Genomic DNA, 44,076 nt, shown 5'->3' with positions numbered 1-44,076 from the left:
TGTTTTATCTTGTTAAAGAGCAACTCAATATTCGTAAGAGAACTTGAGTACCACACTGAGCGCCGAACGCTTCCAGTTGGCTAGGGCTGCGTATTCTACGCATTTCCCGTTTCGCGTCAAGGAGTTTTTGCAAACTTTCTCAACACTCATCAATCAGTAAACTCATCGATGAACTGTCACATCAGGCTGCTTAACGCTGTCTGCCGTGTCAGTGGATGCGCATTATAGGCAGCAGAGGATTTTGTGCAAGGGCTTTTTTAACAATCTCCGCCAAGCGAATAAATAACCATCAAACTGCAGAAATATACTGCAACACTGAGCAATATCGCTGTTTGGGTTGATAAGTCTGGCAGAAAAAATCGCCTATTGCTGGGGTTTTAATAGATTGAATGGGCATAAACGGAAGTTGATAGCTATTTCTCGCTATATCTATCAGCAAACCTCTAAAAACGTTATGCCTAGTGTGATGCCTTACTCTTGTTTGCACCTAGCTAATGATAAGCAATGATCAAAAGCACGAGCCCTAAGGTTTATGCTCTTCTTGTTTCTCTTTCTCGAGATCTGTAACGACTTGAGTTTGTGCAGCAGCTTGGACTGAGGAGTTCGTCTCGACATTCGCTACCGTATCATCACCGACAATATGAGCGACTTTGAGTTTTCTCACGGTTCGAATCGTAATGATTGGGCCTGAAATCGCATATAAGTAGAAGCCGACACATAAGATCAATGCAGGTTGAACTGACACCACCACAAATACACCGACGACCAGTAAGATCACGATAAAGTTAACCTTGCCACGCCAGTCAATTTCTTTAAAGGAGTGATAGCGGAAATTGCTGACCATCAGTAAACCGGTTGCCGCAGTAACAAGGGCCGCAATCCAACTGATGTTTCTTCCATCGAGACTATATTGATTACCAAGCCAAATACTGCCGGCAATAACAGCTGCGGCTGCCGGGCTGGCGAGACCTTGAAAGTAACGCTTATCGGCGACGCCAACTTGCGTATTAAATCGAGCGAGCCTGAGTGCCGCACCTGCACAATAAATAAATGCCGCCAACCAACCAATTTTACCTAAGTCGGCTAATGCCCAATTGTAGGCGAGTAGTGCTGGTGCCATTCCGAAGGACACCATATCCGCCATACTGTCGTATTCGGCACCAAAATCACTTTGAGTATTAGTCAGTCTTGCCACTCGACCATCGAGACCATCACAGATCATGGCTATAAAAATGGCTATTGCAGCAGCTTCAAAGTTAGCATTCATGGAAGCAATCACAGCATAAAAGCCAGAAAACAATCCTGCTGTCGTAAAAAGATTAGGCAGTAAATAGATACCTTTATTCTTTACTGTTTGATTTGAAGAATTTTGCATACACTTATTACGCTAGTTCAGTGAAGAGAAGTTAGCTTTCAAGATAACATATTTTATTATCATGTCGATGAGAGACCAGTTAGGGATAATTTCGATGTTAAAAGTGAACATGTTCAGAACAATACTGTATCGATGGCTCTGGCTCAGCCTTTTCATTGGCCCCGTTTCTGCGGGCGTTATCTATACTTGGGTCGATGAAAATGGGGTGACACATTACAGCCAGCAAGCCCCACAACAAGAAAGCATCAAAACATCAAAACTCTACAGTGAAGATTTAGAGCAGGCGAAAGTCGGTTTTATCGCGCCGATAAAGAAAGTTGAGCCAACTTCTAAAGCCAATGAATTAGAAAAGTCAGCGGCACTGATTAAAGAAAAAGACGCCAAACAGGCTAACTCCATTTGTGAGAGTGCAAAACACAATTTAGAAATACTCACAACGCACACTAAGCTTATCCGCCAAACTTCCGATTCGGGTGAATCTGTCGCTATGACTGAGGAGGATCGCCAAGCCTCTATTGCCCAACAGCAGGAAAGAATCAAACTCTTCTGTGATAAGAAGTAGCCAAATTCACTATGCCACTACATTAATGAACAACGATTAAGCTGATGCAATAAAAAAGGAGCCGAGTTAAAAACTCGGCTCCTTTCGTTTTAGCGCGTGAAGCGGGAGCGATACTGACTAAGAAAGCGCTATCTCTTATTGCGAGATAGTTTATTTCAAGCTCGTTCATTCAAGAACGCTTATTGCAGTTCGCCTATTTCAACCTATCCAACTTCAAGCTTGCTGTTAACGTATCGCATTCAAAAAACACACTAAGTGACTAGCTACTGGTCACAGGTTATTGCTCGAACACTAACTCGCCACCCGCACAGCTGACCTTGATCGGTTTACCCGGTAACAAGTCGCCACGCAGTAATTTCTGCGCCAGCGGGTTTTCGACTTCTTGCTGCAATGCCCGTTTCAACGGTCTTGCACCATACACAGGATCGAAACCAATTTCCGCAATCAGTGATAATGCGTCGTCGGTGATCTCCAATGTATAGTCCTTTTCAGCCAAACGTTGGCGTAAGGAAGCAATTTGTATCGAAGCAATACGTTTGATATTGGCAGCATCCAATGGATGGAACACCACAGATTCATCGATACGGTTTAAGAACTCGGGTCTGAAACTGTGAGTGACGACATTCATTACCGCCGCTTTCATCTCTGCATAGGTCACTTGACCAAATCCTTCTTGGATAATGTCGGAGCCTAAGTTCGAGGTCATAATGATCACTGTATTTCTAAAATCGACAGTACGACCTTGACCATCGGTTAAGCGTCCATCATCAAGCACTTGCAGTAAAATGTTAAACACATCGGGATGCGCTTTCTCGACTTCGTCGAGCAATATCACCGAATAAGGTTTACGACGAACGGCTTCCGTTAAGTTACCGCCCTCTTCATAACCTACGTATCCTGGAGGCGCACCCACTAAACGCGATACTGAGTGTTTCTCCATAAACTCAGACATATCAATGCGCACTAAGGCCGATTCGGTATCAAATAAGAACCTCGCCAGTGATTTACAAAGCTCAGTTTTACCTACACCCGTTGGGCCTAAGAACAGGAACGAGCCAATCGGGCGATTTGGATCCGCCAGACCCGCGCGGCTACGACGAATCGCATTCGCGACCGCATCGACGGCTTCGTTTTGGCCGATCACTCGTTCATGCAGCGCCACTTCCATTTGCAGTAATTTTTCGCGCTCGCCTTCAAGCATTTTCGATACGGGTATTCCCGTCGCTTTCGACAATACTTCGGCGATTTCGAACTCAGTAACCTTGTTACGCAATAACGTCATGTCCTGCATTTCGGCTTGCGATGCCAAATCGAGCTGTTTTTCAAGCTCAGGAATACGACCGTATTGCAGCTCAGACATCCGAGTTAAATCACCCGCACGACGCGCTACTTCTAAGTCCATTCGAGCCTGTTCGAGATCGGCTTTTATGTGCTGAGTGCCCGCTAATGCGGCTTTTTCAGTACGCCAGATTTCGTTCAACTCTGAAGCTTTCGCTTCAACATCACGTAATTCCTCTTGCAGATGGTCAAGCCTGCGACGACTCGCCTCATCATTTTCTTTGGCTAACGCTTGCTCCTCCAGTTTGAGCTGGATAGCACGACGTTCGAGCCTGTCGAGTGACTCAGGTTTTGAGTCCATTTGCATACGGATACTCGATGCCGCTTCATCGATCAAATCGATCGCTTTATCGGGTAACTTACGGTCCGACACATAACGGTGCGACATGGTCGCTGCCGCCACAATCGCCGGATCGGTAATTTCCACATGGTGATGCAGCTCGTAACGTTCTTTCAGTCCACGCAAAATAGCAATGGTGTCTTCAACGCTTGGTTCATCCACCAACACTTTTTGGAAACGTCGTTCAAGCGCCGCATCTTTTTCAATATACTGACGATACTCATCGAGCGTTGTCGCACCCACACAGTGCAAGTCACCACGCGCTAACGCAGGTTTGAGCATGTTACCCGCATCCATTGCGCCTTCACCTTTACCGGCGCCGACCATAGTATGCAGCTCGTCGATGAAGAGGATCACTTGACCTTCTTCCTGTGATAACTCATTAAGTACCGCTTTTAAACGTTCTTCGAACTCACCGCGATATTTAGCGCCCGCAATCAATGAGCCCATATCGAGGGATAAAACGCGCTTATTTTTAATGCCCTCGGGGACTTCACCATTAACGATACGCTGGGCAAGTCCTTCAACAATCGCCGTTTTACCCACACCCGGTTCACCGATAAGGACGGGGTTATTTTTACTGCGACGTTGTAACACTTGGATCGTACGGCGAATTTCATCGTCACGGCCGATCACAGGATCTAACTTGCCTTGTTCGGCTCGCTCGGTGAGATCGATAGTAAACTTCTTCAACGCTTGGCGTTGATCTTCAGCGTTCGGATCATCCACTTTTTGGCCGCCGCGCATTTGTTCAATGGTTTGTTCCATCAACTCTTTGGTCGCGCCGGCTTTTTTCAACGCTTGTGCAAGAGCATCGGCACCTTCTAACGCAGCTAATACAAATAATTCGCTAGAGATATATTTATCTTTACGCTTTTGCGCCAATTTATCGCACAGATTTAATAAACGGATTAAACCTTGGGATAATTGTACATCGCCGCCAGTCCCTTCAACTTGAGGTAAGCGTTCCAGCTCTTGACTCAAGAGCGATCGCAGCGCACTCACTCGAATGCCAGCTTGGGTCAATAAGGGATGGATTGAACCTGAATCTTGGTTCAACAATGCCATCATCAAATGCAGCGGTTCAATAAACTGATGATCACGCCCAAGTGCGAGTGACTGGGCATCAGAGATGGCAAGCTGAAATTTATTGGTCATACGATCGAGTCGCATACAGCCTCCTAACACTCATATAGTAGAGATATGCCAATCCATAAGACATCTTGCCAATTTAGTGGCTTTAAAATCAGTACCGCTAATGGAGAGATCTAAATAGGATTGGTATTACATTTCGTTAGTTAAAAGATGGGGGCTATTTAGCCAAATTCAAGAGAATAACGCGCAAATAAATACAAACTGTAGGGGAATTGGCTTAAGACTTAAGCCAGATCAATGAAGCCATGCGTCCCGTCACCTTATCGCGACGATAAGAGAAGTAATCCGTGTCGCTGACTGTGCAGATATCTGCGCTATAAATATGGTTTATACCGAGTAAACTCAAGCGTAATTTAGCCAAGCCAATAATATCGGCAAGATACTTGTTACCACTTGGAATAAAACACGCTGCCGACTGCGGATGTAAAGTACAAAAGGCTTGCTGTACTTCAACACCGACTTCAAATTTTTGTGGACCAATAGCCGGACCGAGGTAGGCAATCAACTCATCCATAGGTGAACTAAACTGCGCCGCGGTGGCCTCAATCACGCCATCACATAAACCACGCCAACCGGCATGGGCTGCAGCCACTTCGGTTCCCGCTTGATTACACAACAACACAGGTAAACAATCGGCAGTCATTATAGCGCAAACTTGGCTAGCCGTTCGGCTGTAACTGGCATCGGCAATCTGTGTATCCACAGCAGGAGCTAAGCTCAGCGCATCTAAATTAAGCACATGAGTACCATGCACTTGCTCGAGCCAGACAGGCTCGGCGGTTAACGCTAATTGTTTGCAGAGTAATTCACGATTAGCCATCACCAGCTCAGGCGCATCACCGACGTGCAGTCCAAGATTCAAACTGTCATAGGGATGCACACTCACACCGCCATGACGATTTGTCATAGCGATGCCAACATTAGCGGGAACAGGCCAATCGTGATTAAACACTTACAAATACTCGATCGGATGCTCGACCGTGTCTTGACGCAGTGCTTTCGTCAAAATCACCATGTCTTCAGGAATTGGCGCGTGCCAGCTCATGATTTCACAACTCACAGGATGGGCTAATTCAAGACGCACAGCGTGCAGAGCTTGGCGCTTGAAGTTTTTCAGAATATCAAAAAACTCTGGGCTGGCCCATTTCGGCGGTTTTGGACGACCACCATACACAGGATCGCCCACTAATACGTGGCCTATGTATTCCATGTGCACACGAATTTGGTGAGTACGACCAGATTCAAGGCGCAATCTTAGACGAGTGTGATTACGGAATTTTTCCGCCACACGATAATGCGTCACAGCTGGTTTACCTGAGTGATGCACCGCCATATGAGTACGTTTCGTTGGATGACGACCAATCGGCTCATCCACAGTACCGCCACCTGTCATAGTCCCCATCACAATCGCTTCGTATTCACGAGTGATTTCACGGGCCTGCAAGGCGGCCACTAAATGGGTTTGCGCTTCAACGGTTTTGGCTACAACCATTAAACCTGTAGTATCCTTGTCCAGACGGTGCACAATACCAGCACGTGGTACATGCTCAATATCGGGACAATGGTGCAATAGTGCATTCATCAAAGTGCCATCGGCATTGCCAGCACCAGGGTGAACCACGAGTCCCGCTTGCTTATTGATCACAATAATGTCGTCATCTTCATAGACGATATCCAGATCAATGGCCTGTGCCGCTGCGTGAACTTCTTCTTCAAGAGTGGCATCTATGAGTATCTGTTGCAGCTCATAAACTTTCTCTCGGGGCTTATTAACGACAACGCCGTCAACATAAACTGCATCAGATAGGATCCATTCCTTGATGCGCGTGCGCGAGTAATCTGGGAACAACTCTGCTAGGGCCTGATCTAATCTCAGTCCAGTTTGTGTTGCCGAAATCTCGCTTTTTAGATTAATCTCTTGTGTCATAGGAACCGTATCCCCATTTAGGGGTCAAAAAATGTGTGCTATCTGTTACAATCGGATGTTTTCTATTTTATAGTGAAATGGAAAAATTCTTAACTACAACTTAAAAAGAATTGAATTCAAGTATGTATAAATTTTCCAAAGGCGTTACCTTAGTCCTATTTTCACTAGCGTTATCAGCCTGTAGCAGCAGCCCTGATGATAACGATATTGCCGCCAAAACGTCACCTGATGTACTTTATACTCAGGCAAGAACCTCTATGGAGCTTGGCAATTACTCTAAAGCTGTCCGTTCTTTGGAAGCGTTAGACTCACGCTTCCCCTTCGGACCTCACAAAACTCAAGTCCAGTTAGACCTGATATATGCTTACTATAAAATGGACGATGTCGCTTCTGGTATTGCGAACATAGACAGATTTATCCGTCTTAATCCAACTCATCCAGATGTAGACTATGTGTTCTATATGCGCGGTTTAGTGAACATGCAAGCCGACAATTACATGTTCCACGACATGCTTAATATCGACCGAACCGATCGTGACCCTAAAAATGCTCAAGATGCTTTCAAAGATTTTGATCGTCTTATCAAAACCTACCCTAACAGCAAATATGCCGCCGATGCGCAAAAACGCATGTTAGCGTTGAAGAATCGCTTAGCAAAATATTCAATTCAAGTTGCCGAGTATTATCTCAAGATGAATGCATGGAGCGCCGCAGCAATCCGAGCACAATCTGTAATGGAAACATACCCTGGCACCCCTTCAAATGAACGGGCATTAGAGATAATGATAGAAGCTTATGGCGAATTAGGTCAGAGCAAGCTGAAGCAAAACGTGCTCATGGTAATGCAAGCTAACTTCCCAAACAATGAAATCTTATCAAACTAACCGAGAATGCCCCTTTAATAGGGGCATTTTTTGCTTGGTGACCCTAGATAAGCCATAAATAGATAACGCTAAGTTCTCAGTGTGGATAGTGGTTTGGCTATTTTTACATCCTCAATACCAACACAAATGACACTTTCGTGTAAATCTTATCCAACTGAGTCACTTTTTCCGTTATTTAGTAAAAATCTATTGACTCAAAACCCGAAAAGCCTTTAAATTGCGCCCGTCGCCCGAATAGCTCAGTCGGTAGAGCAGAGGATTGAAAATCCTCGTGTCCCTGGTTCGATTCCGGGTTCGGGCACCATCTTTAAATGTGTTGCGATAGCGACTTATGTTAGAGAACTGCGATAGGTACAGTGCAGGTGTGGTGGAATTGGTAGACACGCCAGCTTCAGGTGCTGGTGCTCGCAAGGGCGTGGAGGTTCAAGTCCTCTCACCTGTACCAAATTGCAGTTCAAAAGTTAAGATTCACAGTGTTAAGATTGTCAATTCGATGAAATATCGAATAGCCATGCAGATGTGGTGGAATTGGTAGACACGCCAGCTTCAGGTGCTGGTGCTCGCAAGGGCGTGGAGGTTCAAGTCCTCTCATCTGTACCAACATTTAAACCTCGCCAAGCGAGGTTTTTTTGTATCTAAAGCAAAATAAATTTTCTGTAACTCTCCCCTCTTTCCTCAGATTTGCTATACCTATTGTTACAGACTCATCATAGGGATAGATAGAGTTCTGCCTAAAGGACTCTTTAGTTCACTGAGGCTATCCATATGAACGGTCTACAAATAAAACAAAAAATGTTTATCGGCATTCTGGTTCCCCTTGTAATGCTAATGACGATTGGCTTTCTCGCCATTAATATGATGGGTAAAATTGAATCGGGTGTTGAACGTATCTATGGCGATAGAGTTGTGCCACTAGACGATTTAAAAGTGATTGCTGATAAGTACGCGGTCGATGTTATCGATGCGGTCAATAAGGCGAACGCGGGTGGTTTCACCGCCTCTCAAGCAGCTGAAGCGCTAGACAGTGCCAAATCTACCATTACCCAGCATTGGCAAAAATACTTAGCCACTGAACTTACCTCAGAAGAATCCCGACTCGTAAAACAAGCCGAAGTACTGTTCTCACCCGCGAATCAACAGATTGACACTCTGGTCTCACGCTTAAGAGGATTAAATGGTGATGTATCAAGCCAATTATCGGCCAATATCTTGCCGCTTTACCAAGTAATAGACCCCATCAGTAACCAAATATCTGAACTGATTGCACTGCAAATTCGCGTGGCAGGCGAAGAAAAAGATCGTGTGAATGCCATTTACCAATCTTCAATCACTATTTTTGTAGCATTAGCCTGTGCCGCCATGATTATCAGTATTGTGATTGGGCTCTGGGTCAATCGCAGCGTGATGAATCCTATTAATGACATTTTCAGTAAACTGAAGCTGATCCATCAAGACTCAGATCTTACCGTCAAATTCACTACTTTTAATCACGATGAGCTAGGACAAATATCCACTAGCCTCACCCAAGTTATTGAACACTTGCGGGGCATTCTTCATTCGATTGCCGAAGCGGCAAATACCGTTAATAGTTCAGCAAATGAGTTAAGCAGCTTCACGCAGGCAACCAATAAACGTATGCAACAGCAGCAAGCTGAAACGGAGCAAACTGCAACGGCCATGAATGAGATGACGGCAACGGTCGCAGAAGTCGCCCAAAGCGCATCTGCAGCGGCAGATTCAGCCAAAGATGCCGATACCTATGCCGCCAATGGCAATAATATTGTGATGCAATCGATTAGCAGTATGTCGCAATTATCTGATCAAATTCAAAAAACGGCACAAGTCATTGGATTTCTGTCTAATGAAAGCCAAAATATCGGCCGTGTACTCGATGTGATAAAAAGCATTGCCGAGCAAACCAATCTATTGGCATTAAATGCCGCCATTGAAGCGGCCCGTGCGGGAGAACAAGGCCGCGGCTTTGCAGTCGTTGCGGATGAAGTACGGACCCTTGCGCAGCGCACCCAAAAGTCTACCCAAGAAATTGAGGCCATGATTGCCACACTACAACAAGGCGTTAAAGAAGCAGTTAACGCTATGGAAATTGGTATAAATCAAGTAGATGATGCTAATAATAAAGCCAATCAATCAGGCCAAGCATTGAAAGAAATCGTCTCCTCAGTAGACAGCATCACAGAACTTAATACTCATATTGCGACCGCTGCCGAAGAACAAAGTAGCGTTGCCGAAAGCATTAATCGCAGTATTATTGCCATCAGCGATATTGCCGAACATTCCACCGCATCGGCGGCTGAATTAAGTGAATCTGTGGTTAATTTAACTAAACTCGCCAACAGTATGCGCAATCAAGTGAGTGCATTTAAACTCTAAGTCAAAAAACCACACTATGACTGCAATAAGCTTTGCTGTTGCAGTTAACCTCCCCCATTACCTCTGTAATACATTGAAATAATATATTTATTTATCATTTCCCTATCTCATACCCGCTTTGATAAAGCACTTCAAATGACCTCAATCACGCTTATCGGTAGCACGAATTGCGATCATCACTATTGATCTAAATCAAATAGATCTTTAAACTTATTTAACATTCATAATATTTACATGTTAAGGATTTTCTATGTTGGACAGCCGTACAATCCAAGTTATCAAGAGCACTATCCCCTTACTCGAATCCGCAGGCCCTGCGCTGACGACCCATTTTTATGAACGTATGTTCAAACATAATCCTGAACTAAAAGATGTATTTAACTTGGCACACCAGCATTCTGGTGGCCAGCCTGTTGCCCTGTTCAACGCCGTCGCGGCTTATGCTAAAAATATTGAAAACTTAACGGTGCTAAGTTCGACTGTCGAGCGCATTGCCCAAAAACATACAGGCTTTCTGATCAAGCCTGAGCAATATGCGATCGTCGGCAGCCACTTATTGGCCACCCTTAAAGAGTTAGGCGGTGATGCAGTAACAGAAGAAGTATTAGAAGCTTGGGCCCAGGCCTATGGATTTTTAGCAGATATATTTATTCAACGAGAAGCTCAAATTTATCAGGAACATGCAGAACAAGATGGCGGTTGGGTGGGTGAGCGTCAGTTTATCATTAGCGCGAAAAAGACTGAGTCCACAGTCATTACCTCCTTCATATTGACGCCCGAAGATGGTAAGCCAGTTAAAGATTTCATTCCCGGCCAGTACTTAAGTTTGAAACTAAAACATCCCAATTTAGCATATGAAGAAATCCGCCAATATTCCCTATCCGATGCGCCGAATGGCAACAGTTACCGCATCAGTGTGAAACGTGAATTAGGTGGTCAAGTGTCTAATCTGCTACACGATACCATGCATATCGGTGACAAAATTGCAATTATGCCGCCGGCGGGAGATTTTATCTTAGAAGTCGAGGCGGACATCCCCGTAGTGCTCATTTCAGCAGGAGTGGGTCAAACACCGATGAAAAGCATGTTGAATCAATTGATCAAGTTGCAACATCCAAGTGCTATTACTTGGCTACATGCCTGTGAGCAAGGTGATGTACATGGTTTCAAACAGGCTATTCACACCAAGCGCCAGCAACATCATAATCTGAAGAGCCATGTTTGGTATCGCAAGCCGAGTTCAACCGATGTGGTAGGTACAGATTATGATTTTGAAGGACAAATGGAATTAAGCAAAGTCGCAGATCAACTGCTTCCCCATGCACGTTACTATTTCTGCGGGCCTATTGGATTCATGTCAGCCATCAAGCAACAATTACTCGTTCTGGGTGTATCAACTGAAAACATGCACTATGAAGTATTCGGCCCCCACGCCGATCTCTAATCCCATGTCACGGGCTTGGGACACTTGACTCTCAAGTCCATTTTTATATTTAGAATCCGCAGAATAATGGCTAATAAATTGAAGTGCTCTATGTCTCTAAGCTACCGGTTTACAGCGGATAGAAGCCACTTCTGCGGCAGTCAGCACACGACTTTTGCCCGACGCCAGAGCTTCATCCAACACAATATCACCTATTGATAATCTATGTAGACCAACAACTGGGTTTCGAAAGCGACCAAACATCCGCTTAATTTGATGGTACTTACCTTCCTTTAAAGTCACTTCAGCAACATGATCAGCAAGGATCACCAATTTAGCAGGCTGAGTTATTATATCTTCAAAGCTGAAATACATACCTTCGGCAAATGCGGCGATATATTCTTCAGTTAATGGATTAGCTAAGGTAACGCGATACACTTTATCGACCTTATGCGTTGGTGACATTAGTGCATCAGACCAGCGGCTGTCATTGGTCAGTAATAACAAACCCGAAGAATTTAAATCTAGTCTACCCGCGATATGTAACTCATCACGGGCTTCGCAATCGAGCAAATCAATCACGGTTTTATGCTGAGTATCTTTAGTCGCGCTCACCACGCCAATCGGCTTATGCAACATCAAATAAACTGGCGTGTTGGCCTGTAATATTTGCCCATCGAGTTGGATGTGAGAAAACTCATCCACTTGCCTATCCATGTCCTTCACTATCAATCCATCAACGCGTACTCGGCCCAAGAGTAACAGTTCACGTACCGCTTTACGGTGAGTGTGTAACTGGGTACAGAGATAACGATCGAGTCGGCCGCGCTTAGACTGCATAACACCACAAATGACGAAATATGAATGGGATAGCCATTCTAGCAGGATGCGAGTTCAGGTCATAGCGAGCCAATACTGTAAGCATCACAGAGCTTATTTAGAGCAAAATTAGATCAAACTAGGCAAAATTTGTTAAGCTAGGCGTTCAATTCATCTTATTGTGAGTGGTTACCGCATCAAAAACTTATCTGCAAGTCCCGTTATGATACGTTCGAACCTGCTATTTTTAGCCTTGTTTTTAGTGATACTCGCGAGCTCATTCTTCACTCAAGCGAGCGATGCAGAAAATCCCCCTGAAGCGCCTCAACCTTTCGCCATCCATGATAAACCGCTGATAGAGCGCTACGTCTTCGATGAACTCAAATCTCTCAGATACGATCAACAGGATCTTGAGCGGCGCCTCACCATAGATATCACAGATCGCGAACTGGCCGTTGCCGACAAGTCGATGAATTACGCCAATGTCACTGTCACTTACTTCTTTTATATGATCGCCGGCGTCGCCTCTTTAGTCGCCTTTATCGGCTGGCAATCCCTACGGGAAATCAAGACACATACCGCCAAACTGGCCGCGAATCAGCTACAGAGTATTGCCGAACAATACGAAGAAAAGTTCAAATTACTCGAGCAAGAACTCAAGCATAAGAGTCGTACTATCACAGACAATAATCGTGAAATAGAAGTGATTAATGAAATTCATAATCTGTGGCTACGCGCCCAAAGTGCCCAGACACCCGAACAAAAAATTGAAGTCTACGATGAAATCCTCACGATTCGACCTGGAGACTTGGAAGCGCTGACCTACAAGGCCGATGCCGCAATGGAAATGCGCGAATTTAATTGGGCACAAAGCCTATGTAATCGTGTTTTGGAAGTTGACCCAACTAACGCCCATGCTTTTTATCAAGGAGCCTGCGCCTTTGCGTGTTTAGGTGTTGAAGATAGGGCAATTTCTGATTTGGAACGTGCAATCCATAACAGCGCATCCTTCAAAGAGCTAGCGTTGGATGAAGCTGATTTCTCACAACTTAAAGGGCATCCTCGTTTCGAAACCTTATTGGCCTATCACGAACCTGATAAGCCCTAAGCTCCTAAGTTTAAGCCCAGAACGAATGCTTAATATGTAGCGTTAGCTTTCAGTGACGTTTTATCCCACAGATAAAACGCCTCAAGCAAACAACTTAAGTGCACTACTAGGCTATCGTCGCAACTTTAATTACCGCAATCTTATATGCACAGCGGCGAGCACCTTCGATGATATGCTCTTCGCGGCTCACCACGGCAATATCAGCGAATAACTGCTGGAAAAGTTGCAACTCAGAGCGGCAAAAGTTCAAACACTTAGTCGCTGCGGCGCAGATTGGACAATGATTTTCGAGTAAAAAATACACGCCATCGATGTGTTCCATGGTCGCCATATAACCTTCGTTCGAGCGTAATTTTGCAAGTATGGCCAGACGTGTCGGAATATCAGTAGCCCCTTCCATTGCCGCACGATATTGGACTAACGCACTTTGCTCCCTGTGACCGATAAGCTTATCCAAGCCTTGGTCGCCAAAGATCATTTTTACCGAGTCAATTAGCTGTACCGTCAATTCCTCATGGCGATCGGCAAAGTGAGTACGGCTTTGTTCGGTCAATCCCCAGTAACGTGTTGGGCGACCGCGGCCTTCAACTCGATCCTCAATATCCACATCACCCATATCTTCCAAAGCCTGAAGATGTTGACGCACTCCCATAGTCGTTAACGCCAATTCCTCCGCTAAGGTTTTAGCAGTAAGCGGGCCATGCAACTTGAGTAATTGAATAATCTTATCAGTAGTTTTCATTGAGTCTCCCCGATTTCAGCCGAAGCATTATCTCCCAATCTCCGTAGCTTTAACAGATTAAATAAACTTTTTTATTTACTTTATCCTTTACAAGATTAAGTAAAGCAATTACCTTACAAATAATTTATAAACAAATAGGTTTACTTAATGGAATTACTCATCATCAGCACCAGCCAAAGACCCGATTCACAAAGTGCTAAAGTCGGTCGTTATATCGCGGAAAGCAGTTTCTCATCTCCCCACAACATGGGTTACGACACGATACATCACTTAGAACTATGCCTGTTTAATCTGCCCTTTTGGGACGGAGAAGAAGACAACAAAGGTGAACACTGGCCCGAAATAGAGCACAGAGTCGATGAAGCCGATGCGCTAGTGCTGATCACCCCAGAATGGGGCGGCATGGCATCACCATTACTGAAGAACTTTTTGTTGATGTGTACTCGCGAAGAAACCGCCCATAAACCCGCCTTATTAGTCTCAATATCGGACGGTATTAGCGGTACCTATCCTATCGTTGAAGTGAAGATGAATGCCCTTAAAAACAATAAATTAGTGCCCATACCCGATCACTTAATCATCCGAAATGTCAGCCATGTACTCAATGCAATCCCTGAGAGTGCCCGCGATATCGCGCTTAGGGAAAGAGTGCAATACAGCTTATATATGCTGCATCAATACGCCCAAGCATTAGCCCCCATTCGTGAACAACATGCCAATCAAGCGTACCCAAAACAGCAGGAATACTGTTACGGTATGTAAGCGGCTTGAGATTTTAACCACCAGCAACAGACTAAAATCATTACAAGGAACGCATTATGATTCATTTAGAGCATATCAATTTAGTGGTAGACGACATCCCCGCAACACTGCGCTTTTATCAAGCGGCTTTCCCCCATTGGCGTGTTCGTGGTGGTGATAAAGGCACTTGGTACGGCAAACCCCGTAATTGGATTCATTTTGGTGATGATTATCAATACATTGCTTTTAGTGACAATGGTGAAGGTGAAAACCGCGATTTGGCAGGTCATCAAATTGGACTGGCACATTTTGCCTTTGTGACCGACAACTTAGATGCTGTGATAGCAAGACTGACCCAGGCAGGTTTCCCTATTGCAAAAGATGGTATGGAAGATCCCTATCGACGCAATATTTACTTCTTCGATGCCCATGGCTTTGAAGTGGAATTTGTGGAGTATTTAACTGATATTCCAACGGAACGAAATCGCTATTAGCTATTAGCTATTAGCTATTAGCTAGCGTAAATCGTTATTAAAAAGAAGTAGCCAAGAACCGCATGTAGTGAATAGGGTGTAGGAGCTAGGTACTAGACACTATTCGCTTCGCTCGGATTGTTGCTGCGCCACAATGGCCGAATCCTTATGGGCATAAAAGTGGAGTCTAAACTGAGTATCTTCGGTCAGTAGCTCCACTTTATGCCAATATTCAGGATGTGAAATGGCGGTTTCACCTGCGCGAATAATAATTTCTTTATCTAACTCGCCCCTGCTACCCGTATAGCCATAAAACTTTAAGCTGCCCGTTAACACTTGGATTTGCCCATATACGCCAGCCTTAGTATTGTGCATGTGCAGCAACATTTTAGGGACGTTGTCATGGTTGAAAACCGGCGTTGATTTGTAATTTACAAAATCTTTGGGGACTAAGGCCATGATGTTTTGCACTCCTTGTGTCAAATCACGAAAATCGAACAATGCTTACGGCAAGACTAATATAGCCGTTGCCGTATTTCTGTCCAACTCATATCTTGACCTGTATAAACGAGCGGGTTTGAACGTCGAATTTGAAAACACCAAAGTGCTCATTCATGCTTGCAATAGCAAGGTTAGTTACTTTCATCACTGTAATCGCTACACTAGCCCGCATTAAGTGCCACCTCAATTAGATGACATGATGCCAACGCCCTATTCATACTCCACAACGTATATTTTAGATAAAGCCCATTTCGATGAATGCTATACGCAATCAGTGGTACCAGATCCCACGCTCAAACCTTACTACAAAGCCATTGGATTAACACTGATAGGTATCGCGCTTATTTTCACCGATATTAGCCTTTATTTAGCTTACTTTTTTGTTGGGTTAGGTGTTATCGAAGCGCTCAATGTGAAGTATCACAAAGCATGGTGGTTGATGCGTCAGATGATGAGTAAAGCGGCCAGCAATGAGGTCACACTCACTATTGATGGGCAAGGGATTCATACTCAATCCATGTCTGTGACCAGCCAAATTTTATGGACCGACATTTACCGGATTAAAGAAACTGAAAAAGGCTTCTTGATCACCCACAAAGCAGGCACGAGTTATGTTTCTCTCCGTAGCTTAGATGAAGCAGCTGTGGCCTATATTAAAACTAAAATCTAGTACAGCTAACACCCATAAAAAGGCTGATCTTCATCAGCCTTTTTTACAACTCTGCATTGCTGAATCGTTACTTTTTCAATTCACCAACCGGTAAAATCGTACGGCCATACTCATTATTAAGCACCTGCGCCATCGCAAAATAAATCGCACTCGCACCGCAAAGTATCCCTTCAAAGCCCGCAATAGTGCCAATCAAGGCGCTACCCGTAAAATCACGCGCCGCCAGCAGGAAAAATAAAATAGTTAAAGAAGCAAACACAAACTGTTTGGCTCTTGGATAACGCAAAGAACCCACAAACATAAATGCCGTGAATATGCCCCAAAGCGTTAAATACCAGCCCATAAAATACGTTGGACTCGCCGCAATGCCAGCATTAGGCATTAAAATGAGGCCCACTAGCGTTAACCAAAACAAACCGTAAGAGGTAAATGCCGTCGTACCGAAAGTATCGCCGCGCATGAAACACATAATCCCCACAATCACTTGACCAATGCCGCCGTAAAAAATCCCCATGGCTAAGATCATAGAATCAATAGGGAAATATCCCGCATTATGAATGTTTAACAAAATTGTTGTCATACCAAAGCCCATTAAACCTAATGGCGCTGGATTAGCCAGTTTTGTAGACACAGAGTTCCCCTAGAGAAAAATCAATAATTCAATAAAAATCAATAGCATTTGCCATTAATCTTATGCACGCGCACCTGCGAGAGCGGCGCATTCTAGAGGATAGCTACAATCTTAGCAATGTAATCATCAAAAACAAACGAACACATAAAAATAAATAATAAAAACATAAAGTTAAAATAATAAACCGTAAAATAAAATTTAAACTATAAAACACATAAAAATTAATTCTTTTTAATTCAATATTCTAGAAAAAAACGGCCTACAACATGCGTCATATCTCATTTTATATAACTTCTTATAACTACCGCATAATTCAGTTAACAGCGGCGAGTAAACCTTCATTAAAAATCGACCATAAACAGTGATAATAATGCACTTTATCGCAAATAAGTCCTTAAAGTGATGTAAGCAGCACTTTTGAAAGAAATCTAAGTTCTACAGTACACACAATTAAGCGCATAAGTTAAGCACATAAGTTTATCTGCAGAGTTTCATCGATTAATTTCAAGCACAAGTTCAGAAGAGCCAACTTAGCACACATGAGTTCAGAGGGAGGGTTGTGAACCTATCTAAAGCAGCCAAAAGGCTGCTAAGAATGAATCAAACTAGAGCAAATAAAGTACACTCAGCCAGCCCATTTACTTGAAGCGAATCAAGGGAAAACAAGGTAAAAAACCTTAATCAAGAAAGGTGAAAATTATTTATATCTAAAACAGAATAGCAGTGATAAATTGCTGATGTTGGCACAGTGGTATTAAGAGAATGCTTCTTAATCTGTGGTTGGCAATACATAACTAAAGGAAATAAAATGAATAAGTTATCAGCTGTTTTTACTCTATTGGCATTAGTAAGTTTCACTTCCTTTGCTGACGACTCCTCTTTACCGCCTGCACCAGCAGCCGATCTCGCTCAGCTGAAAGAAGTGTGCCAGCAGATGGCCTCTGAAGATCAAGTCGAAAATGCTGAGCTAAAACAATATGTGCTTGATTGTGTAAACGATCAATTGACAGAAATGGGCTACAAGTCAGTTACTGAGGTCAATTAATCTTCATTCTAATCTCTGTGTTATTACCGCAAAGTAGGTTATTCGGCTTCAGTCTGTGCCATTCACACTTGCGAATGGCATTATTATTTCCAAGCAACACAGCTTTTACATCATAATTAACATCATTTCAGTTACACTCGAAACTTATAAAACACAAAATTTAACATCCACAATTAACCGTACGAAAGCTGCCAAGATAAGCTTTTAGCATGACTATCAACATATTGTGCAATCCATAAATTTATTATTTAATTGATAGCTGTATCATTTTGCATCTCCGTGAATGAAACCACTGTTGAATTGAGCATAAAATGCTAATCTGTTTTCCTGTATTGTTAACCTCAGCCCTTAATCGTTAAATCATGTATCGTATTCTTTTTGTCCTCATTACAAGTTTAAGTATTTTGCCTGCAATCGGAATGGCGAAAGAAGCCTGTGCACCAGAAAATCAATGTATTGAGATGAACAACTGGGATCTAGGCATCGCCATAGGCTGGGGACAAAAAAGCAATCCACTCAGGGATTTTGACGATATTCCATTGTTCTTTATTCCAACAGTGGCCTATTACGGCGAACACTGGTTCTTCGACAATGGTAATTTAGGTTATACCTTAGCCGAGCAAGAAAGCTTTACAATTAACTTAGTAACAAGTTATAGCTTAGATAGAGCCTACTTCTATCAATGGGACCCATCAAATATCTTTTTGAATCGTGGCACTCAAGTTGAAGCCAAAGCCATAAATAGTATGGCTTTGTCGACTGAGCCCGAGCCTGAGTTTAATTCCTTAGAGACTCGGAACTTCACCTTACTTGGCGGTGCCGAAGCATTCATCTATACGCGGCTCGGTATTATTAGATTGGCGTACACTCATGATATGTTTAATGTGCATCAAGGTTCAGAAGCACAAATAAAATGGACCTATGGCTGGGATTACGATCGTTTCATTTTTGAGTTTGCGCTGGTATTTGATTGGAAGAGCCAAGCCGTAGTGGATTATTATTACAGCGTTAGACCCAGTGAAAACGCCTATTGGAGCGAAAAATATCAAGCAAAATCAGGTTGGGATAAAGGTGCGGAAATGACGGCCCGTTACATATTAACTGACAATTGGGATCTACTGTTGGCAGTTCGTTACACTCTAATTGCCGATGAGATTGCCGCCAGTCCCTTGTTAGACCAAGACTATAGCAGCACCTACTTTATCGGCGCTGCCTATAGGTTCTAACGTTAGTGACACTGCCTCAGTTAAGCTTGCTTTGCTTTATAGGTCTAAGCCTCGGCTTGATGGGCCAAAGTTCAGCACAAGCCAAAACTCGCGACTCGGCACTCAAACTCACACCCGAAATTTGCATCACAAGTTCAGAAACTGAGGCCTGTGACGTCTATATAGAACTACAGTGGGAACTCGCTAAAGATGAGCTTATCTGTATCTTGTCCGACAACGCCGCCTATCCCAAATGGTGCAGTGATTCAGTTTCAACCCATACGTTAAGCATGAAAATCCACACTATGACGGATATTCAATTTGTCATGGTGAGTAAAGACAGTAACCAAACTTTGGCTGGTGCCAAACTTAAAATCACTTCTGCATCACAACCTCAGGTTCGCAGACGTTACCGCAACCCTTGGAGTTTATTTTAATGACAAGCCCACAATCGAACCACAGAGTATTATTGGTTGAAGACGACGTTCGCCTAGCAAACTTGATTGTAGATTACCTAAAATCCCATGGTATGCATGTTGAAGTTGAACGCCGTGGCGATACAGTGCTAACACGATTAATCAATTACAAGCCAGATATCATACTGTTAGACATTATGCTACCGGGCATGGATGGCCTCACTCTGTGTGAGAAACTGCCCGATTATTTCGCAGGTCCAATTCTATTGATGAGCGCACTTGGCTCAAGTGAAGATCAAATCAAAGGACTAGAACTCGGTGCCGATGATTACGTGGTCAAGCCCGTCGATCCTGCTCTGTTAGTTGCGCGGATCAACAACTTACTTCGCCGTCAGAATCAGCCACCACAGGCAGAATCACACTGTCTAACCTTCGGTAAATTGAGTATCGACCCGCATACCCATGCGATTCGTCTTAATGAAACTGAAATTGATCTCACCAGCCATGAATTCGAATTGCTGTGGTTACTGGCCTCGCAAGCAGGCCAAGTGCTCAGCCGTCAGTATATTTATCAGTTGTTACTCAATATTGATTTTGATGGTAAAGATCGAAAAATTGACGTGCGGATCTCTAGATTACGTAAAAAACTCAACGATAATATTGAGACACCTTTCAGAATTAAAACCGTTTGGGGACAAGGTTATCTCTTTGCTCCTGAAGCTTGGAATAACTAAGCACAAATACAGTGAAACGTCTCTTTATCAGTTTATATTTGCTACTCAGTCTCAGCGTGCTTGGGATTGGCTGGACACTCGACAGCCTGTGGCAGAAGAATGTTGATGACAATAATGCCCTCGATGCGCCGTTAGTGGCATTGGCGCAATTATTAGCGGAATTACCTCCCGATGCCCGCCAACGGTATCTGGAGGCGATCCCAGCGAACCCTGTGATGCCACTGCAATTACTCAATGCAGATCAAGTCGCGCTGGCAGATAATCAAGCGTTAAGCACAAGCAAGGTGTTCACCACCACGGCCAATGATGATAGCTTGCTGCAGTTTATTCGAGTAGACGATCAAGTCTTAATGGCGGGGCCGCTGGACATAGATCCCAGAGCCAACCTTCGCAGCCTGTTCACCCTGTTCTTTTATTTATCACTCGCCCTTGTTGCGCTAATTTGGGTCGGCCCGCTTTCACGGGATTTGAGCATACTGCGTAAGGCCACCAAAGAATTTGGCGAAGCCAAATGGGACACGCGGATTACCCTGTCAAATCGCTCCCAAGTTAAGCCCTTAGCCAATACGTTTAACGAAATGGCGCGACATATCAGCGCCTTGATTGAGAACCAGAAACACCTTTCTAATGCGGTATCCCATGAGATCCGCACGCCACTGGCGAGGCTCAAATTTGCTCTTGCACTTATGCCTATGTATTGTCAGCCAGATTCGGACGAACAGAAGCGACAAGACTTTCTCGATGAAATGCAGCTCGACATCAAAGAAATGGAAGACTTACTTCAAGAACTGCTAACCTACGCCAGCTTAGAGTCACAGCGAGAAGGTATCCAGTTGGATGAGTACGATTTAATTAATCTCATCAATCAAAGTATTAAGCGCCTAGAAACCTTAAGTCCAACGCCTATAACGCTCAAAGCCGAAGTCGAAAAACTGCCCTTATTCGGAGAACCCGCATTAATCGAAAGGGCGCTACAAAATCTACTGACCAATGCGCAACGCTTTGCCCGCACTGAAATCATCATTGAAGTTAAGCAGACCCAGCACAGGGTCAATTTAAGTGTGAGTAACGACGGCGAACCTATCCCAGCGGTGGATTTACCGAAAGTGTTCGAGCCATTTTATCGCAGCCAATCGGTACAGAATGGCAATAAAGGACATGGTTTAGGCCTTGCGATCATCAAACGGATTATGCAACGACATCAAGGGAATGTGAGCGTCGTCAGCGATACGCAACATACCCGCTTTAGTTTAATCTGGCCAAAGAAACGTAAGCAGTGATAAGCATTAGGATTAGATAAACAAAAGTCACTCATGCATCTCACTCGCAAATGTAAAAAGCAAGTTAAACAAGCTAATTCAACCTATTAGTCTAGCTCGATGTCCCCAAAATCCAGATCGGCTTCGGGCTCAGGCTCAAAATTCAACTGTGGATTTAACGCTGCCCTTTCTTGCTCTATTTGTGCTTGCCTTGCTTTCATCATCGCTAACTGGCGACGACGTTTACGTTGAGTACACAGGCGAATGACATCATACTTTTGCGCATCTGAAAACGTTAACCAATTGAATCTTTCGTCACGGCTTCGCAGGCAACCATTACAGTAACCACGCGCATCGGTAACACACACACCGATACAAGGACTCGGGATATCAAAAAAGGCTAACTGTTCCATAACCCGCCGCTATTCCTATCTAAAAATGAACCATACTCAAAACGACCCGCGCTAAAAAAGATACCGTTGGATTGCATTCAAAGCGATTCAAATACAACACACTTATCTAAAGTACTTGCAGAAACAACCTTAATCAAGGCACATTGAACAGAGTTTGTACAACTTGGAGCACTATCATGGGATACCGTCACTTTGCCAGTCTGCTCGTCGCTGTTGCCTTATTAAGCGCTTGCAGCAGTAAACCGAAAAACGATTATGATCTCAATTACGACTTCACCGCACTACGCAGCTTTACCCAGTTAACACCACAGCCGACGGATGACCCGTTAAGCGCCCAGCGTATTCAAGTAGAAATTAACAACCAATTGACTCAAAAAGGGTTTGTAGAAAATACAGCGTCGCCCGACTTTAACGTCGCCTACGCCTTACTCACCCAAGATAAGCCCAAAGATTCAGGGCTATCCATTGGATTAGGCACAGGCACATTCGGAAATTCGGGCGGGATTGGCATAGGCACCAGTGTTGGCGTGCCGCTGGGGAGTGATACCGCTAAAATTCAAACCATTCAGATAGATATTGTCGATCCTAAGACCAAAGCTCTTATTTGGCGTGGCAGCGACAGCTATGATTTCGATGCAGGCGGTAACGAGAAAGCCCAAGATACCGCCAAAGCCGTCAACCGAATTTTGACGCAATTCCCACCGAAAAAATGATCACGTTTTAAAGGGTAAAAATGGGCGCGTCTCGCCCATTTTCACCCATCAAACATTCATATCGCTCAATATGCTTAGAGTAAAAATCTAGGACTCAGGAAAAAAGCCCTGACGAAAGGTAACGATCGCCCCTATCACAGACAATCGCCACGACCACAGAACCCGGATATTGTTTAGCAATCTCCAGCGCAGCAAACACGGCACCGCCCGAACTGACTCCAGCACAAATCCCTTCCTCTCGCGCTAAGGTTCTCGCCATGGCTTTTGCATCTTGCTCTTCAATATCCATAACTAAATCAACCCAAGAAGCATCAAAAATACCAGGCAAATATGCCTGCGGCCAACGCCGAATCCCTGGAATAGCACTGCCATCGGCGGGCTGAAGACCGACGATAGTGATGTCGGGATTACAAGTTTTAAGGTATTTGGACACACCCATTATGGTACCTGTCGTCCCCATACTTGACACAAAGTGGGTAATTTTGCCTAGACTCTGTTGCCAGATCTCAGGGCCTGTCGTGAGGAAATGGGCATTAGCGTTATCTTGGTTATTAAATTGATCCAGCACCTTACCTTTGCCTTCGCTTTGTAACTGCAGCGCCAAATCCCGCGCAGTCTCCATGTTATCCACTAGCATGAGCTCTGCGCCATAGGCTTGCATCGCATCCTTACGCTCTTGAGTCGAATTATTCGGCATAATCAGGATCATCTTGTATCCTTTGATTGCCGCCGCCATCGCCAGCGCAATCCCAGTATTGCCACTCGTTGCCTCAATAAGCGTATCACCAGGGCTTATTTCTTGGCGAAGTTCGGCCTGAATAATCATATTGAGTGCAGGACGATCTTTTACTGAACCCGCGGGGTTATTGCCTTCCAATTTTAATAGTACAGTGGAAGTACCACAGTTAAGCCGCTGCAAGCGAACCAGCGGAGTTTGCCCGATGCAGGCTTCAATTGTCGGAAAGTCAGACACTAGGATTATCCTTTACTTGATAAAAACAACTAAGCGATAGCCTATTCTAAGTCGGTTACCACTGACAAACACGGTGAATACTGCTTATAACATAAAATAAATCGCTCATAGTTATTCAAAAAAGTTCTATTCAACTGGCTTTTTATAAACAATTAATTCTATTACTCTAGGTGCCATAACGCTGACAAAATTGCCAGATTAAGGAGTTAAAAATGTCCGTAAAATTGATAAAGGCCCTGCTAGGAACCCTCATTCTGGGAACCTCACTCAATGTGACTGCCGCAGATCAAACCCTGCTTAATTCCTCTTATGATATCGCACGGGAATTATTCAATGCCTACAACCCCGTTTTTGCCAAACATTGGGAAGAGAAAACAGGTAAAACCGTCGAAATTAAACAATCCCATGCAGGCTCATCTGCACAGGCACGCTCTATTCTGCAGGGATTACCCGCAGATGTGGTGACCTTTAATCAAGTGACAGACGTACAAGTTCTGCACGATCGCGGTAAATTGATCCCAGAAAATTGGCAACAATTACTGCCTAACGCCAGTTCACCTTACTATTCCACCATTGCATTTTTGGTACGCAAAGGTAACCCAAAGCAGATCAGCGACTGGGGCGATTTAGCGAGAGATGACGTTAAACTGGTCTTTCCTAACCCAAAAACCTCTGGTAATGCTCGCTACACTTATTTAGCCGCATTAGGTTATGCTCAGAAAAACTATGGTAAGGATAATCAGGCTAAACTGGATCAATTCCTGAAAAAATTCCTCGGTAATGTCGCAGTATTCGATACCGGCGGCCGCGGTGCGACCACCTCCTTTGTTGAACGTGGGATCGGTGATGTATTAATTACCTTTGAATCGGAAGTGAACAATATCCGCCAGCAGTATGGTACGGACGATTACCAAGTGGTTGTACCAAAAACCTCGATTCTGGCAGAGTTCCCCGTCGCTGTAGTTGAAAAAAATGCTAAGCGTAACGGTACACAGGAACTCGCAACTGAGTATTTGAATTATCTCTACAGCGAAGAAGCGCAACGTCTACTGGCAGGATTCAGCTATCGTGTACACAACGAAAAGGTAAAAGCTGAGTTTGCTAAGCAGTTCCCTACCGTTGACCTGCTGACTGTTGAGCAAATCATCGGTGGTTGGGATAATGCCATGAAAACGCAGTTTGCTAACGGTGCAAAACTCGATGAGCTATTAAAGCGCTGATATCGTCCTTAATGTAGTAAGATATCAACATTGAACCCGAGCAAAGTCTCGGGTTTATCGCTAATTGGCATTTATCAATCAGTGTTAGCCGTAAAGATTGCATCCAACAAATGGCTTGAGCCAACAACGAGCGAACCGTATAAATAGTATTGGTTTAACGCAATTAACCTGATCGGGTGATTATTCTGTGATTTTTAATAACGGGCGTTTACGCCATAAGCGGGTTCTTCCCGGTTTTACCATCAGCTTAGGTGTGTCACTACTGTTTGTCAGCCTAATCCTATTATTGCCGACCACAGGCCTAATCATGCAGACCAGTTCAATGAGCTGGTCCGAATACTGGGGCGTGATTGCCGATCCCAGAGTGGTTGCCAGTTACCGAGTCACCATACTATCGGCGCTCGCGGCATCATTATTTAACTGCCTTTTCGGATTATTACTCGCATGGGTACTCGTGCGTTATGAATTTCCCGGCAAACGCATTTTAGATGCCTTGGTAGATTTACCCTTTGCCTTGCCGACCGCCGTTGCCGGTATCACCTTAGCCACCCTTTATGCGGAAAACGGCCAAATCGGTAGTCTATTAGCTGAATGGGGCATAAAAGTCGCCTACACCCCGCTAGGCATAGTGGTCGCGATGATTTTCACCAGTATTCCCTTTGTGGTTCGTACGGTACAACCCGTTCTCGAAGAGTTATCCCACGAGGAAGAAGAAGCGGGAATGACGCTTGGCGCCTCGGATCGTTCGGTATTCTGGCGGGTTATTTTGCCCTCTCTTTGGCCAGCATTAATGATTGGAACGGCACTGTCTTTTACCCGCAGTCTGGGTGAGTTTGGTGCAGTGATCTTTATCGCTGGCAATATGCCTTATATCAGTGAAATCACTTCGTTAATGATCTTTGTCCGCCTGCAAGAATTTGATTTTGCAGGTGCCAGCGCCATTGCCTCAGTGGTTCTGATGACCTCGTTACTGCTATTACTGCTGATAAACCTGTGGCAGGCGCGTTATCTGCGCCGCATTCATGGTCGATAAGGAACGAATATGAACTCATTTAAACCCTTAAGAGTCGGTGAAGCGCCCCTGATCAAATGGAGCCTTATTACCCTCGCCGTGCTCTTAGGCTTGCTATTGTTGCTATTGCCGTTGGTGAGTATTTTTCAGCAGGCGTTTGTCGGAGGTTGGGAGCGTTATATTGGGCACCTAACTCAACCGGATTCGCTGCATGCGATTGGTTTAACACTGATGGTGGCAGCACTCACTGTCCCCATCAATTTAGTGTTCGGAATCATGCTGGCGTGGAGCGTGACTCGTTTTGAATTCCCCGGTCGCAAATTACTGATCACGCTAATTGATATTCCATTTGCGGTCTCCCCTGTCGTCGCAGGTTTGCTCTATTTGCTGCTCTATGGCAACAGTGGTTGGCTGGGCGAATGGCTATATGAGCACGATCTGCAGATCATGTTTGCTTGGCCGGGAATACTATTAGTGACCATTTTTGTCACTTGCCCCTTTGTGGCCAGAGAACTGATCCCATTGATGCAACAACAGGGCGCATCTGAAGAAGAAGCCGCAGTGATCCTCGGGGCTTCATGGTGGCAACTCTTTCGCCGCGTGACCCTACCCAACATCAAATGGGCACTGATTTACGGTGTGATCCTCACCAATGCCAGAGCCGTGGGCGAATTTGGTGCCGTTGCTGTCGTGTCTGGCAACATTCGCGGCGAAACCAATACCTTACCTTTACATGTGCAATTATTGTATGAAGATTATCAGGCCGAAGCCGCCTTCGCGAGCGCGTCATTACTGGCCCTGATCGCCCTATTTACCCTAATGTTAAAAGCCGTAGTGGAATGGCGGCAACAACGCAGTTTAACCGCCAATGACAATAAAGAGCAGAGCCAACTATGAGTATTCGTCTTACTAATATTTCCAAGAAATTTGGCCAATTTCAGGCGCTTTCCCCACTTAATCTCGATATTCAAGAAGGGGAAATGATTGGTCTGCTGGGACCATCAGGTTCAGGCAAAACCACACTGCTGCGGATTATTGCCGGTCTTGAAGGAGCCGATAGCGGCCAAATTCAATTCGGCAACCGAGATGTCACCCAAGTGCATGTGCGTGAAAGACGCGTAGGTTTTGTGTTTCAAAACTATGCGCTGTTTCGTCATATGACGGTCGCCGATAACGTCGCTTTTGGACTCGAAGTCATGCCGAAAAAACAAAGGCCTTCGGCGGCAGAAATTCATAAGCGAGTGACACAACTGCTAGAAACAGTACAACTAGGCCATCTCGCACAGCGCTATCCTGAACAACTCTCGGGTGGACAAAAACAGCGCATTGCATTGGCCCGCGCACTCGCGACCCAACCAGAAGTCTTGCTACTGGATGAACCCTTTGGCGCCTTGGATGCTAAAGTGCGTAAAGAACTACGCCGCTGGCTACGCAGCCTGCATGATGAATTGAAATTCACCAGCGTGTTTGTGACCCACGATCAGGATGAAGCGCTTGAGCTCTCAGATAGAGTGGTAGTGATGAGCAATGGTCATATAGAGCAGATTAATACACCTGCTGAGCTATACTCACATCCCAATAGTCGCTTTGTGTTTGATTTTCTTGGTAACGTCAATGTCTTTGAAGCCAGTTGGCAACAAAAACGTTGGGAAAATGGTCAAGCATTTTTAACACCTCCAGAACAGCAAACACTGCAGCAAGATGGTGTTCTCTATGTACGCAGTCACGAATTAGCACTGTCAAATAAGCCCAATAGTCAGGCCAATTTGCCGTTCAATATTGTCGCCATTACCCCCATTGGCGCCGAAGTTAGATTGGAATTAGCCCCACACGGCTGGCATAGCGAAGAACTGTGGGAAGCCAAATTCACCCACCATAATCTGCAGGAACTCGGGTTGCAAAAAGGCAGTGTAGTTTACGCTACCCCAAGAACAGCTTACTTCTTTGGTGCGCAGGGTGAGAGTTCACCGACGCGTCTAAGTTGGCCATTCCTGACTCCGGGCAGTCTCGCCTTTGATATCTAATGTCATCATAATAGGAATAGCGGTACCACAGGGAGTGGATACCGCTAAGATTCAAACCATTTAGAGAGATATTGTCACGCCAAACACTAAAGCACTCATTAGGCATTGCCGCGACAACTTTTGGTGATAGCGACAGCTTTGATTTTTGATGCAAGCGGTAACGAGAAAGCCCAAGATACCTCCAAAAACGTCAGCTAGATCTTGGCGCTGTCCCCTCCGAAGAAATAATTAATCAACTAGCGGCTTAATTGAAGAGTGCCGCACTTCGGAGTTGAACTATGGAATATTATGTATATATTTCATCCGCTAATAGCACTAATAGTTGCTAACAGTGTTAGATAAGCAACATATAGAGATATTGCACCTATAATTACAGCAGTGAAAGCTAAAAAGCTATTTGATATAAGTTCATACATGTAACTAGACATGCTTTTCCGCCTTATATGGCTCCTTAATTCCAACGATGCTAATTTCAACCGATCTAAAACCGAAAGTTTTCGACGGATACTAGTTGCATGAACATAGAAAAGCATTGTTTTTATGAATCCAAGAACCTTTTTATTCGTAAGTTCCAGAGGGCCATCTGTATAAAAAAGTAATAAATCAGGATTTTTTCGCGTTGAAATGTCGCATTTTGGTCGTTTGAGGAATACGTGAAATGTACCTATAATCGAATGATTTATATCTAGGCAAACTCCATAATCTTTTTCGTGCTGCAATGTCTTCTTCCCATTATTTATTGTCCATCTACCAGTCCCAGTAAACTTGTCATTTTGAATGATTTGTAACGAATCAAAACCCCAAAAGCCAGTATTTCCACAATCACCATTGGTCTTAGATATTGAGAAATCACGAAACACTTGAGGATTATCCTTAAATATGGATTTAAGGAATAACAAAAGATCATCACAAACAATCGGCCAATTTAAGTTAGCAAACCTCTATCTTGAGTTAATTTCTTGCTCTTTAATCTGATAGTTTTTAAGCCAAGATTTCAAATAAAACCTCCACATAGATAGCATCGAACGGTATACAAACCTTAGAGAAACTTATTATCTAAGCAATGTTAGCTAATAGCCTTATAGAAGTGATTTCGTCATGAAAATACAACTCCGCTCATATAGTTTCAAATCTAGAAAAATAGTAAAAACATATCACATAGCTTTCATTTAACTTCGAGTTACACTGAATTTTATAAATCTAAAGCGTCTATTTCCACGCCGTAATGATTTAAGTACTTATTTTATAGTTTTTAATATGGTGACAATTTAAAACAATATCTCTTGAGAGAGAAATCTTACTCATGGGCATTCACGGTTCGGCCTGCTGCCCATTGTCGTAGCGCATTGATTTTATCGCTCATGACCACAGATAAAGGCCGTGTCTTACTAAGTTCTTCAAGTAATAGCACTTGGTCGACACTGCACTCGACACTTCTTGCGGTATACATGGCAGCAATAACGACTTGTTCGATTTCGGCGCCGGAAAATCCTTGGCTACGCGCCGATAACTGGGCGAGATCTAAGCTCGCCACATCGATTCCACGGCGCTTACAGTGGATTAAGAAGATAGCTTTGCGTATGGCTTCGTCGGGTAAATCGACAAAAAAGATTTCATCCATCCTGCCCTTTCGCATCAACTCTGGCGGCAGAACTTGAATATCATTAGCGGTAGCCACCACAAACACTTCAGATTTACGCTCCGCCATCCAAGTGAGTAAGGTGCCGAGTATCCGCGTCGATGTTCCCTCATCACTGCTACTCCCGCTTAAGCCTTTTTCAATTTCATCTATCCAAAGCACACAGGGCGACATCATGTCAGCCAGATCCAGTGCATTACGCAGGTTCTTCTCGGTTTCGCCTATGTATTTGTTATATAAGGCTGCCATATCGAGCCTAAGCAAAGGTCGTTGCCAAACGCCCGCAACCGCCTTAGCCGCGAGGCTCTTACCACTGCCCTGAACGCCCAGCAATAAAATCCCCTTGGGCGCATCGAGCGCTTTGACGTGCTGAACTGGAGTCGGCTGGCCGTCTTGGTCAATGACGCTGACAGCCACTATGGGCGAGCGCTGCTTGAGCCATTTTTTTAGATTATGCAGTCCTGCAACCTGTGAAAAATCACTGGTGTCGTATTCAAATTGCAGCACACCATTAAGATCGAGTAGCTGAAACTTGGCTTTATTGATGGCATCAATATCAGACAAGGTAATAGCACCATCATTGACTATGGCTTTGCGTACGAGACGACGGGCATCGTCTAAAGTCACGCCCCGCAGATTATCGGCTAATTTGACCACAGCCGCATCATCGACCTGTAGCGGCGTACCTTGGTGACGAATTTTATCAACTTCAAGATAAATCAGATTTTGCAATTGCACAGTACTTGGCAAAGTTAAGTGAAAATAAGCGCAATAACGTTTGATTTCAGGCGGGATTTCAAAGGCATGGCTCACCAGCACTAATGTGTGTTGCAGCGTCTCGTACTCAAGGGCGATTTCTTTAAGCAAACGGACATTCTTAGGTGCATCAATCACAAAGGGATGGAAGTCGCACAGCACATAAATTCCCTGCTGCGAGGTTGATTTAATTTGCCCGAGCAAATCTGTAGGTTCGCTATTAAACTTTTGCGCCGCCAAGGGCTTATCGACCCGTGCTAGGCCTTGGGTAATGCTCCATGTAAACACAGGTTGATAGAGCACACTGGCGACCCGCTTAAGCAACTCAACCACGCGATATTCTTCATAGGTTTCAATCACTACGATTGGCGTATTGGAGCGCAGCACTGAGGTTAAATCGTGAATATCTTGCATGCTTTCAAATTCCTTTTTATTCACCCAAAAATGTGTCACAAAAAAGTCCAGCGAACTGGACTTGATACAACAGACAAAAGTTAACCGATTAAGGGTTAATGTCCATCAAAAAACAAGTAATTCAGCCAACCTTGCATCCTCAGCAATACTTTACGCATCACAGCGACATGATGAAAATGTTCAGTATAAATTGCAACCTGCCCAGAAACACCCGCAGGAAATTGCGTACGGATAGCATCATCTTCGATATCAATCAGCACAATAACGCGACCATTTTGAAATAAACGAGCCGATGACTGCAGCGCGCCGCCCATTTGAACTTCACCTTCAGCCATAGCGGGTAATATTTTCGCCACTTTCCCCTTAAAGATTTGTCCTGGAGCGGCATCCAATATCACTTCAGCTTCATCACCTTCCTGCAAACGCATTAACGAGTTTTGCCAGAATGCCCCCGCAAAGTAGCGCTGCTCGTCGGGAATAAAGCTCATTACGGGACGTAATGGTAAAGGCACTGCCATCGCTCCCGCACGAAGCGCCATTTGCGTCACCACACCATCTGAGGGTGCCCGCACGACTGTCTGTTCTAAATCGTAGAGTGCACTGGCTAAATCAGCTTGCAAGCCAGCTACTTTAGTATTGACACCATCAATATTAGATTCATAGGCCAGCTTGACACGCAGTTCTTCAGCATTCGCAACGGTCAGTTGTGCCTCTGAGGCTAAGTACAATTGACGCCTATTATCGAGTTCCAGTTCAGTAAAAGGCGAATTCGCGCCCCCTTTCTTGCGGCCTAACTCATAACGCTCGAAGGCAGATTTATTACGGTCTTTATCGGCCCTAGCGCGCTCTACATTAGCCTTAGCCGACTCCCACGCCGCGGCAAGTTGTGGCACTTGGAGCTCAGCTTCCATCAAAGCTGCGCGTTTACGTTTAACAACGGCCTCGAAGGGAATAGGATCGAGACGAAATAACACATCCCCTTGTTTAACAGGCATATTAGGCTGCACTTCCACCGAAGTCACTAAGCCTTTTACTGCGGGGGTGATAGGGATAGTGACAAAATATTCACGGGCAAAACGAGAATAAGGATGGTTGTAATTCATCACGAGCAATAAGGTACCAATAATGAACACCCCACCCAGCACTGCGGTGGGAACAGTCCATTTATTCATCGGAATTTTAAAGACTTTAAAGATAGCAATACACACGGCCGCATAGGTGAGTATGAGTAATAAATCCATGTTATACCTCAACTTTGTCTGTTTTTATCGCATCCACAGCAGGCGCTATATTCATGGGGGTTATTTGCTCTAACTGTTCAAGCCGAGTCTGAAGCCCTCTGACCGTCTCGCGCAATGAATTCACATCCTCCTCTAAAACTAATTCTCGCTTCATTACAGTATTGAACCCCCAACCGCGATCTTCACGGTATAAAGTCGCCCAGATCCATAAAAATGGCCAAATTGCATGTAGGGTGAATAGACTCACCCACCCGGCGATATGCAATGCATCTTGCTGAGGATGATTACGCTTTTTGGCTATTTCATAGGGGATATCATGAATGGCAATGACACCATAAAACATGATAATGATGACGAAAAACAAAATACCTAACGCAAAGTAATCTAAGAACATCCGCATCTCCTTGTATTAATAATATGTATTCCATCCCAAAGATTAGTGGATGGTCCCCAAACATGCTACTAACATGACATTAACATTTGAGTTTACTCTCAACCTCAGCCCCAATATTAACCAAAGATATGCTGTTTCGTTTTTGCCCCCAGTGATCCGGGACACACTTGTCAATTTACTCCATGATCCTAAAGCCTGTTCAGGCTAAACTAGGCACATCATTGCGGCATAGAACGCAAGCATAAAACTCATCATCCCTACAATCTCAAAGGTACCCACACATGATAGGCACTCCCTACACTGAGGGCGCACGACGCGCCATGTTGCTCGGCTGCGGTGAACTTGGCAAAGAAGTCGCCATTGAACTGCAACGCTTAGGCGTTGAAGTGATTGGCGTTGACCGTTACGCCAACGCCCCCGCCATGCAAGTCGCGCATCGCTCCCATGTGATCAATATGCTCGATGCCAACGCCCTGCGTGCGGTTATCGAGTTAGAAAAACCGCACTTAGTCATCCCAGAGATTGAAGCCATCGCCACCCAAACCTTAGTGGACATGGAAGCCGAAGGGGTAAATATTATCCCAACAGCTCGGGCAACAAAGCTCACTATGGACAGGGAAGGTATTCGTCGCCTCGCCGCTGAAACCTTAGGTTTACCAACCTCGCCATATTTTTTCTGTGATACCGAAACCGAATTTAATCAAGCGATTAGTGAAATTGGCGTGCCCTGTGTGGTGAAGCCAGTCATGAGTTCCTCGGGCAAAGGCCAAAGCGTTATTCGCGATATCGCCCTCAGCCATAAAGCATGGCAATACGCCCAAGAAGGCGGACGCGCCGGCGGCGGTCGCGTGATAGTCGAAGGCTTTATTCCCTTCGATTATGAAATCACCCTGTTAACCATAAGCGCAGTCAACGGCATTCATTTTTGTGCGCCCATTGGCCACAGGCAAGAAGATGGCGATTATCGCGAGTCATGGCAGCCACAAGCCATGTCCGATGAAGTGTTAGCAAAATCCCAAGCGATTGCGAGCAAAGTCGTCGAAGCCCTTGGCGGTTATGGACTATTTGGCGTAGAACTGTTTGTTAAAGGCAATGAAGTGTATTTCTCTGAAGTCTCGCCAAGACCACATGACACAGGCTTAGTCACACTCATCAGCCAAGATTTATCGGAATTTGCCCTGCATGTTAGAGCGATTCTCGGCCTGCCTATTCCCAATATCCATCAGCATGGTCCAAGTGCCTCGGCGGTGATTTTGGCCGAAGGCACCTCAAGCAATATCCGCTATCAAGGGATTGGTGCGGCATTAGAAGCGGTCAACACTCAGCTTAGATTATTCGCCAAACCCGATATTGATGGTCGCCGCCGTTTAGGTGTCGCGCTTGCCCGTGATATCGATATCGACAGCGCAATCAGCAAAGCACTCGATAGCGCCAGTAAAGTGAAAGTCATCTTTTAAGCGGGTTTAACCGTTTAAAATTGGCTTTAAGTACAAGCTACACATCAAAGGGAAATGCGCTTTAATGCCATTTCCCTTTTTCAACACAGAGCCGCACCAATAAAAAGTGACCGTCTCCAATAGGCGGAGTAAACTAGCGCCCTTTCTTGCCAGCCCTCAGCTTGCATTTAGGTAAATCCTAAGTTGTGGCTTAACCCAGATAATTAACCCTGATAAGTAAAACCAACAGTAGACCCCAATATGCATCTTCAGCCTTCTTGCTTTACCTCTTTCACACAAGCCATTGATGCCTATGTCCTGCCGCAGCGTTTTACCTTTCCTTTCTATTACGAACCGCACCCACTGTGCGTGATCGCTGCCAACGAATTACAACGCCACCTAGAGACTCAAAACGATTGGCAACATAACTTTGGCCTCACGGGGGAGTTAACGGGTGCCATTGGTAAAATGTTTGGTGTGCTTTTAGTGCAAGATCCGCAGGGAGAAGTGGGCTATTTGTCGGCATTTTCGGGCAAGTTAGCTGAGCAAAACCATTGGCCACGCTTCGTTCCACCTGTGTTTGATATGCTGGCTAAGGACAATTTTTTCCACGCCGAAAATCTACAAATCAACCAAATTAACGAGCAGCTACTTGCAGTAGAAAATCACCCCGATATTCCTCGGCTATCGAGCGAACTCAACACTGAGCAAGCTCAAGCACAAGCCAAGCTTGCCGCCCACAGGCAAGTGATGATCGACGGCCGTCAATCCCGCAAGACGCAGCGCAATCAACTCGCAGTGCAATGGGCAGCCAATCCAACTGATGAGACTTTACGTGAAAATACTGTAATCGAAGCCAAACTCAGCCAAGAAAGCATTAACGAAAAGAATCAGTTAAGAGATATTAAACGCTATTGGGATGAACGTATCCATGCCATCAGCCAAGCGTTAACTCTGCTCACTGATAAGCGTGACGCGTTAAGACTACAGCGTAAACAGCTCTCGGCGGCGCTGCAGCAAAAGCTGTTTGAGCAGTATCGTTTTTTGAATATTCGCGGCGCAGAAAAAAGCCTTAACGGCATATTTAACGGGACGGTTGAGTTAACACCGCCCGCAGGCTCAGGGGAATGTGCCGCCCCTAAGTTGCTACATTACGCCTTTAAACACGGTCTTAAACCATTGGCGATTGCCGAATTTTGGTGGGGGGCGCCGCCAAAATCAGAAATTCGCCAACATCAGCAGTTTTATCCTGCCTGTCTGCGCAAATGCCAGCCTATCTTGGGGCATATGCTCGAAGGGCTTGTTGTCGATGATAATCCGCTGCTGACGAACCCCGCCGAAGGCAAAACCTTAAGCATCCTCTACCAAGACGAGGCGATGGCGATTGTGAACAAACCCGCCGAGTTTTTATCAGTGCCTGGCAAAGAGATTGAAGACTCAGTTTATTCGCGCATACGGCAAACGTTTCCCAATGCCACTGGACCACTTATCGTCCACAGGCTCGATATGTCAACCTCGGGATTAATGGTGATCGCATTGACAAAAGACGCCCATAAACAACTGCAAAAACAGTTTATCCAGCGCACAGTGACTAAACGTTATATGGCACTTTTAGCAGGGATCCCTACAGCAATGGCAGATAAGCAGGCAGCCGGACAAATCTCTTTACCCCTACGTGGCGATTTAGACGATAGACCGAGGCAACTCGTTTGCCATGAGTTTGGCAAAGCGGCCCAAACCTATTGGGAATTGAGCCATATCGATGAAATGGCACGTACAGCCCGCGTATATCTATCCCCAAAAACGGGCCGAACCCATCAACTCAGAGTTCACTGCGCCCACTCAGAAGGGCTAAATACGCCCATTTTGGGTGACGATCTGTACGGCACTCGTGCCAATCGCCTGCATCTGCATGCAGATTTATTGATACTTCAACATCCCGTCACCCGTGAACAGATGCGCTTTCAAGTCGATCCTGATTTTTGAGATCTGAGTTCTGATATTGATTAACAAGGCACCAAAAGGAAAACCAAGCTTAGTGGGCATTATCAGAAGTTTGACCGCGATGTATAAGTGGCATTTTTCGGGCATAGTAGTGCCTCACTCAAAACGGAATCGACAGCGGTAGTATGGGCATAGGCAATCTGGTTAAAAACATAAGCCGAAATCAATGGTTCTTATTTGCTTTGTTGAGCGCCACCGTATTTATGAGCGCCTGCCAGCCGGCATCAAACCCCAATGAAATCACGGCTAGCCCAAATACCAGTGTCGCAGTAAAAGCCGCTACAGAAGCAACAACGCTTCGAGCGCCACTCGCGCAGGAAGTCTATATCTGGCAGCGCCAATGGCGCCCTGCCAATCAAACGGCATTAGCGCAAAGCCAAGGTGCATTCCAAGGATTACGTATTTTAGCATTGCAAGCGCATCCAAAACCCAATGGCACAGACATTTGGTTTGAAGTTGCGGTCAATCATGCTTGGTTGCAGGCAGATCCTAGGCCAAAAATTGCCGTGATTCGCTTAGATGGTCAGTTCGCGCATTTAAATGATGAACAAGTGATCAATAAAATCAGCCAAGTACTAGCAAATTGGCAGGCAAAAGGCACGCACATCGCGGGGGTTGAAATCGACCACGACAGTGCCAACAGTAAACTGCCAGCCTATCGAGATTTTCTTAAAAAGCTTAAAGCGCAGTTACCCGCAGAACTCAAACTCAGCATTACTGCACTGCCCGCTTGGCTCAGTAGCGCCGATTTTCCCGTGTTACTCACCAGTATTGATGAACTGGTGCTACAAATTCACAGCGTAAGCGATCCACGCCTCGGACTATTCGATGCGACTCAAGGTTGGCAGTGGGTGCAGCAACTCTCAAATATCAGCACTGTGCCTTACCTTATTGCGCTCCCCGCCTATGGTTCGGCGGTCATCAGTACAGCTTCAGGTTATCAAGTTGAAAGTGAAACACCGCTGCGCGATCAACTCAAATCAGCCAATGCAGTACAGGAACTGATGGCCGATCCTCTAGTATTACAAGCCTTTGTGCAAAAACTACACACTCAAAAAGATGCCAAACTCAGAGGCATTATCTGGTTTCGGCTGCCGCTGGAAGGGGATAAAAGGGTTTGGCCACTCAACACCTTAATCGCCGTTGCACAGCAAGGTGAACTTGCCGCCAAGATTGAATTAGTGATATCAAGCGATAACAAGGCCACAGCCCAAACGATATTAGCCGCTGAAAATAAGCCAAAAAATCTGGAAATCCGCAAGCCACAGCTATTCCAACTGAGCTTAATGAATCACGGTAATATTGCAGGTGAAATTCCTCCTCTTTTGTCGCTAGCGGGACAAGCTTGCAGCGGGTATGATGCGCAAAATGGCTATAGCGTAATACAAAAAGATGGGCTGTTAACGTGGCAATGGCGAGCTGAGAATACAGCAGCGTTGACACCAACCAAAACAGTTTCACGCACTGCAATCATGCCTATGCCGCAATCAAACAGAGACATTCAAACACACATGCTCAACCCTGGCGGCCAAAAAGTGATAGGCTGGGCACGTTGTGAGTCATTATATTTACAGGGAATTTATGCGCCATAAGCCAAAACTATCGTTTACCATGGCAACACCCAATCGGGCTTTTATGCTTAAAAAGACCACGCTCATTTGTTTAAGCTTATTTTCCCCTATGCTATTGGCCTGCGGCCCCGATTTTCCTTTGCAACTCACTCAGGATAGGCAGAGCAATCTCAGTTATTTACCGCAAACCTCCTTTAGCCAACAGCTCACCGCCCTCGCCAAGCCTTTACCTTGGCAGTATCAAGATGCACCCGCTGCACAGGAATATCTCTGGGATGAAGTGCATAGCCGTTATCTTTCACAAACTCGCGCCTTTGAAAACAGCGAGTTAAGTGACGCCCATTTAGCCTTAGTGAACACTTTGCGGGATGCAACGGGCCCCATTGAAGCCGAGCAAATGGCCGCTAAGTTAGACAAAGATCTACCACAAGCGCTAACTTGGTACACCTTAGGTGCCGTAGCGTTTGAAGCAAAAGATTATGAGAGGGCGAGTAACTATTTCAGCAAAATCATTAAATTACCACAAAGTGAACGCGCATCTCGTAGCCTGTGGGCACTCTATTCGCTGTCGCGTATTGAGCTTATCTTAAGCAAGACTTCGGCTGATCCTGAACATTTTAATCGTGCTAATGCTTACCTAACACAATTACAAACCGAAGTCGCACAAGGCGCAGCCGATCCCCTGCGTTTGAGTTTAGCGAGCTTAGGTGAACAAGCCTATATCCTGCTACACCAAGGCCAGCCGCTCCCGCAATTGACCAATCAAGCTACAGGTGAAACTGAGTCAGAGCTGCAAATGGCTCTCACCCTTGATGCACTGAATAAAGCTATTGAGCTCTATGCCACCCAATCGGTACAGGGCGATAGCGGCGGTTATGATTCCTTATTGATGTTAAGCCGCACTTTGATGAGTAAAGAGATTGCTGAACTTCAGCCGCTACTGCAACAGGCGAGCGTGCAGCAGTTATTGATTGCCTATTGGCAAAGCAGCACTAATGAATTCGCCTATAATGGCCAGCTTTCGGAAATGGGATTAAAGGTTGCTGAGCTCCTTAAAGTATTTCCAACCGATGGCTTACAGCTCAACCATGGCGATAAATTAGCGGCGATTTATTACCAGTTAGGGGATTATGCCAGTGCTGAGCGCCTATTAACGCTAGCGAAACCGAGCGGCCTCACTTGGTGGCTCAACGCAAAATTAATGCTACAAAAGGGCGATCAAGCAGAAGCTGCCAAGGCCTATGCTCAGGCAGCGCGTCACTTCCCTGAGCAACTCAATAAGATCTCGACCACAGTTGACGCTAAAGAAACTCAGCAACAAGCCATTAATGCCGATGAAGATACAGCCACTTACTGTCGTATTCGTGCCGAGCAAGGAGTGTTGTCACTAGAGCGTGGCGAATATGTCGATGCGCTCAATCACTTACTCGCCAGCGGTGATGAGTACTGGCAAGACATCGCCTATGTGGCGGAGCGCGTGCTCACCACGGCTGAACTTAAGTTATTTGTCGACGAACATGTGCCATTTATCGCCTTTGAATACCCTAAAGACAGCGACTGGTACGATAATATTGAGCCAATTAACAACCGCTTGCGCTACTTGTTAGGTCGCAGGCTATTACGCGAAGGCGCGATAGCTGAAGCGCCGGTTTACTTCCCTAATCCTAAACTGAATGCCAGCGCCCTTGCCTACGGCACAGAGCTGAATGCAGCGAAAAAAACAAAAGGCATTGATAGCGCGAAAGCCTATTGGGCTGTTGCCGAACTTGCCCGCCACCAAGGCATGGAACTCTTAGGGTTTGAATTAGCCCCAGATTACACTATTTACCAAGGTGTGTTCGATCTAAGTGATTGGAATGAGCCGAGCAAACTGGCTGAGAAAGAACAACTGCGGATCAGCGCCAGCCAAGCAATTCCCGATAAACGCTTCCATTATCGCTACACGGCAGCAGAACTAGCCAACAAGGCATCGGATCATGTACCCCACAACAGCCAAGCCTATGCAGCGCTACTCTGCCAAGCCACAGGTTGGGTCTTGTATCGAGATCAAGAACTTGCCCTACGTTACTACAAAAAATACGTCGCCAACGGCCCCTTTGTGCCTTGGGCCGAGAACTTTGGTTTGCAGTGTGAAGCGCCCGATTTTGACGGTGCAGTAAAACGAGCGCAGGCGAATGAAATGGCAGAATGGAACGCCCTGTACCACAAGCTGAAAAAGCCCGTCGTATTTGGCGTATTAGCCCTCACAGGCTTATTGGGTGTGTGGTGGATGCGTAGAAGAAAAACTCAATAATAAATAACCATTTACGTCTTTCTCTCTCAACATCGACATGATGAAAAGAGAGAAAGACGCATACCGCTTTACTTGTTCACGCAGTTAATCACTTCACCCTGTAAATAACCGTGCACATTCGCCACTGCGATATTGAGTAGACTTTGTCTTGCTTCCTTCGTCGCCCACGCATTATGCGGGCTGATGCTGATATTAGGCGCATGCAGTAAGGGATTATCTGCAGTGGGCGGCTCGGTCGATAACACATCCACGCCGGCAAATAACTTGCCTTGAGCCAGCGCAGCAGCAAGCGCGGCTTCATCAATTAATCCACCGCGCGCTGTATTAATCAGCAGCGCATTAGGCTTCATCAAGGCGAGGGTTTGTTGATTGATAAATTGCTCAGTTTCTGGAGTAAGCGGACAATGGAGCGAAATAATATCTGATTCGCTAAGCACAGTATCACGTTGCGCCCACGTCACGCCTTGGGGTAAATCCTTGATGATTGAACGAGTATTGACAAGAACTTTCATCCCGAATGCGAGGGCAAGCGTTCCCACCTGCTGACCGATATCGCCATAACCTATTAAGCCTAAAGTCTTGCCTTTTAAAGATTGCAACGGCATTAAAGTAAAACAAAAATCTTGGCAGTTCACCCACTGGCCATCGACCACAGCTTGATGATGGGCGGCCACGGCTTGGGTGTGATGCAGAATATGGGCAAACACCATTTGCGCAACGGCATCAGGCGCATAAGCGGGCACATTAGTGACCACTATACCTTGCGCTTTAGCTGCCGCGATATCGACAACGTTCGTGCCCGTGGCCAATACGCCTATGTATTTGAGACTAGGAAGTTGCGCTAGCGTCTTTGCATTCAAGGGCGTTTTATTGGTGAGAATGACTTCAGCACCTTGGGCTCGCGCGACAATATCAGCGCCACTTGTGCGGGAAAAACACGCAAACTCGCCTAATTCATTTAAGGATTGCCAGCTGAGATCGCCAGGATTTAAGGTTTCACCATCAAGTACGACTATTTTCATGCCACTAAATCTCCTTTTAAGACGATGCGTTAAATCTAAAAACTGACTTTGAGCCCAAGGTTAGCCTGAGCCTGCCACATCACATCCGACGTAATATGCCATAGGCATTCATCTTCATTGCAAAACAGCGAAGTGTCACTGTTGATAAAAGTCGCATAACCCCGAATATCCGCAAACAGGCCAAAGTGTGGCGTCACTTGATACTCTACCCCGCCACCAATCCCCATGGAGAAACGCGTTTCGCTCGACCAACCGCTAGGCAGCATGCGGGTGATCCCCGCGCTGGCGGTGACATAGGGCTGGATATCGCCACGGGGGAAATATAAAGTGCCACCCAAGTGAATATAATCTAAATCTAACGAGGTAAGAAAGTCTGGCGTAAACAAGCCGCCACTTTTTAGTTCAGAGGCTTGATGACTATATAAAAGATAAATATTACCGGGATCATTGGTGCCAATACCCACCATCAAACCGTAATGACTCGACTCCTCAACCTTCACATCGGCCTTATCACCCGTTTGATCTGTGTTGACCTCATATTGATTCACATCAAATTGACCGCCCCCCAGACTATAACCACCAAAAGGAGCGATAAACACCTCGGCCTGCGTAGACATAGCCACAGGTAACAAACTCGCCAACAGCAACAAACGGTAAGTGTTTTTCATAATGAATTCCTTATCTTTTACAAAAACCAATTTTATCAAGGCTAACGCATACCGCGCTCAGACTTGACTCTGTCATAGGCTGCTTGAATATCCTGAGCCTTACGATTAGCGAGCTCCATCATTTCCGGTGGTAACCCTTTCGCCACTAACTTATCGGGATGATGTTCATTCATCAATTTACGGTAAGCCCGTTTAACTTCTTGGTCGCTAGCTTCGTTCGTAATGCCAAGTAAACTGTAGGCATCAGTAATCGATGTTTTATTGCCACTCGACGTTTGATGGAAACGAAACTCCGCCTGCCAGCGTTTAAGTAATTCATCTAACTGCGCTCGACCATAACCTAACTCTTGAGCAATCGTCATCAAGATAGCGTGCTCAGCAGGATCCAATTCACCATCAGACAGTGCCGTTTGGATCTGGATTTCGATGAACATCTGCACTAACTCTTTGCGTCCCATCGTAATAACACGGAAAGCTTGTAAGCTGCTACGTAGATCAAAATCCGCCGATTTACCCTCACGAAATGCCTGTTGCGCCTCTTTACGGGCTTCCCCCGTTAAACGCATTTGATCCATTAATAAGGTCGCAATGCGAATATCGGTTTCGGTAACATGTCCTGATGCTTTCGCCACATGCCCCATTACTGCAAATGTGGTATTAAAGAAAATGGTTTGGCGATTCTTAGCCTGCCCTAGAACCTGTCGAAAACCCACGCCCGATGCTGCACGCTTATCGTAAAGATGACCGAGCCACAAACCTAGCAGTGCACCAAAAATACGGCCGAACATAAAGCCAATGACAAATCCAAAAAACTTACCCCAAAGCCGCATCTTATTTCCTGATTTCTATTATGTATTTGATGCACTAGCTTAATCCTATGGATATGCCAGCACCGAAATTTACTTGTTACTTTGTAACCTTAGTTCAAGCGCTTGCAATCGTGCAATGGTACCGACATCACACCAAAATCCATTAAACAAGGCACCACTAACTCTGTTTTGAGCCATTTGCGATCTCAACAACGGACCCAGTGCAAAGGCGCCCTGCGGCGTGTCATGAAATAGCGCAGGGTGATAAATGCCCATGCCCGAAAACGTGTACTTAACATCGCCACGTTCCTGCACTTGATGACCATTCAAAGCAAAATCGCCATTTGGATGCTGCTCAGGATTAGGCACTAACCATAAGTGAGCGAGCCTATCCGCAGCCAGTTGCGTGATTGGCGGTAATGCATCAATAAACACATCTCCATTAATCACTAAAAAAGGTTCGTCGCTTCCGTCCTCACACAATAAAGGCAAAGCGCGTTTAATGCCGCCGCCGGTTTCTAACGCACTCTCTTCGGCGCTATACCGAATGTGCACCCCAAAAGTGCTGCCATCGCCCAGTGCTTCAACTAACTTATGCCCTAGCCAAGCATGGTTGATGACGATATCGACTATGCCTATCGCGGCAAGTTTTTCAATATGATAAACAATCAGCGGCTTACCTAACACTGGCACCATAGGTTTAGGCAAACTATCCGTTAACGGCCGTAACCTTTCCCCTCGTCCAGCGGCCAAGATCATGGCTTTCATTGCTTAACCTCAGATGAAGACTGACTCACACTAAACGCAGGTAACACACGACGAGTTAACCAGTGTGCAAATGGCACGAGTTCGGGATACTGCAGCGATATGTCGACAATATACGTTAATGTCAGTGGAATATCCGCCATATAAGCAGGTTTACTATCGCGATAGTTTAATCGTGCAAAAATCCCCACCGCCTTAATGTGGCGCTGTAAGCCCATGAGATCAAACCAAGTTTGATATTGCTCAAAAGGAGTCTGTGCGGGAATAAAACTAAGCGCTAATGCTTGCTGATAATGATACCGCATCAAGTCTGCGACTAACGGCTGTGGCCAACGAATATAACAATCGCGTAGTAGTGATACCGCATCGTAAGTCACGGGACCAACGACAGCATCCTGAAAATCAATCACGCACAGCTTGTCCGCTTGCAGCATAAGATTACGGCTATGGAAATCCCTATGCATTCCCACACTAGGCTGAGATAGCGCATTGCCGACGAGGCGATCAAAAGTATCATTCAGCAATTGCAACTCTGCCGCGTCCAAAGACAAATTAAGATGTGTTCCTAACAGCCACTCAGTAAAAATGTGTAATTCACGGCGCACAAAGGCTTCATCGTAGTTAGGTAATGCCTGAACTAAACCGCTATCAAGATTTTTGCACTCAATCACAGCGGCCACTTGCGGTAATAAATCGAGCGCCTGACGGTAAAACCGTTCCACATTTTGTACCGTCAATACAGATAAGAGTTGGGTATCGCCCAAATCACTCATCAACATAAAACCCAAATCGGCATCGGCGTGGATTACTTTTGGAACTGTCAGTCCCACGGCTGAATAAGCATTCGACAGGGCAATAAAGGGGGCGATAGGCACTAACTGAGGCGGTGAATCGGCGGCGATAAAGGTGGCATCGGGCATCGAAATCCGAAAGTAACGCCTAAAACTTGCGTCTCCGGAAATCAACACAG

General features: G+C 45.3%; 41 protein-coding genes and 3 tRNA genes (1 of these 44 cut by a window edge). 25 read left to right on the top strand and 19 right to left on the bottom strand.

Annotated elements, in window-relative coordinates; all coding sequences use genetic code 11:
* Positions 1-523: 523 nt before the first annotated feature.
* The gene (pssA, locus tag L5L77_RS09400) at positions 524-1,375 is read right to left on the bottom strand and encodes a CDP-diacylglycerol--serine O-phosphatidyltransferase (protein WP_006085775.1); all 852 of its coding nucleotides are present in this window, start codon (positions 1,373-1,375) and stop codon (positions 524-526) included.
* 94 nt (positions 1,376-1,469) lie between these two features.
* Between pssA and L5L77_RS09395 the strand changes: the two genes are divergently transcribed.
* The gene (locus tag L5L77_RS09395) at positions 1,470-1,937 is read left to right on the top strand and encodes a DUF4124 domain-containing protein (RefSeq protein ID WP_173246326.1); all 468 of its coding nucleotides are present in this window, start codon (positions 1,470-1,472) and stop codon (positions 1,935-1,937) included.
* Positions 1,938-2,214: 277 nt separating this feature from the next.
* Here the strand turns inward: L5L77_RS09395 and clpB are convergent, their stop codons facing one another.
* The 3 genes from clpB to rluD form a co-directional block, all read right to left on the bottom strand.
* Complete coding sequence (clpB, locus tag L5L77_RS09390) at positions 2,215-4,788, bottom strand: ATP-dependent chaperone ClpB (RefSeq protein WP_263186842.1); 2,574 nt, start codon at positions 4,786-4,788, stop codon at positions 2,215-2,217.
* A 199-nt stretch (positions 4,789-4,987) separates the two neighbouring features.
* Positions 4,988-5,722, bottom strand: coding sequence for a peptidoglycan editing factor PgeF (gene pgeF / locus L5L77_RS09385; protein ID WP_263186841.1), 735 nt, complete (start codon positions 5,720-5,722; stop codon positions 4,988-4,990).
* Positions 5,723-6,697: a 23S rRNA pseudouridine(1911/1915/1917) synthase RluD gene (gene rluD, locus L5L77_RS09380; RefSeq protein WP_105249966.1), complete on the bottom strand. Its 975-nt coding sequence runs from the start codon at positions 6,695-6,697 to the stop codon at positions 5,723-5,725.
* A gap of 122 nt (positions 6,698-6,819) precedes the next feature.
* On the opposite strand from rluD, the gene L5L77_RS09375 reads away from it, so the two are divergent.
* The 6 genes from L5L77_RS09375 to hmpA all read left to right on the top strand — a co-directional run bounded on the left by L5L77_RS09375 (position 6,820) and on the right by hmpA (position 11,416).
* Entirely contained in the window at positions 6,820-7,581 is a 762-nt protein-coding gene (locus L5L77_RS09375; RefSeq protein ID WP_105249967.1) for an outer membrane protein assembly factor BamD, read from the top strand.
* A 228-nt stretch (positions 7,582-7,809) separates the two neighbouring features.
* Positions 7,810-7,885, top strand: a tRNA-Phe gene (locus tag L5L77_RS09370).
* A 54-nt stretch (positions 7,886-7,939) separates the two neighbouring features.
* Positions 7,940-8,026: transfer RNA gene (locus L5L77_RS09365), tRNA-Leu, on the top strand.
* Positions 8,027-8,094: 68 nt separating this feature from the next.
* Positions 8,095-8,181 (top strand) — tRNA-Leu (locus L5L77_RS09360).
* Positions 8,182-8,346: 165 nt separating this feature from the next.
* Positions 8,347-9,972, top strand: coding sequence for a methyl-accepting chemotaxis protein (locus L5L77_RS09355; RefSeq protein ID WP_263222619.1), 1,626 nt, complete (start codon positions 8,347-8,349; stop codon positions 9,970-9,972).
* A gap of 250 nt (positions 9,973-10,222) precedes the next feature.
* Positions 10,223-11,416 (top strand): NO-inducible flavohemoprotein, encoded by a 1,194-nt coding sequence (hmpA, locus tag L5L77_RS09350; RefSeq protein ID WP_113939924.1) that lies wholly within the window; start codon positions 10,223-10,225, stop codon positions 11,414-11,416.
* A 96-nt stretch (positions 11,417-11,512) separates the two neighbouring features.
* Here the strand turns inward: hmpA and L5L77_RS09345 are convergent, their stop codons facing one another.
* Positions 11,513-12,235, bottom strand: coding sequence for a pseudouridine synthase (locus L5L77_RS09345; protein WP_263143490.1), 723 nt, complete (start codon positions 12,233-12,235; stop codon positions 11,513-11,515).
* Between the two features lie 160 nt (positions 12,236-12,395).
* Between L5L77_RS09345 and L5L77_RS09340 the strand changes: the two genes are divergently transcribed.
* Positions 12,396-13,322, top strand: a complete 927-nt coding sequence (locus L5L77_RS09340) for a tetratricopeptide repeat protein (RefSeq protein ID WP_317629707.1) — start codon at positions 12,396-12,398, stop codon at positions 13,320-13,322.
* A gap of 106 nt (positions 13,323-13,428) precedes the next feature.
* Here L5L77_RS09340 and L5L77_RS09335 read toward each other — a convergent pair whose 3' ends face one another.
* Positions 13,429-14,064 carry a helix-turn-helix transcriptional regulator gene (locus tag L5L77_RS09335; RefSeq protein WP_263178455.1) on the bottom strand — a complete coding sequence of 212 codons (636 nt, stop codon included), beginning with the start codon at positions 14,062-14,064 and terminating at the stop codon, positions 13,429-13,431.
* Between the two features lie 147 nt (positions 14,065-14,211).
* On the opposite strand from L5L77_RS09335, the gene L5L77_RS09330 reads away from it, so the two are divergent.
* Entirely contained in the window at positions 14,212-14,826 is a 615-nt protein-coding gene (locus tag L5L77_RS09330; RefSeq protein WP_263192057.1) for an NADPH-dependent FMN reductase, read from the top strand.
* Between the two features lie 56 nt (positions 14,827-14,882).
* Positions 14,883-15,299 carry a VOC family protein gene (locus L5L77_RS09325; protein ID WP_263192055.1) on the top strand — a complete coding sequence of 139 codons (417 nt, stop codon included), beginning with the start codon at positions 14,883-14,885 and terminating at the stop codon, positions 15,297-15,299.
* A 99-nt stretch (positions 15,300-15,398) separates the two neighbouring features.
* On the opposite strand, the gene L5L77_RS09320 is transcribed toward L5L77_RS09325, so the two are convergent.
* The gene (locus tag L5L77_RS09320) at positions 15,399-15,737 is read right to left on the bottom strand and encodes a DUF1971 domain-containing protein (RefSeq protein ID WP_168825047.1); all 339 of its coding nucleotides are present in this window, start codon (positions 15,735-15,737) and stop codon (positions 15,399-15,401) included.
* 241 nt (positions 15,738-15,978) lie between these two features.
* Here L5L77_RS09320 and L5L77_RS09315 point away from each other — a divergent pair, with 241 nt between their 5' ends.
* The gene (locus tag L5L77_RS09315; RefSeq protein WP_219255296.1) at positions 15,979-16,449 is read left to right on the top strand and encodes a YcxB family protein; all 471 of its coding nucleotides are present in this window, start codon (positions 15,979-15,981) and stop codon (positions 16,447-16,449) included.
* A 67-nt stretch (positions 16,450-16,516) separates the two neighbouring features.
* Here the strand turns inward: L5L77_RS09315 and L5L77_RS09310 are convergent, their stop codons facing one another.
* Positions 16,517-17,080 carry an acetate uptake transporter gene (locus tag L5L77_RS09310; RefSeq protein WP_113939919.1) on the bottom strand — a complete coding sequence of 188 codons (564 nt, stop codon included), beginning with the start codon at positions 17,078-17,080 and terminating at the stop codon, positions 16,517-16,519.
* An 808-nt stretch (positions 17,081-17,888) separates the two neighbouring features.
* On the opposite strand from L5L77_RS09310, the gene L5L77_RS09305 reads away from it, so the two are divergent.
* From L5L77_RS09305 to L5L77_RS09285, 5 genes are all read left to right on the top strand, one after another.
* Complete coding sequence (locus L5L77_RS09305; protein WP_028759260.1) at positions 17,889-18,125, top strand: hypothetical protein; 237 nt, start codon at positions 17,889-17,891, stop codon at positions 18,123-18,125.
* A gap of 362 nt (positions 18,126-18,487) precedes the next feature.
* A complete protein-coding gene (locus L5L77_RS09300) occupies positions 18,488-19,351 on the top strand; it encodes a MipA/OmpV family protein (protein ID WP_028759259.1) in 864 nt (287 codons plus the stop codon).
* A gap of 5 nt (positions 19,352-19,356) precedes the next feature.
* Positions 19,357-19,767 carry a DUF3019 domain-containing protein gene (locus tag L5L77_RS09295; protein ID WP_028759258.1) on the top strand — a complete coding sequence of 137 codons (411 nt, stop codon included), beginning with the start codon at positions 19,357-19,359 and terminating at the stop codon, positions 19,765-19,767.
* A complete protein-coding gene (locus L5L77_RS09290; RefSeq protein ID WP_006080570.1) occupies positions 19,767-20,480 on the top strand; it encodes a response regulator in 714 nt (237 codons plus the stop codon). Before L5L77_RS09295 ends, L5L77_RS09290 begins: the two co-directional genes overlap by 1 nt.
* An 11-nt stretch (positions 20,481-20,491) precedes the next feature.
* Positions 20,492-21,760, top strand: a complete 1,269-nt coding sequence (locus L5L77_RS09285; RefSeq protein WP_263185534.1) for an ATP-binding protein — start codon at positions 20,492-20,494, stop codon at positions 21,758-21,760.
* A gap of 86 nt (positions 21,761-21,846) precedes the next feature.
* Here the strand turns inward: L5L77_RS09285 and L5L77_RS09280 are convergent, their stop codons facing one another.
* Entirely contained in the window at positions 21,847-22,152 is a 306-nt protein-coding gene (locus L5L77_RS09280) for a DUF1289 domain-containing protein (RefSeq protein ID WP_263185532.1), read from the bottom strand.
* Between the two features lie 176 nt (positions 22,153-22,328).
* On the opposite strand from L5L77_RS09280, the gene L5L77_RS09275 reads away from it, so the two are divergent.
* Entirely contained in the window at positions 22,329-22,865 is a 537-nt protein-coding gene (locus tag L5L77_RS09275) for a DUF4136 domain-containing protein (RefSeq protein WP_198573002.1), read from the top strand.
* Positions 22,866-22,959: 94 nt separating this feature from the next.
* Here the strand turns inward: L5L77_RS09275 and cysM are convergent, their stop codons facing one another.
* The gene (gene cysM, locus L5L77_RS09270; RefSeq protein WP_263164178.1) at positions 22,960-23,838 is read right to left on the bottom strand and encodes a cysteine synthase CysM; all 879 of its coding nucleotides are present in this window, start codon (positions 23,836-23,838) and stop codon (positions 22,960-22,962) included.
* 212 nt (positions 23,839-24,050) lie between these two features.
* On the opposite strand from cysM, the gene cysP reads away from it, so the two are divergent.
* The 4 genes from cysP (at position 24,051) to L5L77_RS09250 (ending at position 28,094) form a co-directional block, all read left to right on the top strand.
* Positions 24,051-25,058: a thiosulfate ABC transporter substrate-binding protein CysP gene (gene cysP, locus L5L77_RS09265; RefSeq protein WP_028759253.1), complete on the top strand. Its 1,008-nt coding sequence runs from the start codon at positions 24,051-24,053 to the stop codon at positions 25,056-25,058.
* 187 nt (positions 25,059-25,245) lie between these two features.
* On the top strand, positions 25,246-26,091 hold the full coding sequence (gene cysT, locus L5L77_RS09260; protein WP_105249982.1) for a sulfate/thiosulfate ABC transporter permease CysT: 846 nt from the start codon (positions 25,246-25,248) through the stop codon (positions 26,089-26,091).
* Between the two features lie 9 nt (positions 26,092-26,100).
* Positions 26,101-26,967 carry a sulfate ABC transporter permease subunit CysW gene (cysW, locus tag L5L77_RS09255; protein ID WP_028759251.1) on the top strand — a complete coding sequence of 289 codons (867 nt, stop codon included), beginning with the start codon at positions 26,101-26,103 and terminating at the stop codon, positions 26,965-26,967.
* Entirely contained in the window at positions 26,964-28,094 is a 1,131-nt protein-coding gene (locus tag L5L77_RS09250) for a sulfate/molybdate ABC transporter ATP-binding protein (RefSeq protein WP_263185530.1), read from the top strand. Before cysW ends, L5L77_RS09250 begins: the two co-directional genes overlap by 4 nt.
* Positions 28,095-28,393: 299 nt before the next feature.
* Here the strand turns inward: L5L77_RS09250 and L5L77_RS09245 are convergent, their stop codons facing one another.
* The 4 genes from L5L77_RS09245 to L5L77_RS09230 form a co-directional block, all read right to left on the bottom strand.
* Entirely contained in the window at positions 28,394-28,954 is a 561-nt protein-coding gene (locus L5L77_RS09245; protein WP_263222613.1) for a hypothetical protein, read from the bottom strand.
* Between the two features lie 437 nt (positions 28,955-29,391).
* Positions 29,392-30,903, bottom strand: coding sequence for an AAA family ATPase (locus tag L5L77_RS09240; RefSeq protein ID WP_263192051.1), 1,512 nt, complete (start codon positions 30,901-30,903; stop codon positions 29,392-29,394).
* A 95-nt stretch (positions 30,904-30,998) separates the two neighbouring features.
* Complete coding sequence (locus L5L77_RS09235) at positions 30,999-32,144, bottom strand: HlyD family secretion protein (RefSeq protein WP_113939908.1); 1,146 nt, start codon at positions 32,142-32,144, stop codon at positions 30,999-31,001.
* Between the two features lies 1 nt (position 32,145).
* Positions 32,146-32,538, bottom strand: coding sequence for a DUF3302 domain-containing protein (locus L5L77_RS09230; RefSeq protein ID WP_028759246.1), 393 nt, complete (start codon positions 32,536-32,538; stop codon positions 32,146-32,148).
* Between the two features lie 281 nt (positions 32,539-32,819).
* Between L5L77_RS09230 and purT the strand changes: the two genes are divergently transcribed.
* From purT to L5L77_RS09210, 4 genes are all read left to right on the top strand, one after another.
* Positions 32,820-33,995 carry a formate-dependent phosphoribosylglycinamide formyltransferase gene (gene purT, locus L5L77_RS09225; protein ID WP_263178460.1) on the top strand — a complete coding sequence of 392 codons (1,176 nt, stop codon included), beginning with the start codon at positions 32,820-32,822 and terminating at the stop codon, positions 33,993-33,995.
* A gap of 240 nt (positions 33,996-34,235) precedes the next feature.
* Positions 34,236-35,960: an RluA family pseudouridine synthase gene (locus L5L77_RS09220; protein ID WP_263222612.1), complete on the top strand. Its 1,725-nt coding sequence runs from the start codon at positions 34,236-34,238 to the stop codon at positions 35,958-35,960.
* Between the two features lie 143 nt (positions 35,961-36,103).
* Complete coding sequence (locus tag L5L77_RS09215; RefSeq protein WP_263222609.1) at positions 36,104-37,570, top strand: DUF3142 domain-containing protein; 1,467 nt, start codon at positions 36,104-36,106, stop codon at positions 37,568-37,570.
* A complete protein-coding gene (locus L5L77_RS09210; RefSeq protein WP_263192049.1) occupies positions 37,560-39,842 on the top strand; it encodes a hypothetical protein in 2,283 nt (760 codons plus the stop codon). Before L5L77_RS09215 ends, L5L77_RS09210 begins: the two co-directional genes overlap by 11 nt.
* Before the next feature lie 68 nt (positions 39,843-39,910).
* Here the strand turns inward: L5L77_RS09210 and L5L77_RS09205 are convergent, their stop codons facing one another.
* From L5L77_RS09205 to L5L77_RS09185, 5 genes are all read right to left on the bottom strand, one after another.
* Entirely contained in the window at positions 39,911-40,864 is a 954-nt protein-coding gene (locus L5L77_RS09205) for a D-2-hydroxyacid dehydrogenase (protein ID WP_263192047.1), read from the bottom strand.
* A gap of 35 nt (positions 40,865-40,899) precedes the next feature.
* Positions 40,900-41,532 (bottom strand): outer membrane beta-barrel protein, encoded by a 633-nt coding sequence (locus L5L77_RS09200; RefSeq protein ID WP_028761520.1) that lies wholly within the window; start codon positions 41,530-41,532, stop codon positions 40,900-40,902.
* A 41-nt stretch (positions 41,533-41,573) separates the two neighbouring features.
* Positions 41,574-42,362, bottom strand: a complete 789-nt coding sequence (gene djlA / locus L5L77_RS09195) for a co-chaperone DjlA (RefSeq protein ID WP_263192045.1) — start codon at positions 42,360-42,362, stop codon at positions 41,574-41,576.
* A gap of 69 nt (positions 42,363-42,431) precedes the next feature.
* Positions 42,432-43,109 carry an N-acetylmuramate alpha-1-phosphate uridylyltransferase MurU gene (gene murU, locus L5L77_RS09190; protein ID WP_263192044.1) on the bottom strand — a complete coding sequence of 226 codons (678 nt, stop codon included), beginning with the start codon at positions 43,107-43,109 and terminating at the stop codon, positions 42,432-42,434.
* On the bottom strand, positions 43,106-44,076 hold the 3' portion of the coding sequence (locus L5L77_RS09185; RefSeq protein ID WP_263192043.1) for an aminoglycoside phosphotransferase family protein. 73 nt of this gene lie beyond the right edge of the window; the window shows 971 of its 1,044 coding nt (coding positions 74-1,044); its start codon lies off the right edge, out of view — the gene reads right to left on this strand; the stop codon is at positions 43,106-43,108. Before L5L77_RS09185 ends, murU begins: the two co-directional genes overlap by 4 nt.

This window comes from Shewanella sp. SM29, from assembly GCF_025654245.1.
In the GTDB taxonomy this organism is placed as follows: Bacteria; Pseudomonadota; Gammaproteobacteria; order Enterobacterales; family Shewanellaceae; genus Shewanella; species Shewanella oncorhynchi.
This window is presented reverse-complemented; position numbering and strand designations above follow the sequence as displayed.

What these genes read in the sequence shown, in the direction of transcription:
- L5L77_RS09330 (WP_263192057.1), top strand. Translation starts at nt 14,212, where the DNA reads ATGGAATTACTCATCATCAGCACCAGCCAAAGACCCGATTCACAAAGT.
- djlA (WP_263192045.1), bottom strand. Translation starts at nt 42,362, where the DNA reads ATGCGGCTTTGGGGTAAGTTTTTTGGATTTGTCATTGGCTTTATGTTC.
- L5L77_RS09280 (WP_263185532.1), bottom strand. Translation starts at nt 22,152, where the DNA reads ATGGAACAGTTAGCCTTTTTTGATATCCCGAGTCCTTGTATCGGTGTG.
- L5L77_RS09275 (WP_198573002.1), top strand. Translation starts at nt 22,329, where the DNA reads ATGGGATACCGTCACTTTGCCAGTCTGCTCGTCGCTGTTGCCTTATTA.
- L5L77_RS09355 (WP_263222619.1), top strand. Translation starts at nt 8,347, where the DNA reads ATGAACGGTCTACAAATAAAACAAAAAATGTTTATCGGCATTCTGGTT.
- pssA (WP_006085775.1), bottom strand. Translation starts at nt 1,375, where the DNA reads ATGCAAAATTCTTCAAATCAAACAGTAAAGAATAAAGGTATCTATTTA.
- L5L77_RS09320 (WP_168825047.1), bottom strand. Translation starts at nt 15,737, where the DNA reads ATGGCCTTAGTCCCCAAAGATTTTGTAAATTACAAATCAACGCCGGTT.
- murU (WP_263192044.1), bottom strand. Translation starts at nt 43,109, where the DNA reads ATGAAAGCCATGATCTTGGCCGCTGGACGAGGGGAAAGGTTACGGCCG.
- rluD (WP_105249966.1), bottom strand. Translation starts at nt 6,697, where the DNA reads ATGACACAAGAGATTAATCTAAAAAGCGAGATTTCGGCAACACAAACT.
- L5L77_RS09205 (WP_263192047.1), bottom strand. Translation starts at nt 40,864, where the DNA reads ATGAAAATAGTCGTACTTGATGGTGAAACCTTAAATCCTGGCGATCTC.
- L5L77_RS09240 (WP_263192051.1), bottom strand. Translation starts at nt 30,903, where the DNA reads ATGCAAGATATTCACGATTTAACCTCAGTGCTGCGCTCCAATACGCCA.
- L5L77_RS09335 (WP_263178455.1), bottom strand. Translation starts at nt 14,064, where the DNA reads ATGAAAACTACTGATAAGATTATTCAATTACTCAAGTTGCATGGCCCG.
- L5L77_RS09345 (WP_263143490.1), bottom strand. Translation starts at nt 12,235, where the DNA reads ATGCAGTCTAAGCGCGGCCGACTCGATCGTTATCTCTGTACCCAGTTA.
- L5L77_RS09220 (WP_263222612.1), top strand. Translation starts at nt 34,236, where the DNA reads ATGCATCTTCAGCCTTCTTGCTTTACCTCTTTCACACAAGCCATTGAT.
- L5L77_RS09250 (WP_263185530.1), top strand. Translation starts at nt 26,964, where the DNA reads ATGAGTATTCGTCTTACTAATATTTCCAAGAAATTTGGCCAATTTCAG.
- cysP (WP_028759253.1), top strand. Translation starts at nt 24,051, where the DNA reads ATGTCCGTAAAATTGATAAAGGCCCTGCTAGGAACCCTCATTCTGGGA.
- hmpA (WP_113939924.1), top strand. Translation starts at nt 10,223, where the DNA reads ATGTTGGACAGCCGTACAATCCAAGTTATCAAGAGCACTATCCCCTTA.
- L5L77_RS09305 (WP_028759260.1), top strand. Translation starts at nt 17,889, where the DNA reads ATGAATAAGTTATCAGCTGTTTTTACTCTATTGGCATTAGTAAGTTTC.
- cysW (WP_028759251.1), top strand. Translation starts at nt 26,101, where the DNA reads ATGAACTCATTTAAACCCTTAAGAGTCGGTGAAGCGCCCCTGATCAAA.
- purT (WP_263178460.1), top strand. Translation starts at nt 32,820, where the DNA reads ATGATAGGCACTCCCTACACTGAGGGCGCACGACGCGCCATGTTGCTC.
- L5L77_RS09210 (WP_263192049.1), top strand. Translation starts at nt 37,560, where the DNA reads ATGCGCCATAAGCCAAAACTATCGTTTACCATGGCAACACCCAATCGG.
- L5L77_RS09230 (WP_028759246.1), bottom strand. Translation starts at nt 32,538, where the DNA reads ATGTTCTTAGATTACTTTGCGTTAGGTATTTTGTTTTTCGTCATCATT.
- L5L77_RS09315 (WP_219255296.1), top strand. Translation starts at nt 15,979, where the DNA reads ATGCCAACGCCCTATTCATACTCCACAACGTATATTTTAGATAAAGCC.
- L5L77_RS09395 (WP_173246326.1), top strand. Translation starts at nt 1,470, where the DNA reads ATGTTAAAAGTGAACATGTTCAGAACAATACTGTATCGATGGCTCTGG.
- L5L77_RS09375 (WP_105249967.1), top strand. Translation starts at nt 6,820, where the DNA reads ATGTATAAATTTTCCAAAGGCGTTACCTTAGTCCTATTTTCACTAGCG.
- L5L77_RS09325 (WP_263192055.1), top strand. Translation starts at nt 14,883, where the DNA reads ATGATTCATTTAGAGCATATCAATTTAGTGGTAGACGACATCCCCGCA.
- L5L77_RS09290 (WP_006080570.1), top strand. Translation starts at nt 19,767, where the DNA reads ATGACAAGCCCACAATCGAACCACAGAGTATTATTGGTTGAAGACGAC.
- L5L77_RS09215 (WP_263222609.1), top strand. Translation starts at nt 36,104, where the DNA reads ATGGGCATAGGCAATCTGGTTAAAAACATAAGCCGAAATCAATGGTTC.
- L5L77_RS09200 (WP_028761520.1), bottom strand. Translation starts at nt 41,532, where the DNA reads ATGAAAAACACTTACCGTTTGTTGCTGTTGGCGAGTTTGTTACCTGTG.
- L5L77_RS09235 (WP_113939908.1), bottom strand. Translation starts at nt 32,144, where the DNA reads ATGGATTTATTACTCATACTCACCTATGCGGCCGTGTGTATTGCTATC.
- clpB (WP_263186842.1), bottom strand. Translation starts at nt 4,788, where the DNA reads ATGCGACTCGATCGTATGACCAATAAATTTCAGCTTGCCATCTCTGAT.
- L5L77_RS09300 (WP_028759259.1), top strand. Translation starts at nt 18,488, where the DNA reads ATGTATCGTATTCTTTTTGTCCTCATTACAAGTTTAAGTATTTTGCCT.